Genomic DNA, 55,738 nt, shown 5'->3' with positions numbered 1-55,738 from the left:
GCGTCCATACGAAAAAGGCCGACGGGCATGCTGCCCGCCGGCCTTTTCTGCATTGCCCGACGTTGCGGAATTTGGGCGGCGAGCAACTGCCCGCTTCGCCAACGTCCCCGCTTCGCGCCTCCATTGACCTGGTTGCTCTACGTGGTCACGTGCCGGCCGATGGTGTCGGCAACCGTCCGGCCGTTCATCGCCCCCGACTTCTTCGCGTCACGTTGACCTTCCGGGCGTACGGCGCCGAAGACCGGGAAACGCGCTTCCTCAAAGATCGTCGTTCGAAGACAACCACCCGGGTTCATATGCACCCAGTGCACGTGCCGGATAAAACCATCGCAGCGGCGCATCGTCGATCTGCAATGGCGGGCGAAGCCGCAATGCCGGCCCCCACGATGTGAGCTCGACGTGGTCCGCCCGATCCCGCTGATCGTCGGCTACCAGTTCGACCACCTCGCTCATCGGCTCCGGGCGCAACCGCAAGACGGCCGCCGTGCGCGCCAGCGAGGCGCGGACCTCGGTACCGACACCCTGCGTCATTCGCGTGGTCAGCCCGCGGATGGCGGCCGTCGCCATCAGGTAGCCCGTCGCATGGTCGATCGCCTGGACCGGCAGGTTCACCGGTTCATCGCTGCCCGTCACGCGCATGCCCGCCTCGGCGATTCCCGTGCTCATCTGAACGAGGCTGTCGAAGCCGCGCCGGCAACGCCACGCGCCGGTCCAGCCATACGCGTCGAGCGACACGTCGATGAGCGCGGGATTCAGTTCGCGCCGTTGCGCGGCATCGTGCCCGAGGCGCGCCAGCGCATCCGACCGGTAACCGTGCACGACGATATCCGCGCGGCGCAGCAACTGCCTGAGCGTATCGAGATCCGCGGCATCCTTCAGGTTCAGCCGCGCACAGCGCTTGCCGAGAACGACTTCGGGCACCGTACCCGGTTCTTCCCAGCCGTACGGATCGATGCGCAGCACCTCGGCACCCAGGCCCGCGAGAAATCGTGTTGCCACGGGGCCGGCGAGAATGCGCGTCAGGTCGAGCACGCGAATGCCGCGCAACGGCCGGTCGCTCGAAGGCCGCCACGCATGCGCGACGGCATCCGTCGCGGGATGAACGTGCAGCAACGGTTCGGTTGCGACCGCCTGCCCCTGCGGATGCCCGGCCCACTCCTGCGCCGAGTACATCGCCGCGGCACACCCGCCACGTTCGACGATCGCCGCCTCGAGCGCACCGGCATCCCAGCGATTCACCGCCTGCGCGACCGATTCCGCATCGGCGGCACAGCCGAGTACCGACAACGCGGCCAGTCGATGATGCGGCGCGTTGGTGTGCAACCTGATCCAGCGATCGCGCGCCCGATAGTTGCCGGCCACCGGATCCCATTGAGGCGGCATCGTCCAGCCCTGCGGACGCAACGACGTGCCGAACCACAGCGACGCCATGCGCCGGTCGACCTGTACCGCCGGCAACGTTCCCGCCGACGCATGCAGCAATTCGGCGACGGACGTCCCCGCCGCCCCGATTGCCGCCGCGGCCATGTCGGTTACGCGAAACGCGGAGACGAGTTCTCCCGCGCCGCTGAAGCTGCACGATTCGAGAAACGCCGGAGAGCCGCCGGCCGCCAGCCAGAACGTCCGCAGATGGTGCGACACCCGATCCTCGTCGGCCGCGGCCCGTTCCCGCGATATTTGATCGACACGCATGTTCGTCTCGCATGAATTTGGTGACGCAAAGATCGTCTCGCTCGCATTTGCTGTCAACGTTGATTATCCTGATCAACCTGTCGAACGATTCACTCTGCGCACGATGTCGAACTACCTGAATTCGACCGACGCCGCGGCAAGGCTCGGCGTCTCGCGGCAAACGCTCTATGCGTACGTCAGCCGCGGCCTGCTTCGCGCGGAACCTGGCGGCAGCCACCGTGAAAGCCGCTACCTCGCGGCCGACGTCGACCGGCTCGCGGATCAACGCGCGCGCGGCCGCAAGCCGAAGGAAGTGGCAAAGGCCGCGCTGAACTGGGGCGCCCCGGTGCTCGAATCGAGCATCACGTTGATCGACGGCGGCCGGCTCTTCTATCGCGGCACGGATGCGCTCGATCTCGCGAGCCGTGCGAGCCTCGAGGAAGTCGCGGCGCTGCTATGGCGAAACGACGAGCAGACCGCTTTCGGCCGCCACGTCCCCGCTACGCCCGCGGTGCTGCGAACGCTCTTCAGGCACTACGGCGACCAACGTGCCGAGCAGGCACTGTTGCCGCTCTTCACCGTCGCGAGCGAGGACGCGCCGACGGCGATCTGGCAGCAATCGTCCGATCGTCACGCACAGGGCTGCGGCGATCTCGTGCGGATTCTGGCGGCATGCCTGCTGCGCACCCGGATCGATACGGCCCCCGTCCACGTGCAATGCGCGCGGGCGTGGGGTGTCGGGCCCGCGGGCGCCGAGCTGATCAGGGCGGCGCTCGTGCTGTGCGCGGATCACGAACTGAACGCGTCGAGCTTCACGGGCCGGTGCATTGCGTCGACGAACGCGAGCCTGCGGGCCGTCGTGGTCGGCGGCCTGGCCGGCCTGTCGGGCGAACGTCACGGCGCCACCACGGCGCGCGGCGAAGCACTGTGGGATGAAATCGGCAATAAGGATGTCGAACGGAAAATGAGCGAGCGTCTCGCCCGGGGTGACGGCTTGCCGGGCTTCGGGCATTCGCTCTACCCCGACGGCGACGTGCGCGCGACGTATCTGTTGTCGCGGATCCTGCCGCGCCGCCCTCAGTGGAACAGGATGCTCGATGCAGGGAGCGCGCTCACCGGCCATAAGCCCTCCGTGGATCTCGCGCTGGTGGCACTGCGCAGACATTTGCGGCTTCCCGTCGGTGCCGCATTCGGCCTGTTCGCACTGGGCCGCTCGATCGGCTGGATCGCGCACGGGCTCGAGCAGCGCGCGCAATCCGATCTCATTCGGCCACGTGCGGTTTATACAGGAACATGGCCGGTTGGCACCGGTGTCGAGCCGGATCGCGCACGATCCCGCGGACGATCGGGAAAGCAGCGAGCGACGCCGCACCGTGCTGCTCCGGCAGACGACATGCTTTCCGCTTTCTTCAGGAATCGATAGCTTTTTGCTCGATGCCGCGGGCACGCAACATCGGTGATACGCGAATGCCTCGCCGGCGGACGGAGGCAGCCACCCGCTGACGTTTCGCGGATGTCGCCAACGGATCGGCAAGGACCTTCCACGGAATTCCCCGATGGCCCTTTGCCGAATCCACCGGATGCAAACGGCAATCGGCACACCGCGCATCGAGCCGACAACGTGCGCGCGCCGTCGGCACGCGCGCACCCGGCACGCCTGCTTACTTCAGCGCCCCCGCCACCTTCTTCTGCCGCCACAGACACAGCAAGTCACACGCAACATGCGCGGCCGCGATCGCCGTGATGTCCGCGTGGTCGTACGCAGGTGCCACCTCGACCACATCCGCACCGACCAGGTCGATCGCGCCGAGCGCGCGCACGATCGCGAGGGCCTGTGCCGACGACAGCCCGCCCGCGACCGGCGTGCCGGTGCCGGGCGCGAACGCCGGATCGAGGCAATCGATGTCGAATGTCAGGTACGCGGGCCGCGCGCCGACGATGTCGACGATCCGCTCGACCGCCGCGCGCGCACCGTGGTCGTGCACCCACGCGGCATCGAGCCGCTCGATCCCGAGGAAATCGTCGTTCCACGTGCGGATGCCGACCTGCACCGACGTCGCGGGATCGATCAGCCCTTCCTTCACGGCCTTGTAGAACATCGTCCCGTGATTGAGGCTGTCCGGATCGTCGTCGGCCCACGTATCGCAGTGCGCGTCGAAATGGATCAGCGACAGCGGCTTGCCGTAGCGCTCCGCGTGCGCGACCAGCAGCGGATACGTGATGTAGTGGTCGCCGCCGAGCGTCAGCATCTTCGCGCCCGAGCGCAGGATCGTGCGCGCATGCTCGACGATCGCGGGCTTGATCGACAGCGGGTTGTGCGCGTCGAACCAGCAGTCGCCGTAGTCGACGGCCGCGAGATCGTCGAACGGGTTGAAACCCCACGGATACGGGTGAAGCTCCGCGAGCTGCACGCTCGCCGCGCGAATCGCGGCCGGGCCGAGCCGCGCGCCGGAGCGATAGGTCGTCGCGAGGTCGAGCGGCACGCCGGAGATCGCGACGTCGACTCCGTCGAGCGTGCGCGAATAGTTGCGGCGCATGAACGACAGCACGCCCGCATAGGTGTTTTCGATCGACGAGCCGTACGGCGTCGTGCGACGGATCGCGCCGTCGCCATGGAGAAGTTCGGTCATGGTCGGACCATTTTTCGTGGGGGCCGGCCCGCGCCGCGTTGCATCGGCGCGCGGAGCGGGCACGGCATGGATTCATCGGGCACGCACCGGCTTGCGCATCCTGTCACGCGGCCGGGCGGAACAACGACAACGTCAATACCGCGGCGATCATAACAAGCCGAATTGATGTCGTTGCCCCGGCTCGACCGGGGCAACACGTCGAAGAAACCGGGTGAAGGCGTTCGCCCGTCGTACGCGCGGCAACGCCCGATCGCCACGGCTGCGGCCAGGCGCCTTTGCGTCCCCTGCCTGCCGCGTCCTAGAAGGATTCGCCGGTTTTCCCGCGCCCGTTCTTCCGGATAATGGCCGGCAGCCGCGCCCTCGACCGTGCGCCGTCCACCGCAGACAACAACAAACCGGAGACACCCGCCTTGATCGCCACGCTTCCCGCCACCTACCGCCGGCTCTGGCCGCTCGCCGTCGTCGCCGCGCTGCTGTACGGGCTGTCGCTCGCTGCCGCCCCCTATCCCGGCCAGGCCGCCGCGAAAGCCGCGATGGGCATCCTGCTGCTCGCGGCGGGCAGCACCTGCGGCGCGGCGCGCGAACGCGCGTGGCTGTGTGCGGCGCTCGTGACCGCCGTGCTCGGCGACGTGCTGCTCGCGCTGCCCGACTGGCCGCTGTCGTTCGTCCTCGGCCTCGGCGCGTTCCTGCTCACGCACCTGTGCTATTGCGCGATCTTCATGCGCTGGCGTGCACGGCCGCACGGCTGGCGCGTCGTCGCGCTCGTCGGGCTGTGGATCGCCGCCCCGGCGTTCTACGTGGCGTTCTTCCCGCACCTCGGCGAGCTGCTCGCACCCGTCGCCGTCTACATGCTCGTGCTCTGCGTGATGGCGAGCTTCGCGCTCGCGGCGCGCACGCACAGCCCGCTGGTGGCCGTCGGCAGCCTGATCTTCGTCGGCTCCGATACGCTGATCGGCGTCGGCCGTTTCCTCGGCGGCTTTCCGGGCATCGAGTACCTGATCTGGGGCCTCTACGCGCTCGCGCAGGTCACGATCGTGGCCGGGGTTTTCCATGAGACAGCCGCCCGAACGATCCGTCCCTGATACCGTTTCAAACAGACCGCCGCACGCCGGCGGTCTCGTGCGCTCCCTCTCTCGCCCCGCCGACGGCCCTTTCCACGCATTCCGCGATGCGGAAACCGGCCCGTTCCAAACCCCGCTCAGCCTTTTCCAGCCTGGCTTCCGGCCCTTAGAGCGCCGCTTCTAGCCTCTTGCGGTTTCCGGGTTCACCCACTATCGTTACATCAAACAATGTAACATTCTAAAATGAGCCAAATCGGAGACACCCGGATGAATGCTCGTACGCTGCCTTTCGGTCCGCCCGGCCACGACGGCCTGGACGAAACCATCGACATCGCCATCATCGGCACCGGCTTCGCCGGTCTCGGGATGGCGATCCGCCTGCGGCAAACAGGCGTGACCGACTTCGTCGTCCTCGAGAAGGCCGCGTCGGTCGGCGGCACGTGGCGCGACAATCATTACCCCGGGTGTGCATGCGACGTGCAATCGCACGTCTATTCGTTCTCGTTCGCGCCGAACCCGCGCTGGACGCGCATGTTCGCGCCGCAACCGGAGATCCGCGCGTACCTGGAAGACTGCGTGCAGCGCTTCGGGATCGGCGCGCACCTGCGCCTGAACCACGAACTGCAGCGCGCCGAATACGACGACGCCGCGCAACGCTGGCGCCTCACGTTCGCGAACGGCAAGCGGCTGTCGGCACGCGTGCTGGTGTCCGGGATGGGCGGCCTGTCGCGCGCCGCGCTGCCGTCGATTCCCGGCGTCGAGAATTTCAAGGGCCGCGCGTTCCACTCGCAGCACTGGGATCACGACTATGCGCTCGAAGGCAAGCGCGTCGCGGTGATCGGCACCGGCGCGAGCGCCATCCAGTTCGTGCCGCAGATCGCGCCGCGCGTGAAAACACTCGCGCTGTTCCAGCGCACGCCGCCGTGGATCATGCCGAAGCCCGACCGCAACCTGACCGGGTTCGAGAAGTGGCTGTTCCGTACGCTGCCGTTCACGCAGAAGGCCGTGCGCAGCGGCATCTACTGGATGCTCGAATCGCGCGTGCTCGGCTTCGCGATCCATCCGTCGCTGATGAAGAACGTGCAGAAGCTCGCGCTGCGCCACATCCGCAAGCAGATTCCCGATCCGGAGCTGCGCAAGACCGTCACGCCGAACTACACGCTCGGCTGCAAGCGCGTGCTGATCTCGAACGACTACTACCCGGCGCTGTCGCGCAAGAACGTCGACGTGATCACGACCGGCATCGACCACATCGAAGCCGACGCGGTCGTGACGACCGACGGCCGCCGCCATGAAGTCGACTGCCTGATCTACGGCACCGGCTTCCAGGTGGCCGATCCGTTTCCGCGCGGCGCGATCATCGGCCGCGGCGGGCTCGACATCGTCGACGCATGGCGCGACGGCGCGCACGCGTATCTCGGCTCGACGCTGCCCGGCTACCCGAACTTCTTCATGATCGTCGGCCCGAACACGGGCCTCGGCCACAACTCGATGGTGTTCATGATCGAGTCGCAGATCGAGTACATCCTCGGCGCGTTGCAGGCGATGCGTCGCGAACGCGCGGATGCGATCGAGGTGCGTCCGCTCGTCGAGGCGCAATTCAACATCGACCTGCAGGGCAAGCTGAAAAAGGCGATCTGGTCGACGGGCGGCTGCAAGAGCTGGTACCTCGATCCGCGCACCGGCAAGAACACCACGCTGTGGCCGGGCTTCACGTGGCGCTTCCGCCAGGCGACCGCGCATTTCTCGATCGCCGATTACCACGCGTATCGCGCGCCGCAACTCGACACCACGGCGCGGCCCGCCGCCGCGCCGGCCGCAGCCGCTTCGACTTCGACTTCGACTTCCGCCGAAGCGGCCTGAGCCAGACAAGGAGCAACCGACATGAGAGATTTCGCCAACAAGGTCGCCGCGATCACGGGTGCGGGCTCGGGCATGGGCCGCTCGCTCGCGATCCAGCTCGCACAGGCAGGCTGCCACGTGTCGCTCGCCGACAAGAACGGCGTCGGCCTCGCCGAAACCGAACGGATCGTCCGTACGATCGCGCCGAACGTGCGTGTCTCGACGCGCGTGCTCGACGTCGGCGAGCGCGATGCGATGTTCGCGTGGGCCGACGACACCGCGAAAGAACACGGCAAGGTCAACCTGATCTTCAACAACGCGGGCGTTGCGCTGTCGAGCACGATCGAGGGGATGGACTACAACGATCTCGAGTGGATCGTGAACATCAATTTCTGGGGCGTCGTGCACGGCACGAAGGCATTCCTGCCGTACCTGAAGGCATCGGGAGACGGCCACGTGATCAACACGTCGAGCCTGTTCGGGATCTTCGCGCAACCGGGCATGAGCGGCTACAACGCGACCAAGTTCGCGGTGCGCGGCTTCACCGAATCGCTGCGCCAGGAACTCGACATGATGAAGTGCGGCGTATCGGCGACCTGCGTGCATCCGGGCGGCATCCGCACGAACATCGCGCAGGCGAGCCGCGTGTCGAAGAACATGGTCGGCTTCATGGTCGCGAGCGAGCAGCAAGGCCGCGACACGTTCGAGAAGTTCTTCATCACGACCGCCGACGATGCCGCGCGCACGATCCTCGCGGGCGTGCGCAAGAACAAGCGCCGCGTGCTGATCGGCCGCGACGCGAAGGCCGGCGACTGGATGGCGCGCGTGCTGCCGTCCGCGTACCAGGCGCTCGTCGTGTTCGCGACGCGCCGCGAGGCCGCCCGCGCGCGCCGTGACGCCGCCCGCGGCACACCGGCGCCCGCGCCGCTGCACGCCACCTACAACAATGCAGGCAATCAGGGAGGAGAACAATCATGACGACCCCGAACATGATGCCGGTGCGGCGCGACATCCGTTTCGCGCTGCCGCCGGAACGCGCGAAGGACTGGCACGTGCAGGGCGTGCCGGTCACGCACTTCATGAACGCGCTGTCGCTGCTGTTCCCGGCCGGCGAACGCTTCTTCATGGATTCGGTGCGCAACTATCGCGACCGGATCGAGGATCCCGAACTGAAGAAGCAGGTACTCGGCTTCATCGGCCAGGAGGCGATGCACACGCGCGAGCACATCGAATACAACGACCTGCTGCAGTCGTCCGGCCTGCCCGCGCACAAGCTCGACAAGCGCCTGTGGACGATCCTCGGCTGGTTCAAGAAGGTGCTGCCGCATTCGATGCAGCTCGCGATCACGATCGCGCTCGAGCACTACACGGCGATCCTCGCGAACCAGTTGCTGTCGGGCCACGAGCACCGGATCGACGGCTCGGTCGAAGGCTACCAGCAGATGTGGATGTGGCATGCGATGGAGGAAACCGAGCACAAGGCCGTGTCGTACGACGTATGGACCACCGTGATGAAGCCGGGCCTCGGCAGCTACCTGCTGCGCACGGGCACGATGCTGACGACGACCGTGTTCTTCTGGACGATCGTGTTCGACTTCCACGTGCGCCTGATGCGCGCGCACCGTCGCGAACACGGCAAGTTCGGCGGCATGTGGCGGCTCGTGAAGTACCTGTACAGCCCGAAACACGGCGTGTTCCCGAGCATCGCGCGCGAATGGCTCGACTACTTCCGCCCCGGCTTCCACCCGTGGGACCACGACAACCACCAGTACCTGCAGGGGCTCGACACACTGCTCGAGAACATCGACGCGACCAACGCGCGCTACGCCGCGCAAGCCGCCCCGCGCCGCGTGCCGCTGCACCCGGTTGCGCAGGCATGACGCCATGGCGCGCGCCCGCGAGATGCTGACCGTCCAGTCCGGCGACGTGAAACTCGCCGTCTACGTGAGCGGGTCGCGTCGCGCCCCGCCGCTGATTCTCGTGCACGGCTACCCCGATTCGGCGGCCGTGTGGGCGCCGATCCGCGCGCGGCTCGCGAAGCGCTACCGCGTGATCGCGTACGACGTGCGCGGCGCCGGCGCGTCAGACGCGCCGCGCCGCCGCGCCGACTACACGCTCGAACGGCTCGCCGGCGACCTGAAAGCGGTGGCCGACGCGACCTGCGGCGGCCGGCCGTTCCATCTCGTCGGCCACGACTGGGGCTCGATCCAGTGCTGGGAGGCCGTGACCGACCCCGCGTTCCGCGGCCGGATCGCGTCGTACACGTCGATCTCGGGCCCATGCCTCGATCACGTGTTCCGCGCGAAGATGCGGCTCAAGCAGAGCCTGAAGTCGTGGTACATCGCGTTCTTCCACTTGCCGGTCGTGCCGTCGCTGGTGTGGCGGCTCGGCGGCGCGGCGCTGTGGCCGCGCTGGCTGCAGATCACCGAACGCGTGCGTGCCGAGCGCGATCCCGTGCAACTGAAGAATGCGCTGAACGGCATGCAGCTTTACCGTGCGAACTTCCTTGCGCGGGCGCGCAAACCCCGCGAACGGTATGCGCAGGCGCCGGTGCAGATCCTCGTGCCGGTGCGCGACCGCTACGTGACGCCCGAAATGTCGGTCGACCTCGACCGCTGGCTCGGCGACCACGTGCGCGAGGAAATCGACGGCAGCCACTGGGTCGTGCTGCGCCACCCCGACATCATCGCGTCGCGGATCGACCGCTTCGCGTCCGCGCAGGAGCGGCCGGCCGTCGCGAACGCCGCGGTTCAGCGGCCCGTCAGCGCCGGCAGGCGTCTGAACAGCGTCTCGTAGTCGATCACGAGCCCGTCTTCGTCGATGTCCATCTCGGCGGTGAAATTCCGGAAGATGCCTTCGTAGCGGTAGCGCCGGCCCGGCTCGATGCACGCGTAAGCCTGCTTGACCGGCGTGACCTTCAGGTCCGGCGTCGAGATGTACGCGACGTCGATCGGCCGCCGCTCGCCGCGCGCGAGCCCGAGGCGGCCGATCGGCAGCGCGTTCGTGAACGGCGTCGCCGCGATGTCGATGTCGATGCAGCCGTCGAGTTCGGGCAGCGCACGGCCCGCGCCGTCGCGCCAGTGGCCTTCACCGTCGCCGCGCAGTTCGAGCGTGCCGCCGCCCATCACCTTCAACACCGCATACGTCACCCGCCAGTGCGCGTCGCACTCGACGCGATACGCGAGCCCGTACGCACGGCCGTACCGCTGGCCGACCACCGCGCTTTCGACGACGATCCCGCCGCCGCTCCGGTCGAACGCCAGATGTTCGACCCCGTCGCCTTCGAGCGACGCCCATCGCACTTCACGCATCGTTCCCCCTCCCGGTTTCCCCGCTGCGGGACACTGTCGCACGAATCCACCGACGAAAACGCCGGCGGATGCCTGAATTCCCTCACCACGAAACGTTCGCCCCGAAAAACGCAAATGCAACGCCCGCCAGGACACGGCCGGCCGCCCGCATTCCCCATTTCGGGGCAGCGCCGACAAATCCTGACTATCCAGAATTCCCTATTCCGGTGCATCGGATTGTGTCCTATGCTCGCGGCTCGTCCTGTTCCGCCGCCATCATGCCTACCGCCCGCTCCGCCTCGCCGTCGATCGACCTGCGCATTCTGCTGCGCGGCATCGGTCAGATCGTACTGCAGGCGAACGCGCTCACCGGCGCGCTGCTGCTGGCCGCGCTGGCGCTGACCGACCTGCGGCTGGCATGCGCGGCGCTGCTCGGCTCGGCCGCCGCCAGCATGACCGCCGTGCTGACGGGCGCCGAGCGCCACGACGTCGAACAGGGGCTGCACGGCTTCAACGGCGCGCTCGCCGCGCTGATCGCGGCGCTGTTCGCGCCCGCTTCCCTTGCAGCCGTCGCGCTGGCGCCGCTGGCCGCGATCGGCGCGGCGCTCGTGCAGCGCGCGATGCGCACGCCGCTCGCCCGCTGGCGCCAGTGCCCGTATTCGAGCCCGTGCCTCGCCGTCACCGCGCTGTGGCTGCCGTTTGTCGCACCGCAACACGCGGCCGATGCGACGGCCAGCGTGGCACTGACGCCGCCGTCCGTCACCGACGCATTGCTGTCGGGTGTTGCTCAGACCACCTTCGCGCAAGGCGCATGGGCCGGCGCGCTGATCGTCGCGGGCCTCGCCGTCGCGTCGCGCCGCGCGGCCGCGTTCGCGCTCGGCGGCGCGATCGTGTCGACCGTGCTGCTGCTCACGCTCGGCGCGAACGGCGCGCTGTTCGCCGACGGCCTGCTCGGCTTCAACGGCGCGCTCGCCGCACTGGCGCTGATGTCGCGCGGCCCGCGCGCGGCCCTTGCAGCCGCCGCACTCGCCGCGCTGATCCAGTGGCTCGCGATGCGCGCCGGCATCCCCGTGTTCACGGCGCCGTTCGCCCTTGCATCGTGGGTGACCGTAGCCGTCGCGCGCCGCCTTACCTTCGGAGAACCCGATGTCGTCATTCGCACACCGTCCTGATGCCGTGAAACCCGGCGGCCCGATCTCGGACGCCGAACGCCGGCTGCGCGTCGACCTCGCCGCCGCCTACCGGCTCGTCGCGCTGAACGGCTGGGACGACCTGATCTACACGCATCTTTCCGCGACCGTGCCCGGCGAGCCCGGCCACTTCCTGATCAACCCGTTCGGCCTGACGTTCGACGAGGTCCGCGCATCGAACCTCGTGAAGATCGACCTGGCCGGCAACCGGATCGGCGCCGGCGAGCACGCGGTCAACGTGACGGGCTTCGCGCTGCACGCGGCCGTGCATGCCGCCCGTGCCGACGCCGTCTGCGTGATGCATCTGCACAATACGGCCGGCATCGCCGTATCGATCCAGCGCGACGGGCTGCTGCCCGCGTCGCAGCACGCGCTGCGCTTTCACGGCGACCTCGCGTACCACGACTACGAGGCACTCGCGTTTTCGCCTGCCGAAGGCGCGCGGCTGACTGCGAGCCTCGGCGCGAAATCCGCGATGCTGCTGCGCAACCACGGCACGCTGACGGTCGGCCGCACCGTCGCCGAAGCCTATGTGCTGATGGACACGCTGATCAAGGCCTGCGATATCCAGGTGCGCGCGCAGGCCGGCGGCGGGCCGCTCGTGCTGCCCGACCCGGCGGTGGCCGACCGCACCGCCGAACAACTGCGCGACGGCGGCGCGATCGAAGGCGAACTGGAATGGCCGGCGCTGCTGCGCCGGCTCGACCGGATCGACCCATCGTATCGCGACTGACGCCGCATCCCTGGCCGCGATCGCGGCCTAACCCGACACACTCAACCGGAGCACTTGTCATGCCGACTTTCAATATCCAGCTCTTCGAAGGCCGCACCGTCGAACAGAAGCGCGAATTCGTCGAAGCAATCACGCGCGTCACCTGCGAGACGCTCGGCTGCGAGCCGGGCTCGGTCGACATCATCCTCACCGACGTGAAGAAGGAGAACTGGGCGACGGCCGGGAAGCTGTGGAGCGACGAGCGCTGAACATCACAACCGGCGATGCTTGAACGCCCGCCTGCATCGCACTGATTCATCACCTGCGGCGCCCGCCCGGCGGCGTTGCAGGCGGCTTCCTTCTCCGCCTCCCGATGTGCGCGCGCACATCGCATTGTCACGCGATCGGTGCATATAATGCGGCTCAGACGCAGCAGCCGATGGCCACCCGACGAGGAGACCGCCATGGAAGCGAAGCACGAGGAAGTCGTCGCACATCTGCTCTCGGACGTCGTCGAATTCGCGCGCGGGCGCCTGCCCGAAGCCACGTTCCGGATCGTCGAACCCTTCCTGCGTCATTACTACGATTTCGCCGATGCCGACGATCTGCAGAGCCGCAGCATCGCCGATCTCTACGGCGCCGCGATGGCGCACTGGCAAACCGCCCAGAAATTCGTGCCCGGCAGCGAACGGCTGCGCGTGTACAACCCGATCCTCGAACAGCACGGCTGGCATTCCGACCACACGGTCATCGAGATCGTCAACGACGACATGCCGTTCCTCGTCGATTCGGTGACGATGGCCGTCAACCGCCTCGGGCTCGCGCTGCATTCGGCACTGCACCCGGTGTTCCGCATCTGGCGCGGCGCCGACGGCGGCATCGAGCGCGTCGATGCGGGCGGCGCGACGCCCGGCGACGGCCAGTCGCAGCTCGCGTCGTTCATCCATTTCGAAGTCGATCGCTGCGGCGATGCCGCGCTGCTCAACACCTTGCGCAACGACATCGCGCACGTGCTCGGCGACGTGCGCGCATCGGTGGAAGACTGGCCGAAGATCGTCGACATCGCCCGCGCGACGATCAAGGAGATGAAGGCGCGCGAATCGACCGCGGAAGACATCGAGGCGCGCGCGTTCCTCGAATGGATGGCCGCCGATCACTTCACGTTCCTCGGCCAGCGCGACTACGCGCTCGTGTCCGACGGCACGGGCTTCGGGCTGCGCGGCATCGAGGGCACCGGCTTCGGCATCCTGCGCGAATCGCTGCGCACGTCCGGCGCCCCCGACGTCACGCCGCTGCCGCAGGCCGCCGCCGACATCATCACCGGCGCCTGGCCGATCTTCCTGACCAAGGCGAATTCGCGCGCGACCGTGCACCGGCCCGGCTATCTCGACTACGTGGGCGTGAAGCTCGTCGGCGCCGACGGCAAGGTCACTGGCGAGCGCCGCTTCATCGGGCTCTACACGTCGACCTCCTATTTCGGTTCGTATACCGAGATCCCGATCGTGCGCCGCAAGTGCGCGAACATCGTGCGGCGCGCGGGCTTCTTGCCGAAGGGGCATCTCGGCAAATCGCTCGTGACGGTGCTCGAAACCTATCCGCGCGACGAACTGTTCCAGGCCGACGAAGACCAGCTCTACGACATCGCGCTCGGCATCCTGCGGCTGCAGGAACACCAGCGCACGCGCCTGTTCGTGCGGCGCGACCGCTTCGACCGCTTCGTGTCGTGCCTCGTGTTCGTGCCGCGTGACAAGTACAACACCGACCTGCGCCGGCGCATCGCGAAGCTGCTCGTCGATGCGTACAACGGCGTGACCGTCGAATTCACGCCGCTGCTGTCGGAATCGGCGATCGCGCGCATTCATTTCGTCGTGCATGCGGAACCGGGCACGATGCCCGACGTCGACACGCGCGAGCTCGAAACGCGGCTCGTGCAGGTCACGCGCCGCTGGCAGGACGATCTCGCCGACGCGCTGCTCGACGCCTTCGGCGAAGAGCAAGGCAACCGGCTGCTGCAGCGCTATGCCGATTCGTTCCCGGCCGGCTACCGCGACGACTATCCGGCGCGCACGGCCGTGCGCGACATCGAGCTGATCGAGCGGGTGAAGGATTCGGGGCAGCTCGCGATGAACCTGTACCGGCCGATCGAGGCGGACGCGCGTGCGTTCCGCTTCAAGGTCTATCGCGCGGGCGACCCGATCGCGCTGTCGCGCAGCCTGCCGATGCTCGAGCATCTCGGCGTGCGCGTGGACGAGGAGCGGCCGTACCGGATCCAGACGCAGGACGCCGCGCATGCGTGGGTGCACGACTTCGGCCTCGAACTCGCGGACGACACTGAATTCGACATCGAGCGCGTGAAAGGCCTGTTCGAGGATGCGTTCGACCAGATCTGGAGCGGCCGGATCGAGAACGACGACTTCAACCGCCTCGTGCTGCGCGCCCATCTGAGTGCGCGCGAAGTGACCATCCTGCGCGCGTATGCGAAGTATCTGCGACAAGTCGGCTCGACCTTCAGCGACGCGTATATCGAGCGCGCGCTGACCGGCAACCCGGCGATCGCACGGCAGCTCGTCGAGCTGTTCCTGCTGCGCTTCGACCCGGCCACCGGCGACACGCGCGACGTGCAGGCCGAGCGGCTGCTGAAGGCGATCGAAGGTGCGCTCGACCAGGTGCCGAACCTCGACGAAGACCGCATCCTGCGGCAGTTCCTCGGCGTGATCAACGCAACCGAGCGCACGAACTACTTCCTCGTCGACGCAAACGGCGAATCGAAACCGTACCTGTCGTTCAAGTTCAATCCGGCGAAGGTGCCCGGGCTGCCCGAGCCGAAGCCGATGTTCGAGATCTGGGTGTATTCGCCGCGCGTCGAGGGCGTGCACCTGCGCGGCGGCCGCGTCGCGCGCGGCGGCCTGCGCTGGTCGGATCGCCGCGAGGATTTCCGCACCGAAGTGCTCGGGCTGATGAAGGCGCAGATGGTGAAGAACGTCGTGATCGTGCCGGTCGGCTCGAAAGGCGGCTTCGTCGTGAAGAACCCGCCGCCGCCGAGCGATCGCGAAGCGTGGATGCGCGAAGGCATCGCGTGTTACCAGACCTTCCTGCGCGGCCTGCTCGACCTGACCGACAACCTGGCCGGCAACGCGATCGTGCCGCCGCCCGACGTGGTGCGGCACGACCCCGACGATCCGTACCTGGTGGTCGCCGCCGACAAGGGCACGGCCACCTTCTCCGACTACGCGAACGCGATCTCGCACGAATACGGCTTCTGGCTCGACGACGCGTTCGCGTCCGGCGGCTCGGTCGGCTACGACCACAAGAAGATGGCGATCACCGCGCGCGGCGCGTGGGAATCGGTCAAGCGCCACTTCCGCGAGATGGGCATCGATACGCAGACGACCGACTTCACGGTAGTCGGCGTCGGCGACATGTCGGGCGACGTGTTCGGCAACGGGATGTTGCTGTCGCCGCATATCCGGCTCGTCGCCGCGTTCGATCACCGGCACGTGTTCCTCGACCCGAACCCCGATCCCGCGACGAGCTTCGCGGAGCGCGCACGCATGTTCGCGCTCGAACGCTCGAGCTGGGCCGACTACGATCCGGCCGCGATCTCGGCGGGCGGCGGCGTCTATCCGCGCACCGCGAAGACGATCCCGCTGTCGCCCGCCGTGCAGGCCGCGCTCGGCATCGACGCGCACGCGCTGCCGCCGGCCGAGCTGATCCGCGCGATCCTGCAGGCGCCGGTCGACCTGCTGTACAACGGCGGCATCGGCACCTACGTGAAGGCGGCGCGCGAAACCCACCTGCAAGTGGGCGACCGCGCGAACGACGCGGTGCGCGTGAACGGCGCGGACCTGCGCTGCAAGGTCGTCGGCGAAGGCGGCAACCTCGGCTGCACGCAATTTGGCCGGATCGAGTTCGCGCAGCGCGGCGGCCGCATCAACACCGACGCGATCGACAACTCGGCCGGCGTCGATTGTTCGGATCACGAAGTCAACATCAAGATCCTGCTCGGGCTCGTCGTGTCCGACGGCGAGATGACCGAGAAGCAGCGCAACGCCCTGCTCGCGGAGATGACCGACGAAGTCGGGCTGCTCGTGCTGCGCGACAACTACTACCAGACGCAGGCGCTGTCGATCGCCGGCCGTTATGCGGTCGAGCTGCTCGATGCCGAGGCGCGCCTGATGCGCTGGCTCGAACGCGCGGGCCGCCTGAACCGCGTGATCGAATTCCTGCCGACCGACGACGAAGTCGCCGAACGGCAAGCCGCGAAGCTCGGCCTCACGTCGCCGGAACGCGCGGTGCTGCTCGCGTACAGCAAGATGTGGCTGTACGACGCGCTGCTCGAATCCGACGTGCCCGAGGATCCCCTGGTTGCCGCGATGCTCGTCGACTACTTCCCAAAGCCGCTGCAGCAGCGCTTCAGCGAACCGATGCGCCGCCATCCGCTGCGCCGCGAGATCCTCGCGACGCATCTGACCAACGCGCTCGTGAACCGCGTCGGCTGCGCATTCGTGCACCGGCTGATGGAGGAAACCGACGCGAAGCCCGGCGACATCGTGCGGGCGTGCATCATGGCGCGCGACGTGTTCGACCTCGATGCGGTATGGCGCGACATCGATGCGCTCGACAACCGCGTCGCCGACGACGTGCAGGCGCGCATGTTCGTCGACGTCGCGCGGCTGCTGGAACGCGCGGCGCTGTGGTTCCTGCGGCATCTGCAATCCGGCGCGGTGGCCGACGGCGGCGTCGCCGAGCTGATCGCGCGCTGCCGCGACGCGGCCGAGCGGCTTGCGCCGCAACTGCCGTCGCTGTTGCCGGCCGACGATCTCGAAGCGCTGTCCGAGCGGCAGCGCGTGCTGGTGGAAGCCGGCGTCGACAGCGCGCTCGCGGTGCGCGTCGCGAGCGGCGACATCTCGGCCGCGCTGCTCGACATCGCCGAAGTGGCCGCGACCAGCAACCGCAGCCTCGAACTCGTCGCGGGCGTGTATTTCTCGCTCGGCACGCTGCTCAATTACAGCTGGATCGGCGAGCGCGCGGCGACGCTGCCGACCCCGACGCACTGGGACATGCTGGCGCGCGCGGCCGCGCTCGCGGAAGTCGCGCGCCTCAAGCGCACGCTCGCGTCGAGCGCGCTTGCGGAATCGCCGGATTCGACCACGCCGGAGACGATCGTCGGCGCGTGGCGCGCGCGCCGCGAAACCGCGCTCGCACGCTACGAGCACCTGCTCGCCGACTTGCGCGCGTCCGGCGGCGCGAGCCTCGCGGTGCTGCTCGTGGTCGTGCGGGAAATGGCGGTGCTCGAACGCGCGTGACCAGGCTGGCCGGTTCCGCGTGACCGGAACCGGTGCGCTGCCGGCATGCCTGCGTACGCGCGAGGCTAGACCGTCGCGACCAGCAGTTCCTCCGCGTTGTTCGGCGGCCTGAGTCCGTCCGCACGATCCGCGAAATAGCGACGCGTCAGTTCGGCAGCCGAAACGTGCTCGGTCTTCGTGAAGCCGGCCTCCCGCGCGAGCGCCTGCATCTGTGCCGGCATGAAGAAGCTGATGAACGGCGTGCCGCTCGCGCGCGCGCCCTTCTCGGCCATTTCCAGCCCCGGACGCACGTCCGGATCCGCATGTTCCAGCGGCAGCAGGAACGTCATCGCGAGCGTCGAGCCCGGCGCGAGCGAGGCGACTTCGCGCAACGCGGCCGCGTTCGCCTCGCGCGTCAGGTACATGCTGACGCCGGTGGACACGACGACCGCCGGCTTGCCGGCATCGAAGCCCGCACCGACGAGCGCCGCGCGCCACGATTGTTTCGCCTCGAAATCGACCGGCACGAAACGCAGCCAGTCGGGCACGCCGAAGCCCAGCTCGACGAGGCGCCGTTGCTTCCAGCGCTGCGGCGCCGGCTGGTCGACCTCGAAGACGGTCACACGCGACGCCATGTCGGGCCGACGCTGCACGAAGCTGTCGAGCCCTGCGCCGAGGATCACGTACTGGCTCACGCCGCGCGCGGCCTGCTCCACCACGAGATCCTCGATGAAGCGCGCCCGCGCGACGATCGACGCGCGAAACGGCCGCGTGAACTGCGGATCCATGTCACCGCGCTGCTGCCAGCCGGGTTCCGGTGCGAGCAATTGCCGCCCGACTTCGTCGGCGAGCACATGCGGCGGCGCATCGAGTTCGACGTGCAGCGCACGCCACAGCGCGACGCGCGCGGCGGTGCTGTCGGGGGCGCTTTCGCGGGGTTCGGTCATGTCGGCCTCACGCGCCCTGCTGCCCTGGCGCCTGCAGGCGCCACACGCGACCGTCCGGATCGCGTACGGTCATGTCGCGCGTGCCCCAGTGCGTATCCTCGAACGGCGTGACGACGTCGACGATCGGCTGCGGCTGCACCGCCTGTTCATTCGGCACCTTGAGCACGACCTGCATGTCCGGCGTTTCGCCCGGTGGCACTTCGGCGATGAACAGGAAGGGGCCGTCGCCATGACGCAGCTGGCCCGAGTTGTGATCGGTTTCGAACTCCAGCGTGAAGCCCAGGGCCTGGAAAAACTTCGCCGACTTGCCCCAGTTGTGCGTCGTCAGGTACACGGCTTCGATTCGCTCGGATGACATGTCACTCCTCCTCGATGGACGGCCCCGCGCCCGGCTGCGGCGCGGCCAGGTACGCGCGCAATGCATCGGCCACCAGCGCGGACAGCGATTGCTCCGTTTCGATGGCGCGATGCTTGACCTGCCGGATCAGGCTCAGCGGCAGGTACACGTTGAATTGCTTCACTTCTTCGTCGGTCATGGGAGCTAGTATGCTAGCAATCTAGTAAAAATCAAGTGCGGATGCAGCCCATTTGCGCGAGCCGCGATCAGGTATCGTGAGCCCGCGCTAGGCCGCAGCGCGCGCCGCCAGCCGCGCGAACAGCGCGTCGAGATCGAATCCCGTCGTATCGATGCCGATCGTGTCGCGCAGGCACGCGCCCCATGCGGCCGCATCGTCGAACGTGATGGAGTGCCCGGCGCCCGCCGCATCGCGGATCGTCAGCGTGGTGTTGCGCAGCGCAGCGCGGCCGTCCGGCAGCACGCGGCATGCGATCAGGTTGTGCAGGAAGATCGATTCGGGATACGTCGACGTGAACCAGTTCGCGGCGTCGTAATCGATCCATTCGACCCGCTTCGGCTGGAAGCGGTAGGTGGTCTGCCAGCCGTCGGGCGTCTCGATCTGCATCTCGAATTCACCGTCGACCGGCGCGGCGACGACGCGGAACGCGCCGTGCGGCGTCAATTGCCGCTCGTCCGGCACGAAACGTAGCGGCGCGGTCAGCGTGGCGCTGCCGAAGCCGATGTCGGCGAGCCAGGCCGCGCCGTCGAGATCGATGCGCAGCAGCATGTGCGTATGCGCGGTGGCGACTTCCGGCGGCTGCATCCAGCGCACGCGCGCGATCATCGGCGTCACGCGAAAGCCGATCGTCGTGAGCGCGGTGTAGAACAGCTTGTTGAGTTCGAAGCAGTAGCCGCCGCGGCGGCGTTCGATCACCTTGTCGACGATCGCGGGCAGGTCGAGCGCGACGCGCGCGCCGGTCAGCGGATTGAGGTTTTCGAACGGAATCGCTTGCGGGTGCAGCAGGTGGAGCCGGCGCAGCACGTCGAGCGTCGGCTCGACCGGGCCGTCGTAGCCGATGCGGGAGAAATAGCGCGAGAGGTCGAACGAGTCAGTCATGAACCTGCACCGAAAAAGGGACACGCCACGATAACATCGCGCGAAATCCCCATGTTGTGCGGGGCGATCTTCGTCGTCGCGCGCGATGCCGGCACAGCATCGCGCGGCCCTGCGCAACGTTACGGCAGCAGCTTCAGCGCGGACGACGCGACCGACGGCACCGAAATGCCCTGGCTCGTCGCGAACTGCACGGCCTGGCTGAGCGTCGCCGCGAGCGACTGCAGCTGGCCCGGCGCACTTTGCGCGATATATGACGCAGCCTGCATGTTCTGCGGATTCAGGCCCGACTGCAACAGCGACGCCGCGCTCGTCGAGCCGAGATTGCCGAGCCCCGACTGCAGCTGCGAATACTGCGTGAGCCCCTGCCCGAGCGACGCGAGGCCGTTGCTGAACGCCTGCTTGTCGATCGGCCCGTGCGTCGCGCCGCCGCTCGCGAACGCCTGGCCGAGCGCCTGCGACACCGATTGCTGCGCGCCGCCCATCTGCGACAGCGCGGCGGGCGTCAGCGCATCGCCGCCGGCCAGCTGGCTCGCGGCCTGCTGCGCCTGCCCGGCCGCGCCGGTCAGGCCCATCGCCGACGCGAGCGAAGACTGGCCGGTCAGCACCTGCTGGTTCGCGCCGACGTAAGCCTGCAGCAATTGGGAAACGCCGCCCTGCGCGGGCGCCGCCTGCTGCTGCCCGCCGCCGAGCAGCGACGCGCCGAGCGACTGCAGGTCGAGCTGCGCGTGCGCGGCGCCGCTTGCCAGGATGCCGAACGCGATGCCTGCCGAGGCCAGGTACCGGCCCGTCGCGCGAATGTGTTTCATGTGTGTTCCTCGTGCCGGAATGATCGAGGCCAATATTGTCGAAGCGCGCCGCGCGCCGCCGCAACGACTGAAACACATCGAAACGAAATCATGAGACGCGAAGGCTTGTAATTCCGCGGCCGGCGTACGCGCCCGAGTGGATTCGTCCGGGTATGCCACGCGATATCACGCGTGTGCCGACATTCGTTCTCGAGCCGCATCAATGGCGGCGAATGGCGGCGTCCGCACGGTGACGCGGCCGGTGGTCTGCCAGACGTCGCACGTCTTGAACCGCACGTCGGATTCAACATCGACCGGCGGCATGTGACGCGGAACGTGCCGGACCGCGTCAATCACATGACGCCACACCGTCGCGCAAATGCGCCCGTGCCGGGATCCGGCGTGACGCGCGCCGACGAACAGCACGGCGCGGCGTGACGCAGAACGTTCCGTGCCGCGTCATTGGCATGACTTCATGCCGTCGCGCAACGCGCCCGCGCCACGGGCTCGGCGTGACATGTCCCGGCAACACGTTCGGAAACAAAAACAAAACGAGCGGCTCGACGCCGCCCGCTTGCCCCCCTCCGCAACCGGCTATCGCCCGGCCGCCGTATCACCCCGCCATCCACGCCGGCAGCCGCCCGTCCACCCAGCCGGCCGCCTGCTCGTAGCCGCGCGCGAGCTGCAACACAGCGAGATCGCCGCGCGGGCGCCCGATCAGTTGCATCCCCATCGGCAGCCCCGCTTCGTTGAAGCCGACCGGCACGCTGATCACCGGGCAGCCGGCCAGCGTCCACGGCACGACCGTTTCCATCCAGCGGTGGTAGGTATCCATCGCACGGCCCGCGATCTCCGTCGGCCAGCGCTGGTCGACGTCGAACGGGAACACCTGCGCGGTCGGCGCCGCGATGAAGTCGTAGCGGTCGAAGAAGCTCAGCACGGCCTGATGCCACGCGGTGCGCTCGACGCTCGCCTCGAACACGGCCGCGCCCTGCATCGCGAGCAGCCCTTCGACCTCGTAGATCGCCTCGGGCTTCAGCAACGCGCGCCGCGCCGGGTCGCGATAGTGCGCCAGCAGCCCGCCGCCGGACAACAAGTGCCGGTGCGCGAGCCACAGGCGCCAGATCCGGTCGGGGGCGAACGCCGGCAGTGCGGCATCGACGTCGCAGCCGATCTCGCGCAGCGTCGCCAGCCCCTGCTCGCACAGCGCGAGCACGCCGGCCTCGGTCGCGAGATAACCGTTCCAGTCGCCGACCCACGCGATGCGCTTGCCGCGCAGGTCGGTGTCGAGCGGCTGCGCGAACACGGCCGGATCCTCCGCGAGCGACAGCGGATCGTTGCGGTCGTAGCCGGCCTGGATCGCGAGCAGCTGCGCGACGTCGCCGACCGTGCGGCCCATCGGCCCTTCGATGCCGAGCTGCTGCACGAACACGTCGACGCCCGGCCAGCGCGGCACACGGCCCTGCGACGGGCGGAAGCCGTAGATGTTGCAGAACGCGGCCGGATTGCGCAGCGAACCACCGAAATCGCTGCCGTCCGCGACCGGCAGCATCCGCGACGCGAGCGCCGCCGCCGTGCCGCCGCTGCTGCCGCCCGCGCTCTTCGTCAGGTCGTACGGGTTGCGCGTCGCGCCGTAGACTTCGTTGAACGTGTGCGAGCCGAGCCCGAATTCGGGCGTGTTGGTCTTGCCGATGAAGATCGCGCCGGCCGCGCGCATCCGCGCGACGCACACGGAATCGGCCTGCGGCACGTTTTCGCGGAAGATCGGCGAGCCGTAGGTCGTCCGCAGCCCCTTCGTCATCGCCAGGTCCTTCGGCGCCTGCGGCATCCCGTGCATCCAGCCGTGGTACTCGCCACGCGCCAGTGCGGCATCCTTTTCCGCGGCTTCGGCGAGCAGCGCGTCGCGATCGCGCAGCGCGACGATCGCGTTGACCGCGCCGTTCACGCGCTCGACGTGATCGAGATACGCGCGCATCGTCTCGACGCACGACACGGCCTTGCCGCGAATCGCCGACGCGAGTTCGCCGGCCGACAGGCGCACGATCGGGTCGACGGGGATGGAAGCGGGAGCGAGAAGCTGCGGGGCGCCGTGCGGCATGCGGAGTCTCCTGGAATCGGAACGGAATGGCGGACCGCATGGCGGCAGACGCCCCCCGAAACGGCCGGGCGGGGCCGCGCCGCGGCCGATGCACTACTCTACGCGACGCCGGATCGGCAACCTCCGATATTTTCCGCCGCGATTCATTGCGGTTCCGACTAAATCGTGGCGCCAGGCCACGCTTCGCACGCGCCGCCGTCGCGGATGAAATCGTTTATGCGCATAAACTTAAATTTCTTATATTTCTATCAGGCGCATCAGGAGACGGCGCGCGTTAACGACATTTTTACGCGGTCGCCCGTTCTCTTTAGATCGTTCGTCCCGGCGGCACGCTACGCTGGAATCATCTCGTTTCCTGGACAACGTTCATGCTCAAGCTGCTGGTTCCGGTCGGCCACTCTCCCCGCTCGCTTCAGGCAGTTCGCCACGCGACATTCCTGTATCGCGAACGGTGCGCGTCGGAAATCGTGCTGATCAACGTTCAGGCGCCGCTCGAATCGACGCGGCTCGAGGCCTACCATCCGCTGTCGCGGCTGCGTTCGATCGAGGAGAAGTTCGCGTCCGCCGACCTGGCCATGGCCGAGCGGATCCTGCGGGAAGCCGGCGTCAAGTACAGCATCGTGATGAAGGTCGGCCCGGTGGCCGATACGATCGCGGCCGTGGCGGCGGAGACGGGGTGCGACGAGATCGTGGTCGTCTCGCCGCGGCACGATCCGTTGCATGCGCTGATGTCGGTGTTCCGCCGCAGCGTGATGAGCCGGCTGGTGCGGATTTCGAACGTGCCGGTCACGGCCGTTCGCTGACGGACCGCAGGTTTGCAGCGAGCGGAGCGACACCCGTGCGCGTTCAGCGTTACCGCCCACGCACGCACCGGCGTTCCCGCCGCGCTTACTTGATGACCTTGCGCCAGAACACGAAATAGGCGGCTGCCGAAGACGCAACGAGCAGGATGGCCCACATCGGGGCGAGGCTGATCAGGACGGAAGAGACGTTAAGCATTTGGATTCCTCACTATTTCGACAGCGATGTTCAACTCGCACCTGCTTGCCGGAACCGATGCATTCCTCCGCGATCGCGTTCCGTCAAATCATGCGTTCATGCTATCGCTCTGAACGGTCGTCCGACCGCCCCCTCCCGCCTGTCTCCTGACATTCGTCAAACTCGCGCGAATCGCGGGCCTGTCGCGCTGAAAACCGTCGCGCGAATGCGTCGCCGCACGTCCGGTTTCGCCCGCCGGCCGCATGGAAGCGGCGCCTTCGTTCCCCACGCAACACGCGAAAAACGGGACACGATCACCCCGCCCGCCCCCGGTTTCAGCAGACGTTTACCGGGGGAACCCCCAAGTGCTTCGTCGAACGTGTCCGCGTTACGCTTGTGCGACGAGGAGACGAACCATGAGACGAGCCGTACATATCGCTGTTTTCGCGCTGCTGGCGTATCTCATCGGCGACCGCGCGATCCTGCATGCGCAGGGCCGCGACACCAGCCCGCTCGCATGCGAACAGGGCGCCGCACAAGTGAAGGTCGACGCGCTCGGCCGCGGCTTCGGCGAAGCAGCGGCCAGCAGCCAGGGCGAGGCTTTCATGTCGGGCTGCCTGGTGACGGGGCGCGGCAATCAGGACGTGGCGCTGGCGAACCGCTGACGTGCATTCGCCGACGCTCCGGCCGGGTTCCGGTCGCGAGGGCTGAACCGGCGGAGCCGCGCACGCCCTTATCCCCTCCCGCTTGTTTCGATCGATATCGCGACATGTCGCGACGCATGTCACGTTCAGGGCGGCGGCCATGCCGAACGCCCGTGCGTGACCCGCATCGTCGCGTGGAAGACACGTCGACATCCGCTCGATCGGAGCATTCCCGCCGTATGGCGCGCCCCCGTCGATCAACCGGTCGAACGTCCGGCCGCCGCGGCCAGACTCCGTTTCATCTGCAACGACACCCCACCCAACGATGAGCCATCCGCACACCGAGTTGATCCAGCGCTTCTACACGGCGTTCCAGCAGCGCGACATCGACGCGATGCTCGCCTGCTATGCCGATGACGTCGTCTTCAGCGATCCCGCGTTCGGCGAGCTGCGCGGCGACCTCGCACGCGATATGTGGCGCATGCTGGTCGCGCGTGCGCAGGACTTTTCCTTGACGTTCAGCGACGTCGCCGCGGATCAGCAGGCCGGGCGCGCCGAATGGATCGCCCATTACCGGTTCACCACGACCGGCCGGATGGTGGTCAACCGGATCGACGCGCGGTTCCGGTTTCGCGACGGGCGCATCGTCGAGCATCGCGACAGCTTCGACCTGTGGCGCTGGGCGCGTCAGGCGCTCGGACTGAAAGGCGCGCTGCTCGGCTGGACGCCTTTCGTGCAACGCGCGATCCGCGCACAGGCGCGGAAGAATCTCGACGCGTATCGCGCACGGCGGAATTAGCTCGCGCCACGTCATGGCTTCATCGTCGCGTTGATCAGGTCGTACGCCATGTCCGGCAGAATGCCGTCCGGATTCCGGAGACCGTACTCGCGATACCAGCTTTCGTCGGCTTCGGGATGCGGGCCGACGAGCCCGACGCGTCCTTTGCCGTAGCGATAGGTCGCGGCTGCGATATCGCGGTTCGGATAGGTCGCCAGCACGGCCGCGCCGGGGGCGGCCGGGAGCATCGCGCCGTCCTGGAAGTAGATCCAGCGTTTCTTCCCGCGCCATACCACCGGCGTCACCGTGTCCGCGATACCGTGAAGCGTCGAGCGCGGCCGGTCGACCTCCGAGTCGATCTCGCCCGCGACCAGCCCGAAACCCGGGTCGCCCGCCAGGTAGGCGCCCATGCAGATGCCCAGATAGCGCCCGCCGTTCGACACGTATTGGCGCACGGCCTCGATCGAGTCTTTCCCGATGCTGGCCGCCGCGCCGGGAATGTCCTGCCCGCCGCCGGGCTGGACATACAGCGCGGCGCCGGACAGGACGGCAGGCGTGATCCGGCGTTTTTCCGCGGGCCCGACGTAAAACACCCGGAACTTGTGCTCGGATTCCCGCAGGCGCCTCGCAATCGTCTCGGGGCAACCGTCGCATGCGGCCGGGCCGCGATAGACCAGAGCGACGGGACGGCTGTCGAAGCCGCGCGTTTCGTCGTCGGCCGCCGCCGCATGAACGAGCGACGACGCGACGAGCGACAGGACAACGAAAATCGATTCTCTGGATCGCATGTTCCGGATTGACGGGACTTGAGGGTTCGCGGCCGGCCGTTCGCGACGAAGCGACCGGCACGCGCCAATGCCTCGCTTTTTGAAATCTCGCTGAAAGGCACGTGAAATACAGCGTAGGCGCCCGAAAGCGGTATGTGTGTACCGTTTCCTGCGTGCTTGTGCAGAAATGTGCGCCGCCGGCAACCGGACTCCCGGGCTTCGTAACCGGTAGCGCCCCGCGCGGGCCGCAGCCTCGGGCGACCCTTGCCTGTTCACACGACAGCGTTCGGCGCCGCGCCGCGGGCGACCCGACACTGACGGGCAACCCCGGATCCCGGTCACGCACACCGCCGCCCCAGCTCCTCCCATCAACAACCGGAACACCCGAGACAGCGCCTGCAGGCATGCCCCGGCGAGCCGCCGAAGCACATCCGCAAACACCGGCTCCCCCGCGCCACCGCGTTTTCCATGCCCCAAGTCTCAACTCTTATATAAGACATAAGACATTTGACGTTACAGATCATTGAGATTAGAATCCCGCTCAAAGCAGTGCCTGGAACAGCCCCGGAGTGCCGGCAAGGCCTTCCCCTCAAACGCAATATCAGCAGGTCTCCCCATGCTTGAAAACTTTCGTGCTCACGTGGCCGCCCGCGCCGCGCTCGGTATTCCTCCCCTGCCGCTGACGGCTCAGCAGACCGCCGAACTGGTGGAACTGCTGACCAACCCGCCTGCCGGCGAAGAGCAGACGCTCGTCGACCTGATCACCCATCGCGTGCCGGCCGGCGTCGACGAAGCCGCCCGCGTGAAGGCCGGCTTCCTGGCCGCCGTGGCCAAGGGCGAGACCGCCTGCCCGCTGATCTCGCGCGAACGCGCCACCGAACTGCTCGGCACGATGCTGGGCGGCTACAACATCCAGCCGCTGATCGAACTGCTGTCCGACGAGGCAGTCGCTGCCGTCGCCGCTGACGCACTGAAGAAAACCCTGCTGATGTTCGACCAGTTCCATGACGTCAAGGAACTCGCCGACAAGGGCAACGCGCATGCGAAGGCCGTGCTGCAAAGCTGGGCCGACGCCGAATGGTTCACGAGCCGTCCGGAAGTGCCGCAAAGCCTGACCATCACCGTGTTCAAGGTGACGGGCGAAACGAACACCGACGACCTGTCGCCGGCCCCGGACGCCACCACCCGCCCGGACATCCCGATGCACGCGCTGGCGATGCTGAAGAACGCACGCCCGGGCATCACGCCAGAAGAAGACGGCAAGCGCGGCCCGGTCAAGTTCATCGAATCGCTGAAGGAAAAGGGTCATCTGGTCGCCTACGTGGGCGACGTGGTCGGCACCGGCTCCTCGCGCAAGTCGGCCACCAACTCGGTGCTGTGGTTCACCGGCGAAGACATCCCGTTCGTGCCGAACAAGCGCTTCGGCGGCGTGTGCCTCGGCGGCAAGATCGCCCCGATCTTCTACAACACGATGGAAGACGCCGGCGCGCTGCCGATCGAGCTCGACGTGTCGCAGATGGAAATGGGCGACGTGGTCGAACTGCGCCCGTATGAAGGCAAGGCGCTGAAGGACGGCAACGTGATCGCCGAATTCCAGGTCAAGTCCGACGTGCTGTTCGACGAAGTGCGCGCCGGCGGCCGCATTCCGCTGATCATCGGCCGCGGCCTGACCGCGAAGGCGCGTGAAGCGCTGGGCCTCGCGCCGTCGACGCTGTTCCGCCTGCCGCACCAGCCGGCCGACAGCGGCAAGGGCTTCTCGCTCGCGCAGAAGATGGTCGGCCGCGCATGCGGTCTGCCGGAAGGCAAGGGCGTGCGCCCGGGCACGTACTGCGAACCGAAGATGACCTCGGTCGGCTCGCAGGACACCACGGGCCCGATGACCCGCGACGAACTGAAGGATCTCGCCTGCCTCGGCTTCTCGGCCGACCTCGTGATGCAGTCGTTCTGCCACACCGCCGCGTATCCGAAGCCGGTCGACGTGAAGACGCACCAGACGCTGCCGAACTTCATCAGCACGCGTGGCGGCATCGCGCTGCGCCCGGGCGACGGCGTGATCCACTCGTGGCTGAACCGCATGCTGCTGCCCGACACCGTCGGCACCGGCGGCGATTCGCACACGCGTTTCCCGATCGGCATCAGCTTCCCGGCAGGTTCGGGCCTGGTCGCGTTCGCGGCCGCCACCGGCACGATGCCGCTGGACATGCCGGAATCGGTGCTGGTCCGCTTCAAGGGCAAGATGCAGCCGGGCGTCACGCTGCGTGACCTCGTCAACGCGATCCCGCTGTACGCGATCAAGCAAGGCATGCTGACGGTCGCCAAGCAAGGCAAGAAGAACATCTTCTCGGGCCGCATCCTCGAAATCGAAGGCCTGCCCGACCTGAAGGTCGAGCAAGCGTTCGAGCTGTCGGATGCGTCCGCCGAGCGTTCGGCCGCCGGTTGCTCGGTGCGCCTGAACAAGGAACCGATCATCGAATACCTGAACAGCAACATCACGCTGCTGAAGTGGATGATCGCGCAGGGCTACCAGGATCCGCGCAGCCTGCAGCGCCGTATCGCGGCGATGGAGCAGTGGCTGGCCGACCCGCAACTGCTGTCGCCGGATGCCGACGCCGAGTACGCGGCCGTCATCGAGATCGACCTCGCCGACATCCACGAGCCGATCGTCGCCTGCCCGAACGACCCGGACGACGTGAAGACGCTGTCGGACGTCGCCGGCGCCAAGATCGACGAAGTGTTCATCGGCTCGTGCATGACCAACATCGGTCACTTCCGTGCCGCATCGAAGCTGCTCGAAGGCAAGCGCGACATCCCGGTCAAGCTGTGGGTCGCGCCGCCGACCAAGATGGACCAGAAGCAGCTGACGGAAGAAGGCCACTACGGCGTGTTCGGCACGGCCGGTGCGCGTACCGAAATGCCGGGCTGCTCGCTGTGCATGGGTAACCAGGCTCAGGTGCGCGAAGGCGCGACGGTCATGTCGACGTCGACCCGCAACTTCCCGAACCGTCTCGGCAAGAACACGAACGTGTATCTCGGCTCGGCGGAACTGGCGGCCATCTGCTCGCGTCTGGGCAAGATCCCGACCAAGGAAGAGTACATGGCGGACATGGGCGTGCTCAGCGCCAACGGCGACAAGATCTACAAGTACATGAACTTCGACCAGATCGAAGACTTCAAGGAAGTGGCCGACACCGTGCAGATGTAAGCACGCGCGACGGGCTGCGACGGGCGGTTGACGTCGCGGCACCACGCCATGGCGCCGCAGGCTGAAAGGCCTGCGGCGCTTTTTTTATGCCGTTTCGCCGCCCGGCTCTCGCCGGATCACCAGCTCGTTGAAGCCGGTGCCCGCATCGGGTTCGCGAGAGAAACGATGTGCGGGCAGCAGCGCGAGCAGGATCTCGGCGGTCGTGCGCACCACGCAACCGCTCGCCACATGGCCGCCCGACACGTGGCCGCTCGCATCGGAAACGGCCATGTGCAGGTGCGCGCCGTCCGGCGACACCGAACCGGCCAGCGTCAGAATTTCGAGGTCGCCGCGCAATTCGGTCGGCTGGTCGACGCCGGCGAAGCGCAATTGCGCGACGCTCAGGCTGCCGATGCCCTGGATCACGAAGGCCGCGTGCGCACTGTGCGGGCGCAATGCTTCCTCGATCGACCGGCGCAGATCGTCGCCGGGGGAAAGACGCAGAGGATGGGCTTGCATGGTCGATCCTGTTCGTGGGCCGGGGTGCCGGCCAAGCGTAAGTTTGCGCCGGCAACCCGGCAAGGCCGTCAGTCGATCGGCCGCTCAGAGGTCGAGCCGCAGACACTCGAATTCGACCGCGCCACCGCATGGCAACTCGCCCACGTCGATCACGAAGCCGACCACGTCGATCACCCCCTGATCCCGGTCGACGACCTGCGCACATCCGCGATAACCATACGGGTTTGCGGTTTTCCCGATCCATTGCCGGCTGGCCGCCCGCTTTGCATCGTCCGGCCAATCGTCAAGACAGGCCGCGCGTACATCGCAGTCGACGGCCGACACCGGCGTCCGCACGATGTCGTTCACGCGCGCCGTGCCGCCGAACGAGAACACCGTGATCTCGTGCTCGCCGCGGCATAGCGTCACTTCCGCGCATTCACTGTCGACGGAATACGCTGCGACGCGGGTTACCACGATCTGTTTCATGTCGTTGCTCCATACTCGACGCCACCCGCTCCGCGGTCGGTCAGCGAATCCGGTCCTGACTCGCAAGCATACTCCGGCGATTCGCGCGCACCGCATCCGGCCCGCCAGCATGCGCCGGCTAGGCACGCGAATGCGATTGGTCTAATCTGCAACGCGAGCCGCCAACCCCAACTTCCTCCGATGACGACCCTTCCGAACCGACAATCCCGCCTGCGCGGCGGCCTGCTTGGCCTGCTGATCGGCGACGCACTGGGCGTGCCGTACGAATTCCACGATGCCGCGTCGATCCCGCCGCCCGCCGCGATCGACATGACGCCGCCGCCCGGCTTTGCGCGCGCACACGACGGCGTGCCGCCCGGCACCTGGAGCGACGACGGCGCGCAGGCGCTCGCGCTGCTCGACGCGCTCGCGGATGACCGCGACCTCAATCTCGACACGTTCGCCCGCAACCTGCAGGACTGGTTTCATCGCGGCGCCTTCACGCCGGACGGCCGCGTGTTCGATGTCGGCCTGCAGACGCAGCGTGCGTTCCATGCGCTGGCGGCCGGCGCGGCGCCCGCCGTTGCCGGCCCCGACGGCGAGCGCGACAACGGCAACGGCTCGCTGATGCGCTGCTTCCCGGTGGTAATGGTCGCCGCCTCGCGCGACGACGCGATCCGGCTTGCGTGCAAGCAGAGCGTCGTCACGCACGGCCACGTGCGCTCGCAGCTGTGCTGTGCGCTTTATGGCCTGACGGCATGGGGCATCGTCAAAGGCAAGCCGGCGCCGGATGCGGTGCGCGCGGCCGAGGACGAGCTGCTCACACGCTACGCGGGCACCGCAGACGAAGTCGAACTGAAGATCGTGCTCGATGGCCGCTTCGACGCGCCGCAAGGGTCCGGTTACGTGGTCGACAGCTTCTGGTCGTCGATCCATTGCCTGTTGTCGACGCGCAGCTACGAAGACTGTGTGAAGCGCGCGATCGCGCTCGGCAACGACACGGATACGACGGCGGCCATCGCCGGCAGCCTCGCCGGCGCGCTGTACGGCGAGCACGCGTTACCCGACCGGTGGGTTGCGGCCCTGCGCGGGAAAGAACAGGTCGAGGGCCTGCTCGCGAAATCGTGAGCGTTCGACGAGTGCGCGCGGCCAGCAACAGAGAGATCGGACGGGTGAGTACGCAGACGCGACCGGGTACAACCGACGCGTGACCGACATGGAAGACAGCCGCCGGAATTGACCTGACCGGGCCATCGCCGGCCCGGCCGCCTCACGCGCGCCGGTCGCTCGCCAGCAACCCGTACAGCGCGCTGTCCGACACTTCGTCGCCGACGATCCAGCGTTCGCGCAGCAACCCTTCCCGCGCGAAGCCGAGCCGTTCGAGCAGCCGCGCCGACGCGACGTTGCGCGGATCGATATCGGCTTCGATCCGGTTCAGCCGCAGCGTGCCGAACGCGTGATCGATCACGGCCGACGCCGCCTCGCGCATGTAGCCGCCGCGCCAGTACCGGCGCCGCAGGCTGAAGCCGATCTCGGCACGCCGGCATTGCTCGTTCGCATGGAACAGCACGCATTCGCCGAGTGCTTCACCGGTTTCCCGCAGTTCGAGCACGCAGATCAGGTCCTGCCCGCTCGCGGACGTCTTCAGGTTGCGCGCGACGCGCTCGACGGCCTGTTCGATGTGCGTCATCGGCGAGAACGAGAAATAGCGCATCGCTTCCGCATCCGACCAGATCTCGAAGAAGGCGTGCGCGTCGGCTTCGCGCAGCGGCCGCAGGAAGAGGCGGGACGTTTCCAGCGTGACGGGTTCGAACAGGGGCATGACAACACTCGATCGAAAAACGGGAGCGTGAATTAGAACACGCAAGCCTCGAGTCGGCCACGCCGCGCGTTCGCACGGCCCGCCCCGCCACGCCAACCGGATCGCCGTGAAAAACAAAAAGCCCGGGCATCGCCCGGGCCTCACCACGTCATCCGTTACCGCCGCCGGCCGCGCCTACGCTTCAAGCGCTTCGAGCACCTTCCCCTTCGTCTCGATCCCGACGAAGTGCACGGTCACCGCCGCGATCAGCGGCACGATGCCGATCAGGTAGAACGCGGGGGCGAGATTCCCGCCGATGATCGCGTGCGGCACCACCATCGGCGCGACGAACGACGCGATCTTCAGCCATGCGCTGCCGAGTCCGCAGCCCGACGCGCGGATGCTCGTCGGATACTGCTCCGGCGTATAGACGTACGCGGTGATGAACCCCGACGCCATCAACCCGAGCGACAGCGAGCAGAAGATCGAGACGACATACACCGACGACGCGTGATAGACACCCGCGAACGCCAGCGACAGCGCGCACAGCACGAACGACCACACGATCACCGGCTTGCGGCCGAGCTTGTCGACGAGCAGCGCCGACGCCAGCGACCCGAGCACACCCATCACCGAGCCGATCACCGCGAGGTTCAGCGCGAGCTGCAGCGGCGCGTGATAGAAGTTCTTGTAGATCGTCGGCAGCCACGTCGACAGCCCGTACTGGATGAACCCGCAGGTCGCCCACAACGTCGCCACCGCGAGCGTGCGCTTGCGATACGCGGCGCTGAACAGGTCGCTCATCCGGCGCTTCGGGTGCTGGCGCACCATCTCGTCGAACGCGGCCACCTGCGTGACCGGCGGCAGTTCGCCGCGCACCGACGCTTCGAACGCGCTCGTCGCCCGCCCGGCTTCCGCGAGCCGCCCGCGCGACGCGAGCCAGCGCGGCGATTCCGGCACGAGGCGCGTCAGCACGAGCGACAGGATCAGCGGCAGCCCGCCGACGAAGTACATGATCTCCCAGCCGAAGCGCGGCACGAGCCACGCGCCGAGCGCCATCGACACGAGCAGGCCGATCGGGAACACGATCTCGTACAGCAGCACGAAGCGGCCGCGGCCATGTGCGCGCGTGATCTCGTTGATGTACGTCGCGGCGACCGGCAGCTCGCCGCCAAGCCCGAGCCCCTGCAGTATCCGCAGCAGCACAAACACTTCGAACGTCGGCGCGAAGCCGCACGCGATACTCGTGATGCCGATCACGGCCGAGCTCCACGCGATCGCCTTCACGCGGCCGTGCTTCTCCGCCAGCGCGGGAAACAGGAATGCGCCGATCAGCTGGCCGATCGCGCCGGACGCGATCAGCAGGCCGATCTGGGTCGGCGACAGCCCCCATTTGTGAATCAGCAGCGGCAGCGTGGCCGCGATCGTGATCACGTCGAAGCCGTCGAAGAACGTCGCGGTGCCGATCAGCACGCGGGCGCGGATCTGCATTGCGTTGGCCGGAAGCCGCTCGAGCCGCGCGATGATCGCGCCGGGCGTGGAGGCGGCAGCTTCCATCGTGGCGCGACCGGCCACGACATTGTCGAAAGTGCTCATGCGGAGGATCTCCTGGGTTTCGTCGCCCGGTCAGGCCAGTGTCTTGCTCGTGTCTGCCAGCGCTTCCGTATCCACTGCCCGGCCCTGGTTCATCCACTTGCGCGCGAGCTTCAGCTCACGCGCGTTGTTCACGGCGATGACACCTCTCACATGCCCTTCGCCCACGAAAAACAGCGTCGCGCGTCGCGCGGCAAGCTCGCCGCGCACGACGAGCTGCGCATCGGCCGGCAGATCGCCGAGGATCTGCAGGTTCACGTCGTACTGATCCGACCAGAACCACGGAATTTCCGCGTACGGTGCGCGCACGCCCAGCACGGCCTTCGCGGCCGCGATCGCCTGGTTCTGCGCATTGGCCCACGATTCGAGCCGCACGCGCCGCTTCAGCCAGCCGTTGTGATGGTTCGCGACGTCGCCGCACGCGAAGATCGCCGGGTCGCTCGTCGCGCCGAATTCGTCGACGACGATGCCGTCGTCGATCGCCAGCCCCGCGTCGCGCGCGAGCGACGCGTTCAACGCGAGACCGATGCCGGCCACCGCGAAATCGGCGTCGATCGTCGTGCCGTCGGCGAGCGTCGCGCGTACCTTCGACGCGTCGTCCGGCTGGGCGTCGAGCGACGCGAGCGCCGCGCCGAGCCGGACGTCGACGCCGTTCGCGCGATGCAGGTCGAGCAGGAAATCCGACACGACCTGCGGCACCGAGCGGCCGCACAGCCGCGGCGCGCCTTCGACCACGACCGCCTCGACGCCGAGCTTGCGCGCGGTCGCCGCGACTTCGAGGCCGATCCAGCCGCCGCCGATCACGAGCACGCGCCGGCTCGCGCGCAGCTTCTCGCCGAGTGCGGCCGCTTCATCGAGCGTGCGCAGGTAATGCAGGTTCGGCGTCTTCACGAGCGCGTCCGGCAGGCGGCGCGACGTGCCGCCGGTCGCGATCACGAGGCGGTCGTATTCGATCTCGCGGCCACTTTCGGTACGCACCACGCGGCGCGCACGGTCGATCGATGCGGCGCGTTCCGGCTGCCACGCCTCGACGTTCAGCGCGTCGAATTCGTCGGGACGCACGACGCGCACGGTTTCGATGTCGGCGTCGCCGGCCAGCACGGCCTTCGACAGCGGCGGCCGCTCGTACGGCAGATGCGGCTCGTCGGCGATCATCACGAGACGGCCCGCAAAACCTTCCGCGCGCAGCGTCTTCAGCACCCAGCCGGCGGCCTGGCCGCCGCCGATCACGACGACCGTGCCCGGCGCGGCGTGCGCCTGTGCGTTCTCTTCGCTCACGATTTGCGCTCCGTCATGAACTTGCCTTCCGGCGCCTTCGCGTGCTTCTGCCGGCGCGTGTTACCGTCGAGGCCGCCGTCGACGGCCCATTCGGCGAACACGGTCGGGCCCGGTTCGAATTCGCGCGGCTGCCACTCGGGCGTCAGCATGTCTTCGTCCGCGTAGTACTCGATCAGGCCGCCGGCCGGGTTCTGGAAGTACCAGAAGTACGCGGACGACACCGGATGACGCCCCGGGCCGAGTTGCGTTTCCCAGCCGCAGCGGTCGATGTGCAGGCCGCCGCCGAACACTTCGTGGATGTCGCGCACGGTGAACGCGACGTGGTTCAGGCCGCGTTTTCCGTTCGGCAGCGCGAGCAGGAACAGGTCGTGGTGGCCGCCGTGCGGCGCGCAGCGCATGAACGCGCCGCGGCCCGGGTAGCGGTCGGACGTCTCGAAGCCCAGCAGCTCGTGATAGAACTTTTCCTGCGCGTCGAGGCAGTTCGTGAAGAACACGACATGCCCGACCTCGACCGGCTCCGCACGCGCATAGATCGGGCTCGGCTGGTCGACGCGCAGCGCCCGGCCCCACACGTTCGACGGCGAGCCCGTGATGTCGAGTGCGCGCTTGCGCGTGACTTCGATGCGGATCGCCATCCCGTTCGGGTCGGTGCAACCGAACGCATCCTTCCGCGCATAAAAGCCGGGCTGGCCTGCAAACTTGCCGCGCAGCGCGTCGAGTTCCTGCTGCGTCGCGACGCCCCACGTGACTTCACGCAGCGTCGGGCCCGCTTCGAACGCGGGCGGCAGCGCCGGGTCGTCGGCCTTGACGACCAGCACGGTGCAGCCGTTCAACGTCTCGAAGCGCGCCTGCGTGTCGTCGTGCTCGACTTCCTTCAGCCCCCAGTCGGCGAAAAAGCGCCGGCAGGTGGCGAGATCGTCGACCCCGTACGTGATCTGCTCGATTCCCAGAATGCTCATTGCGTTTTTCCCCTTCGCTCAGTTCGCCCACGGCAGCGGCGCGTCGTTCAAGCCCCAGTAGAGGCTCTTCTGCTGCATGTACTCGCGGATGCCGAGACGCCCCTTCTCGCGGCCCATCCCGCTCTCCTTCCAGCCCGAGAACGGCGTGGAGATCGAGAACAGCTTGTACGTGTTGATCCAGACGGTGCCCGTCTCCAGCGCGCGCGCGATGCGCCATGCGCGCTTGTAGTCGCGCGTCCAGATGCCGGCGGCCAGGCCGAACACGCTGTCGTTCGCCTGCGCGATCAGCGACGCTTCGTCGTCGAACGGCATCGCGACGAGCACGGGGCCGAAGATTTCTTCCTGGCAGATGCGTGCGCTGTTCGGCAGGCCTTCGAGAATCGTCGGCTGATAGAAGAAGCCGTTCTCGCGACCGTCGCCCGACGGCCGCTCGCCGCCGCACAGCAGGCGGCCGCCTTCCTCGAGGCCGAGCGCCACGTAGCGCTCCACCGACTCGCGATGCTTCGCGGTGATCAGCGGCCCCATCTGCGTGTCGGGGCGCGTCGGGTCGCCCACGCGCAGCTTGCGTGCGCCCGCGACCAGGCGCTTCATGAATTCGTCGTACACCGCGCGCTGCACGAACAGCCGCGAACCCGCGATGCACGCTTCGCCCGACGAGCTGAAGATGCCGTACAGCACGCCGTTCACTGCATGATCGAGATCGGCGTCGTCGCATACGATCGTCGGCGACTTGCCGCCGAGTTCGAGCGACACGGGCATCAGCTTTTCCGCCGCGATGCGTGCGATGCCGCGCCCGACTTCCGTGCCACCCGTGAACGACACCTTCTTCACGAGCGGATGACGCACAAGCACGTCGCCGATCACCGAGCCCTTGCCCGGCAGCACGCTCAGCACGCCCTTCGGCACGCCGGCTTCCTCGCAGATGCGGGCCAGCGCGAGCGACACGAGCGGCGTGACCTCGGCCGGCTTGAGCACCACCGCATTGCCGCCGGCGAGCGCCGGCGCGAGCTTTTGCGCGTCGGACGCGATCGGCGAATTCCACGGCGTGATCGCCGCGATCACGCCGATCGGCTCGTGCACGCTCATCGTCAGGTAGTCGCCGCGCGACGGCGTCAGTTCCTCGTCGAGCGTTTCGAGGCACGCCGCGAAATAGCGGAACGTGTTCGCCGCGCTCGCCACCAGCACGCGCGTCTCGCCGATCGGCTTGCCGTTGTCGCGGCGCTGCAGGTTCGCGAGCGCCTCGTGGCGCTGCATGATCAGGTCGGCGATGCGGTACAGCACCTGCGCGCGCAGGTGCGGCTTCAGCCCGGCCCAGTCGGCGCGGCGCCAGGCGGCGTCGGCGGCCACGACGGCTTCGGCCGCGTCTTCCGCGTTCGCCGTCGACACTTCCATGTTCAGCGACTGGTCGGCCGGATAGATGCTCGCGTAAGGCGCGCCACGGCCGCGCCGCCATTCGCCGCCGATCAGGATGTTGCCGTCGGGCACGAGGCTCGTATCGAAAGGAGTCATGTCACAAGTCCCACAAATCTGTCTCTGCACGTCCGCCCCCGCGGTGGCGCGGGCGGACATTCAATGGCCCGGTCAGATCACGCAGCGGGCCGCGCGGTTGCGCAGCGCGCGGATCGCGCTGTACGCCGTCAGCGCGGACGTCTTCGGGTTGTCGGGCAGCGGCTTGCCGCTCATTTCCAGCGACATCTCGCCGAATGCGCCGCGCGCGGTGATGCGGTGCACGTTGCGCTCGACCGCCGGATCGGCGATCAGGCGCACGTGCGTCGCGTCGAGGCCGAGGCCCGCGAGCGCCACGGTGGCCGCGACGTTCGCGTTCTTCGGATACAGGCGCGCGGCGTCGCGTGCGGTGCCTTCGAAGATCACCTTTTCCGCGGTCATCGCACGCAGGTCGCACATCTCCTCGGCGGGCGTGCCGAGCCAGCCGAGCGGCGGCTTGCGGCCCACGTACAGCACTTCGTCGAGGCCGCCCTGCTTCGCCGAGGCCAGCGCGTCGATGCCGCCGATCGCGCCGGACAGCAGCGTGACCGTCGCGTCGCCTTCGTCGGCCGCCTGCGCGAGCACGTCGAGCAGCGCGAGGTCGGACAGCGCGCCGATCGACGCGACCGCGCAGTCGGTGCCGGCCTTCAGCAGCGGCACGACGTGATCGACGAGCGCGCTGTGGCCCGCGCATTCGAGCGCGAACTCGGGGCGGCGGGCCAGTGCGTCGACCGACGACACGACCTCCACCGCGCCGCCCAGCACGCCCTGCACCGCCGCGCGCTGGTGTTCCGGCACGATCACGTGCGCGATGCGCAGCGACGCATCGTGCTCGACCGCGTGGTACACGGCCGCGCCGATCGCACCGAAGCCGATCATCGCGACGTCGACGGGGGCGTGGGCCCGCTTTTGCCCGTTAAGCATACTGGCGCTCCGTCGGCGCTTCCTTCTTCACCGGGGGGCCCGCGAACTGCGATGCGAACGAGCCGACCGACAGCATGTCGACCTCGACCATCACCGGCCCTTCCTTGGCCATCCCTTCGCGCACGATCGCCTCGGCGTCGTCGAGCGACGTGATCCGGTAGTGCGTGAGGCCGAAGCTCGCGCAGAACTGCGCGAAATCGGGTTGGTGCAGTTGCACGAAGCAGCGGCGGCCGCCGTAGTGCGCGTCCTGGATATTGCGGATCACGCCGTAGCACTGGTCGTTCATCAGCACGATCATCACGTTCGCGTTCTCCTGCACGGCCGTCACGAGCTCGCCGACGTTGACCATCAGCCCGCCGTCGCCGACCAGGCAGACCGTCTTGGCCGCCGCGCCCGCGAGCGCCGCGCCGATGCCCATCTGGATGCCCTGGCCGATGCCGCCGCCGAGCGCATGCACGCCCGAGCGCGGCTCGAAGATCTTCAGCAGCCGGTTGCCCCACGTGCTGTTCGAGATCGTCACGTCGCGCACCCAGTTGTAGTCGCGGCCGACCGCCCCCTGCAGCGTGTCGACCAGCTTCTTGTACGGCCCGAGGCCCTTCGACACGTCGGCCACCGCCTGCTCGCGGGCTGCCGCGAGATCGGCCGCGAACTGCGGATCGACCGACAGGCGGCCTTCGAGCCGGTCGGCCAGCTCGGCCAGCACGCGCTTCGAATCGCCATGCACGAACAGCTCGTTGCGATAGCCGCGGTTGTCGGCGAGTGCCTCGGCATCGACGCGGAACAGCGGCTGCGGCAGCGCGAGCTTGTACTTCAGCGTTTCGTTGCCGCGCAGGCGCGAACCGACGACGACGAGCGCGTCGCAAGTCTTGTAGAACGCTTCGACGGACGCGTGCACGTTGAACGCGCCGAGCGTCGCCGGGTGATCCTCCGGCAGCACGCCACGGCCCTGCACGCTCGTCACGACGCCGAAGCCGAGCTTCACGAGGCGCTCGACTTCCGCGCGTGCATGGCGCGCGCCGCCGCCGAGCCACAGCAGCGGGCGGCGCTTCGCCGCGAGGGCGTCGGCGAGCTTCGCGACGCGTGCGGAATCGTGCTCGCGCACCGTGACGTGCGCCGGTGCGAGGTCTTCCGGCCATTCGATTTCAGCTGCCTGGATGTCGATCGGAATCTCGACCGACACCGGGCCCGTCGGCGCCGTCTGCGCGACGCGCACGGCTTCGCGGATCGTCGGCAGCACGGTTTCGACGGTGCGCACGCGGAAGGCGGCTTTCGAGATCGAGTCCAGCATCGACAGTTGATCCGGCGCTTCGTGGATATACGCGAGATCCTGGTCGAGATACGGCGTCTCGATCTGCCCCGTGACGTGCAGCAGCGCGGTGCCTGCCGTCAGCGCCTCGACCATCGCGCCCGCCGCGTTGCCTGCCGCCGTCCCCGTGCTCGTGAACGCGACGCCGAGGCCGCCCGACACGCGGGCCAGGCCGTCGGCCATGTTCAATGCGCCGGCTTCGCCGCGTGCGCCGACGTACCGGATGTTGCCGCGCGAGTTGATCGCGTCGAGGATCGGCATGTTGTGGATCGAGATGACACCGAATGCGGTCTTCACGCCGCACTGCTCGAGAAAGGCGGCAATCAGCTCGCCAACCGTGGTTTTTTCAGACATGGCGTGCAAAGCCTCCAGAAACGTCGATATGGCTGCCCGTCGTGTAGGACGACAGATGCGTTGCGAGATAAAAAAGTGCCCAGGCTGCCTCGTCGGGCTTGCCGAAGCGGTTCAGCGGAATGTGCTTCGTGCGGGCGATCGCGCCCGTCCAGTCCTCCCAGCTTTCGCCGGCCTGCGCCTGCGCTTCGTAACGGCGGCGCCACTGGCCCGACTCGACGATGCCGATCAGGATCGAGTTCACGCGGATGCGCTGCGGCGCGAGTTCGTTCGCGAGCGACTTCACGAGGCTCAGCACGCCCGCGCGCGCCGACGACGTCGCCACCATGTGCGGCTCCGGCTGCAGTGCGAGCAGCGAGTTCACGCAGGTGATCGTCGGCGCCTGCGCATCGCGCAGCAGCGGCAGGAACGCGCGCGTCGGGCGGATGATGCTGAAATACTTCAGTTCGAGTTCGTCGCGCCACGCGTCGTCGGTCGTGTCCGCGAAGGTCGACACGCGACCCTGGCCGGCGTTGTTGACCAGCATGTCGGCGCGGCCGAAGCGTGCGGACACCGCTTGCGCGAACGCGGCGACGTCATGCTCGTCGAGCACGTTGCAGCGGGCGGCGAGCAGTTGCGCGCCCGGGTATTTTTCGTTGAGCATCGCCTCGGCGCGCGCCAGGCGCTCGCCGTCGCGGCCGCAAATCGCGACCGATGCGCCTGCCTGCAGGAACCGTTCGGCGGTCGCGAGGCCGATGCCGGACGAACCGCCCGTCACCACCGCCACCTGCCCGGTCAGATCGATCTGGATCATCGGAGTCCTAATGCTTTCATAAACGTGTGCTCGTCATCCGAGCGGTAATTGAGCCGCCGCGACAATTCCGCCGCCGCGCGCTGCACCTTGTCGATCAGCCCGTCGGCGATCAGCGCCGCGTCGATCTCCGGCCGCGGCACCGTCACCGTGATGCACGCGACGATCTTCTGCGTCTCGTTGCGCACCGGCGCCGTGACCACCGAGATGCCGCGCTCGAACGACGAATTGCTGACGCCGTAGCCGCGCAGCGCATCCTCGCGGATCACTTCGTACAGTGCGTCGACCGTTTCCGGTGTCGCGTTCGTCATCCGGTTCAGCGTGCCTTCCGGATAGAGCGCATGCAGTTCCTTCAGCGACAGGTCGCCCATCAGCACGTGGCCGTGTGTCGTCGCATGCGCGGGCAAGCGCGTGCCGACGTTCACGCGGATCGAGCTGAACACCGGCGACTGGCTCTGCGCCTTTGCGACGAACACCACGTCGCGGCCGTCGCGGATCACGATGTGCGTCGTGAAGCCGGTGGCGTCGCGCAGGCTCTCGATCACGGGCAGGCCGAGATCGGTCAGCTCCAGCGAGCTCAGGTATTCGAAGCCGAGCCGCAGCACGGCGATGCCGAGCTTGTAGTTGCGATCCTTGTCCGCGCGCTCGAGGAAGCCGAGCGATTCGAGCGTCTGCAGCAGGCGGAACACCGTCGTGCGCGGAATGCCGAGCCGCTTCGACAACTCGGGCGCACCGAGCACGGGCTCGCGCGGCGAGAATTCGGCGAGGATCCGCAGCCCGCGTTCGAGGCCCGGCACCACGTAGCTGGCTTCGGCCTTGTCGTTTTCGGGTGCGGGTCGTTGCAGCGGTTCGTTCATGCCAGCCCCCGCTGTTGGTCGCACTGACGGCAGAACGAGTCGATCAGTGCGGAATAGACGGCCGGAGCCTCGACATAACCGGCATGACCGGCTTGCGGAATCACCTGCAGCCCGACGTGCGCGGCCGCGGCGATCCGCTCGCACGCGGCGGGCGGCGTGATCGCGTCGTTCGCGCCGACGGCCACGGCCGTGCGACCGCGAAAGCCGGCGAGATCGGCCGCGAGATCGGCGTTCGCGAGCAGATGCGTGGCCTGCGCGTAGCCGGCCGGCACGATGCGCGCCATGTTCCAGCGCACCCACGCACGTGCCTCCTCGTTCGCGAAACCGGACAGCATGTTGCCGCTGCGCTGCTCGGCGAGCCCGGCCGGGCCGAGTTCGGCGAGCATCGCGAGCCGCGCGTCGCGGCGCGATTCGCGCGTTTCGGCCGGTGCGCTGCCGTAGCCGCCCGCGGGCGACACCAGCAGCAGGCCGGCGATCCGCGCAGGCATCACGCGGGCGAGACCACCCGCGACGATCGCGCCGAGCGAATGGCCGACCAGCACGCAGCGTTCGATGCCGAGTGCCTCGAGCCACGCGTTCAGCGATGCCGCGTAATCGGCGGCGGCCGGCGACGCGCCGTGCACGGGCGTCGACACGCCGTAACCGGGCGCGTCCCACGCGAGCACGCGCCGCGATGCGCCGAGCGTGTCGAGCTGGCTGACCCACGATGCGGCGCCCGAGCCGATGCCGTGCAGCAGCACGACGGGCAGCGCACGGCCCGCATGCTGCGCGCCGGCCTCACGGTAACCGATCGTGCCCGCCGCGCCGGCCGCGCAACGCTGCTCGGGAAACTGCCCGAGCAACGCGGCGAACGCCGCGGTGCGGTCGCGCTCACGTTTGTCGATGACACTCATTGCTTCACCCGTCCCGTCTCAGCGCTTGATCTTCGCGAGCGGCGAATCGGGCGGATACGTCGGCGTGACCGGCTTCGGCGAACCGAGCATCACGCACATCAGCGCATCTTCCTCGCCGATGTTGATTTCCGTGCGATACACGCCCGGCGGCACCGAGATCAGGTCGCGCTCGCCGAGGATCGCTTCCCACGTCTCGCCGTCGCGCTCGCAGATCACCTTCATCTTGCCGCGCAGCACGAAGAAGATCTCTTCCACGTCGATGTGGATGTGGCTCGGGCCGATGTTGCCGGCCGGGATGACCATCGTCGAGAACGTGAAGTTGCCGGCCGGCACCGTGTTGACGTCCTTCGCGACGCCCGTGCCGCCCGTGCCGACGTAGCGCATCTGCGCGCGGCGGTACTTCGGGTCGTAGTCGGCCTGGAACTTCAGTGCGTCCCAGTCGTAGCGCCGCGTCGCGTAGCGAGCAACGCGCCCTTCCATCCAGTCGTTGAAGCTTGCGCCTTCCGGCTGGTCCCACGACTTGCGTTCGAGATCGGCGTCCGCCATCGTCCTCTCCTTCATCAGAGTGAAAACTTCAATTCAATTCATTACGAAGCCGCCGTTCACCGGCAGCAGTTGACCCGTCACGAAGCGCGCGCCGTCCGACAGCAGGAACAGCACGGGGCCCGTCACGTCGTCGGGCACCTGCGCGCGCGTCAATGCGCGGCCCTGCATGTAGAACGCGTGGCGCTCGGCCGGCACGTAGGCCGTCGCCTCGACTTCCGTCAGCCCCGGCGCGATCGCATTGACCGTCACGCCGTGCGCGCCGAACTCGCGTGCCTGCGCGTGCGTCATCGCGATCACCGCGCCCTTGCTCGCGACGTACGCGAGCAGCTTCGGCGCGCCCCACAGCGCGGTGTCCGATGCGAGGTTCACGATCGCGCCGCGACCCGACTGCGCGAGGTGCGGCAGCGCCGCATTGCTGACGAGCCACACGCCGCGCACGTTCACGTTCATCACCGCGTCCCAGGTCGACACGTCGAGCTCCGTCGACAATTTGCCGCCCGAGTTCGTGATCGCCGCGTTGTTGATCAGCGCATCGATGCCGCCGAGCGCCGCCGCGCCCTGCGCGACGAATGCGTCGACGCTCGCCGGATCGGCCAGGTCGAGCGTGAAGAAAAACGCGGTGTGGCCGGCCTGCGTGAGCTGCGCGGCCAGCGCGCGGCCCTCTTCGGCGAGCACGTCGCCGAACGCAACCTGCGCACCCGCCGCGACCAGCGCCTTCACGAACGCCGCGCCCAGCCCGCGCGCGCCGCCCGTGACGAGCACGCGGCGCCCCGGCAGCGACACGACCGGAGCGAGCTCAGCCATTCGAGGGCTCCGCCGCGGCCTGCGCCGCGCGATGCGCGTCGAGCGCGGAAAGATGCTCCTGCGCACGCTGGCGCAGCATCCGGCGCACGCGCGTGATGCCGACGTCGTGCTGGTACAGGTATTCGTGATCGCGCGCGTGCGGCGCGAGGCTTTCGAGGACGTAGCGGTCCTGCTCGAGCACGTCCCAGTGCAGGCCCTCGAGGCGGTTGCGGTACATGAAGCGCCACACGTCGCGCTGCCAGCCGCTGACCTTGCGCGTGCGCCAGAAATAGACCTGGCAGTTGTCGCCGTCGACCGGCGTCGCGAAGCCGATGATCCCGAAGTTGCCGCCGGGGCCGAACTTCTGCTTGTACGGAATCGCGAGGCGCATCCACAGGCAGCCCGTTTCGCCGAGCTCGACCCAGTCGAAGTTCACGTCGCGCTGGCCGATCTTCTCGAACATCAAGCCCGTTTCCGTCTTGCGCACGCGCATGTCGGCCTGCTTGTCGCCTTCGGCCATCGAATGCGACGTCGCGTGCAGGTACGCGCCGTGCATCGGGTCCATCACGTTGTCGATCGCGTACTGGTAATTGCACTTCCAGTTCGATACGCACAGGAAGTGGCCGTATTCGTCGGCGACCAGTTCTTCCGGCAGGTTCAGCGGCGCCGGCTCGCCGTGCGCTTCGTCGCCGAACCACAGGAAGATCGCGCCGGCCTTCTCCTCGACCGGATAGGACTTCACGCACTTCGTACCTTCGAGCGGACAGTTCGACACGGCCGGCACGCGGTTGACCGTGCCGCCGCCGTCGACTTCGATGCCGTGATACCAGCACGCGATGTTGCCGCCGAGGTTCCAGCCGAGCGACAGGCGTGCGCCGCGGTGCGGGCAGCGATCTTCGAGTGCGTGAACCTTGCCCTCGTGATCGCGCCACAGCACGATCTGCTCGGACAGGCGCGTGAGGCCGACGGGTGCGTTCGACACCTGCCAGCTCGGCGCGACGGGATACCAGTAGTTCTTGATGCCACGGTCGAGATAGTCACGGACCGGGTCGTGTTGGACTGCGTGTTGTACGGGGGACGTCATCAGTGTGCTCCGGATGCGGTTGTCGTCGGGTCGGCGGTCACGCGCTCGGCGCGGTCATTCCGCGAGCGAGGCCATTTCGGCGCGGAAACGCTCGGCGGTCCACGCGGTGCCGTCCGGTGCGCGGAAGCCGATGCGGTTCAGGCCCGCGACGACATCGTCCAGCTCGGTCGCGCCGGCTTCGAACACGCGTTCGAGCGCATCGCCGAGGTCGTTTTCGTACTGGGTCGGGGCGGCCTTGCGGTTCTGCCAGACCTGGTTCTCGACCTGGCCGGGGATCTCGATCTGCCCCTTGCCCGCGACGTTGTTCGGCTGCGGCGCCACCCACGGCTTCAGGAAGGGATTGAAGTTGACGGTCGCTTCTTTCATCGGTTACTCCACCTTGATCTGGATTTCCTCGCCGGCAAGGCGCACCGCGTACTGCTTCAGCGCGCGCCCGCCCGGACCCTTCAGGCATTCGCCCGTCCTGATGTCGAACACGGCCTCGTGCAGCGGGCATTCGACCGTGCCTTCGTCGACGAACCCCTGCGTCAGCAGCGCGTACGCATGCGGGCACACGTTCTCGAGCGCATACACGTCGTCGCCGACGCGGTAGATCCCGATTTCGACGCCGTCGGTCCGCTTGAACTCGATCGGCGTGTCTTCCGACAGCGCGCCGGCGTGCCCGGCGCAAATCCATTGTTCAGACATCTCACACCCTTCCTTCTGATCGACTCTCGGTTTGTTCCTATTTGTTCCATACCCGGAACATCAGTTTATGGATGGTGATTATAGGAGCGACTTTTCACGAGTAAAACAAAAAGCTGCACGCCCTAGGGAAAACACCGACCATCGGGTCGGCAGTCGCTTCCGCCTGCCTTGCCAAATGTAATTTTTTGTTGTGCGGCGGGCATTTACCGCCTTTTTTCGGGCGTCGTGCACCGCAACCGGGCAGCGGCACGGATTCCATCCGTCCCGAAAAAATTATTTTTGATACGGCGCTCGACGCCCCTATACTCCATTCCATCAGAGGCACATTGTTCCTTGTATGGAACATAAAGAATGCCCGCTCGATGGCGAAGACGCGCAACGGCAGGCCGTTCCCGCGCAGGCCGCCACGGCACGTTTTCATCAGGTTGGAGATTCAGGAGATCAAATGGTCAAGCATGCGGTAGCAGCAACAGTGATCGGATTGGGCGCCGTGTCGGGCGCGTGGGCGCAGAGCAGCGTGGTGCTGTACGGCAGCATGGATGCGGGGGTCGCGTACGTGAACAACGTCGGCGGCCATGCGAAATGGGCGATGATCCAGGGCAATACGCAGCCCGACCGGTGGGGCCTGAAGGGCAAGGAAGACCTCGGCGACGGCCTGTCGGCGATCTTCCAGCTCGAAAACGGCTTCTATACGAACAACGGCCAGTTCGCGACCGCGAACACGATCTGGAACCGCGCGGCCTTCGTCGGCCTCAGCTCGGAACGCTACGGCACGCTGACGCTCGGCCGCCAGACGCCGCTGTCGTTCGACTATCTCGATCCGCTCAGCACGGCCTACCTCGCGATGAGCTGGTATGCGTTCCACCCCGGCAACATCGACGGGCTCGCCGCGACCGGCAACGTGCCGTACAACAACGCGGTCAAGTATCGTTCGCCGACCTTCGCGGGCTTCTCGGCCGCCGCCACGATGGCGCTCGGCAACACGACGAACTTCTCGACCGGCAAGTCGGTCGGCGTCGCGCTGAACTACGCGAACGGGCCGTTCAAGGCGTCGGCCGTGTACTCGAGCGAGCACGATCGCTCGATCCTGATCGGCACGACCGGCATTACGTCGTTCCAGGGGCAGAACACCGCGAACGGCTACATCGCGAACAAGGTCGAGAACATCGGCGCGGGCGCGTCCTACCAGTTCGGCGACTTCCTCGTGCATGGCCTGTACACGCGCACGAAAATGCAGTCGAACGGCTATTCGGACACGTTCCAGAGCTACGACGCGGGCGTGAACTATCGCAGCAGCGCGTTCAACACGATCGCGGGCGGCGCAGCAACCACGACGCTGGCCGGCCGCCGCTGGACGCAGGTCGAACTCGGCGACATCTATTCGCTGTCGAAGCGCACGCAACTCTATGCGAACGTGCTGTACGAGCACGGTTCGGGCGGCGCAAAGGCCGCGTTCTTCACGGCCGGCGTGTCGAGCACCGCGAACCAGGTGGTCGTGCTCACCGGGATCCACCACTCGTTCTGAACGGCGTCAGGCAGTCGGTACCTGAAATGAAATGAGGGGCCCGCGGGCCCCTCGTTTTTTGATTGCGGTGCCGCGTGCGGCGGCCCGCCCGACAAGTCGGCGTCAGAACATCGCGACCTTGTGGCGCGCGTGCGCGAACGTCGGGTCGCTTTCGAGCGGACGATAGTTCAGGCGCTGGGACAGGTCGACCGCCGCGCCGCACACGGCTTCGACGAGCCGCTCCTTCTCGCCGGCCTCGCCGATCTCCGAGCGCGGCACCGTCGCGGTGATCGCCGCGACGATCGAGCCCGAATGATCTCGCACGGGCGCCGTGACCGCTGAAATGCCGCTCTCGAACGCCGCCTCGCTGACCGCATAACCGAGCCGCGCGTAATGGCGCACACGCTCGTACAGTTCGTCGACGGTGCCCGGCGTGCGCTCGGTGAACTGCTCGAGCCGCTTTTCCGGATAGAGCTGGCGCAGTGCGTCGCGCGTCAGGTCGCCCATCAACACGTGGCCATGCACGGTCGCATGCGCGGGCAGGCGCGTGCCGACGTGCACCTTCACCGAACCGAACATCGACGCGTTGCTCTGCGCCTTCGCGACGAACACGACGTCGCGCTGGTCGCGGATCAGCAGATGCGTCGACAGCCCCGTCGTATCGCGCAGCCGCTCGAGCACGGGCGTGCCGAGATCGGTCAGTTCGAGCGAATTCAGGTATTCGAAGCCGAGCCGCAGCACGCCGACGCCGAGCCGGAAATAACGGTCGCCGTTCACGCGCTCGAGGAAACCGAGCGCTTCGAGCGTCTGCAGCAGGCGGAACGTGGTCGTGCGCGGAATGCCGATGCGCTTCGACAACTCGGGCGCGCCGAGCACGGGCTCGCGCGCGGAGAATTCGGCGAGGATCCGCAGCCCGCGTTCGAGCCCCGGCACCAGGTAGGACGATGCGCCGCCGGACGATTCGTCGTCGCCGGGCGCCGCGGATTCAGGCGCGTCGCTCATCGTTGTCTTGACCATGTGGACATGGACGGAAGGAAATCAATCACGAAACGGGTCATGGATCGTCGTGGACAGGCGGCCATGCGAGCCCGGCGCGCACGCGGGCTCGCACCCGCGTGAATCGCCGCGGCGCGGCATGCGCTTCCACGGCCCCACGAATAGTCATTCACGGTCGAGAGGATAGCAGCGATGGACAGCGCGGCGCCATGCGGAAATCGCCGGACGACGCGATGCCGGCTGTGGGCGCGGCGCGCGGCGGCCGGCGTGGCAGCCGAAGCCGCGCCGCCTACAGGCGCGACAGGTGAACCCGGATGTTCGCGCGGTCATACGTGAATCCGCCGGCCGCGTCCGGCTCGAGCACCCGCGCAAGGTCGACCGCGTACATCCAGCCGCTGCCCAGGCGGCCCCCGTTGATCGCCCGGATCCGGCTGCCGCCGACGGCGATCGCGGCATGAAAAACGGTGCCGCCCCGCGAGAAGCCGACCGCGGTTCCGGCCGGAATGCTCGCGCGCCCGTCCCACTCGCCGCCGGTCTCGAAGTTGAAGCGGGTCCGCCAGTGCTGGCCGATCGTGTCGAGCAGCGCACCGGGCGCGATCATCGCGTCACTGCGCAGCAGATACCGGACATAGGCCGCGGCGTCATAGCAGACGCCGCCGGACACGTATTCGTTGATGTCAGCCATGCCGAACATCAGCGCCTGCGCGTGCTTCTGCCGTTCGGCGAAACCGGATTGGGCGACGTGCCCGCCTAACTGGCTCAGTTGCATGGGTGGCTCCTCGTGAAGAAGCAGGACGTCATCGTCCTGCTGACGCAATAACGTCATATGCTATTACGATATCCGGCCACGCCCGCATTCCGGCCCGGGCGTCACGGCATGCGGGCGGCCGATGCCGGCGCGGCAGCGGCCGCATCGGGATTCGGCGCGAGCCGCAGGCGCACGCGCAACGGCTGCAGCATGTCGGGCGGCGGCAGTTCCGCCAGCGGGCCGGCCGTAAGCAGTTGCCGCAGTGTCGCGTCTGCATCGGGATCGCCGAGCGACGCGAATTCGACACGCGTGACGGCGCCGTTCGGGCCGATCCACGCGCGCACGACGATCGCGGGCGGCGGCGCGGCGGCGCTCGCGTTCAGCACGCGCGCCTCGAGATGGCGGTGCAGCCGATCGCGCGCATCACGGCACCCAGCGCCAGCGCGATCAGCAACTCGATCAGCGTGAATCCCCGTTGCGGCGTCCGCGCCGTGCGCGATCCGCCGCGCGCATGGCGGTTGTAGTCGGTTCTGTCGTCGCACATGACCGGCATTCTTGTCGATGGATCGTCGTCCGGCGTCCGGCGTTCCGATCGCGGCACGCAGCCGCATCGCCGGCGCGACGGACGCCGTGCACGGACGTCAAGCGCCGCGTATGGCACACACGTGTCGAATGGTACGGACCATTTGGCGCGGGCAGCCCGGACGGACAGGCACCCGGGCGCGCCGCATCCGCTGTCGCGCGACGGGCACGGCACAACGCGGCCCGGCGGGCGGGTAAACGGATGGAAAACGGGAAGCGATCGAAAGAAACACCCGGCAGCGGGTGGTGAGCGGTGAAGGCGATCCTCGGGCGGGATCGCCGCGACGGCGTCAGGCCGTCACGGCGGCGTCATACTCGGCGCGGGCAAGCTGGCCGGCGGCATAAGCCTCGGCCTCGCCGCGAAAGCCTTCCCGGCTGAACGCAACGACTTTCACGCCGACGCCGGTCGCCCGCTTCACCGTCAGCGCCCATTGCCATCCGCCGTCTTGTTCAAAGACGTGCAGCGAGGGTTCGAAGGAAGGGTCGATTACGGTCACGCGTTTTACTCCTGCCCCCTTGCGCGCCGCATCGGCGACGCTCGGGGCATGTCGAAAGGGTCGCGCCGGGATACGACGCGCTTCTGCCATTCGACAGTCTAGTCAAGGATTGTTGCGACGCACCATCAGAGGTTTCACTCATCTATCGGTACCGGGCGGTCGATCGAATCTACCTGAAACCCATATGGGATGGGGCTCAGCACCGTTTCGCGGCGCACGGCGCGACATTCGTGCGGCAACGTGCCGCACACGCGACCGCTTGCCTGTGTCGGTCGCCCGTGCCCCACAAAGAACCGGGGCGCGAATCGCCCGGCGATCCGGGCACCTCGGCGACGAGGATCGTTACCGGCCCGTACCAGCCGGCATCACGCGCCGGAACGTCAGGTTCACGCGCTCGCCCTGCACGCCCGGCGCCTTCGGCACGCGATGCTGCCATTCGGCCTGCGTGCGCCCGCGCATCACGAGCAGGCTGCCGTGCACGAGGCGATACGCATGCGTGACACCGGTCGCGCGATGACGCAGGTCGAACACGCGCATCGCACCGAGGCTCACCGACGCGATCACCGGCGCATCGCCAAGCTCGGGCTCGTTGTCCGCGTGCCAGCCGAGGCTGTCCAGCCCGTTGCGGTAGCGGTTGAGTAGCACGCTGTTGAAACGCGCGCCGCACGTCGCCTCGACCGCGCGCTTCAGGTCGAACACTGCCGGTGTCCACGGCGCCGGCACGTTGCGGATCCCCGAATACACGTAAACGGCATCCGGCTCGCCCTGCCATGCGGTGAGCCGCGGCAACGGAATGCGTCCGCGCGGCGTGCGGATCGTGTCCTGACGCCACGCGACCTCGTCGATCAGCGCGGCCAGCGCGCGATCGGCATCGGGCGGCGCCAGCCAGTCCGGGTACCAGTCCACGTCGGGTGCGGGCGTGTCAGCAAAGAGATCGGGCGTCGACATGTCGGGAGGAACGGGCGATGAGCGGAGCGAACGGTGCATGCCTGCATACTAGCCAACGGCATCGCACGCCGCCATGCGCTGTCATTCGCAGACGAGGCAGGCTGCCGCCCGCCCGGCTCCCGCTGACGACGGGCGGGCGCCGGCCCAGCGAATGGTTTTCCCCGGACGGAAACCGTGCGCTACCCGCCGCGCGTCAGCCGGATCAGCGTGATCTCTGACGGCACGCCGAAGCGGTTCGGCGGCCCCCAGTATCCGGTGCCGCGGCTCGTATAGAGCCACAGATCGCCGAAACGGCTCAGCCCGCCGATCACCGGCTGCTGCAATCGCACGAACGGCGGCCACGGCAGGAACTGGCCGCCGTGGGTGTGCCCCGACAACTGCACGGTAAACCCCGCGCGGTTGGCCGCTTCCGCGCTGCGCGGCTGGTGCGCGAGCAGGATCTTCGTGGCCACCTCGCGCGGCGCACCCGCCAGCGCCTGCTCGGGATCGCTGCGATGGGCGGGATCGAAACCGCCCGCCGTGAAGTCGGTGACGCCCGCGAGCACCGCGTGCGCGCCGTCGTGATCGATCAGCACGTGCTCGTTGAGCAGCACCGTCAGCCCGATGCGCCGGAATTCGTCGATCCACGCGTGCGCGCCTGCGTAATACTCGTGGTTGCCCGTCACCAGGAAGCTGCCGTGCCGCGACTGCATGCGGCCGAGCGGCGCCGTGTGCTCGCGCAGGCGCTTGACCGAGCCGTCGACCACGTCGCCCGTCACGACGACGAGGTCGGCATCGAGCGCATTGACCGCGCGCACGATCCGTTCGACATAGGGCCGCTTGATCGTCGGCCCGACGTGGATGTCGGACAGTTGCACGATCGTCAGCCCGTCGAGCCCCGCCGGCAGCCCCTCGACCGGGATCGACACACGCTTGACCGCCGCCGTGCGGCGCGCGCCGACGAACCCGACCACGGTAACGAACGCCGCACCGACCAGCACGCCGAGCGCCGTGCCGGTCGCCGCGCCGGGCCACGCGCCGTCGTGCCCGAGATGCCGCCATGCAAACACGCCGAGCAGCACGAATTCGCGGAGGAAAGTCAGCAGGAGCAGCGACGAGAAGAAGCCCATCACGACCGATCCGGCCCAGCCGACCAGTGTCGCGGCCCAGCCTTCGTCGAAGCGGCGCGAGAACATGCCGACCGGAATCAGCACGACGAAGCTCGCCAGCACGAGCGCCGCGATCGTGCGCACGACCGGCGACGCGAACGCATCGGGAATGATCCGCATCCCGACGTACAGATGGAACAACACGCCGATTGCAATGAACCGGACAAAAAAACTTCGCATGGAACGTTCACCTTCGTTGCGATACGGCCTTGACGCTTCCGCGACGTGCGTTGCACGAGGCCGTGAGGCTCCGTTCCGCGCGCCGCGCCATGCGTACGATGGTACACAGATCGCGGCGGCGACGACCGGTCGCCGGAATTGGCGTCGATGCCGTCCGGCACGGCGCGCGACCGCGTCCTCATCGGCCCGCCAGGTCAGCCTGATTCCCGCGCGTTAGAACGACAATCGCCCGTTTCCGCACCGATTCCGCTCTCCCGACATCGCAAATTCAGCCACGCTCCGTTCGTCTGACGATCCTTTACAGTCCGTTAGCAACCCTACGCGAGCCCGCACTGGCAGAATCGCGACGACCCGGTCTGCGTTGCCCCCGGTTGCGGACACGCGATGCGGGCCATGCGGACACGCCCCCTGAACCGCCACCGCCCCGCCATGGTGAGCAGGAAGGATGGCTGGCGATCCGCATCGCGCTGATTTATTATCGGCTCCGTATCCCGGAATCGTCGTCGCGGCGACGATCCACATTGCGCCGCGCCCGGCATCCACCCCCACCGTCGAGCTCGTCACATCATGAGAAAAACAACGCCGCGCGCGCCCTTGCGCGTCGCCGCCGTCCTTGCGCCAGCCCTGCCGCTCGCGGGCTGCGCATCGCGCGGCGCACCGTCGTACGTCCTGTTCGGCGCATATTTCCCGCTTTGGCTCGTCAGCGCGATCGTCGGCGTGATCGGTGCGATCGTCGCGCACCGCGTATTCGTCTCGACCGGCTGGGCCGCCACGGTGCCCTACCAGCTTGCCGTCTGCACCGCGATCGGGCTCGTGGTCGCCGTGATCGTGTGGCTCACCGGCACGGGGCCGTTCGCATGAAGGCCGCCGGCACCGCCCGCCCCTCCGTCAAAGGCCGCGTGATCGCCCTCGCGATCGTCGCGCTCGGCATCGCCGCACTCGTATACGCGTACCACCGCACGACGGCCTACCCGTCCACCGACGACGCGTCGATCGACGCGGACGTCGTGCACGTCGCGTCGCCGGTCGGCGGCCGCATCGTGCAGCTCGCGGTGCATGAAAACCAGCGCGTCGCGAAGGGCGACCTGCTGTACGTGATCGATCCCGTGCCGTACCGTCTGACCGTTGCGCAGGCGCAGGCCGATCTCGAGCTCGCGCGCGCGTCGCTCGACACGCGCCGCCGTTCGCTGATCGGCGAGCGCTCGAACGCGGCCGTGGCCGCCGAGCAGGTCAAGCGCGCGACGCAGAACCACGATCTCGCGACGCGCGACGTGAACCGGCTCGCCCCGCTCGCCGCGCAGGGCTACGTCAGCGCGCAGCAGTTCGACCAGGCGAAGGTTCGCCAGCGCGACGCAGCCGTGTCGCTCACGCAGGCACAGGAACAGCAGCGCGCGTCCGCGCAGACGATCGGCGACGAAGCCGACGCGATCGCGACGCTGCATGCGCGCGAGGCCGCGCTGGCGCGCGCGCAGCATGCGCTCGAAGACACCGTCGTGCGCGCGCCGCACGACGGGCTCGTGACGGGCCTGACCGTTCTCGCCGGCGAAACCCTCGCGCCGAACCAGTCGATCTTCACGCTGATCGACGCACGCGAATGGTTCGCGGTCGGCAATTTCCGCGAGACGGCACTGAGCCGCATCGCGGTCGGCGACTGCGCGACCGTGTATTCGATGATCGACCGCAGCCGCCCGCTGACGGGCAAGGTCGTCGGCATCGGCGCCGGCATCGCCGACAGCGCGCGCATCAACCTGCCGCGCTCGCTGCCGATCGTGCAGAACTCGGTGAACTGGGTGCACGTCGCGCAGCGCTTCCCGGTGCGCGTGAAGCTCGACGAACCCGACGGCACGCTCGTGCGCGTCGGTGCCAGCGCGATCGTCGAGGTCCGGCATGGCACTGCCTGCCGCTGAGGTTCGCTCGCCGGGCCCGCGCGAAGTCCTGCGGCTGCTCGCACCGTTTCCGGGGCGCGCGTCGATTGCCGCGCGGGTCGCACTGATCTGCGCGCTGACCGCGTTCGTGACGGCCGCATACGGCACGCCCGAAGCCGCGCTGTCCGCGTACGTCGTGTTCTTCATGATCCGTGCCGACCGCGTGACGAGCGTCGTGCTCGCGGCCGCGCTGCTGCTGATCGTCACGATCGTGATCGGGCTCGTGCTTGGCATCGCGATCTTCAGCATCGACTATTCAATCCTGCGGGTCGCGTGCATGGCCGTGCTGTCGGTCGCGCTCCTGTACCTGACTTCCGCCAGCAAGCTGCGCCCGGTGGGCGCGATCCTCGCGATGATCGTCGGCTTCGGGCTCGACCAGCTCGGCCTCGCGCCGTTCGGCGAAGCCGCGACGCGCGCGCTGCTGTACATCTGGCTGACGATCGCGATCCCGGCCGGTGTCGCGATCGTCGTCAACCTGCTGATCGCGCCGTCGCCGCGCAAGCTCGCGCACGCACAGCTCGCGAAGCGCCTGCGGCTCGCCGCGCAGCGGCTGCGCGGCGACGATGCGGCGCGCGACGCATTCGATGCCAGCCTTCACGAAGGCGACAAGCAGCTGCTCACGTGGCTCAAGCTGTCGACGCTCGAAGGCTCGTCGTCCGCCGCCGACTTCGCGGCGTTGCGGCAGGCCGTGGCATCGAGCACCGCGCTGCTCGTCGGCGTCGCGCTTGCCGATCGCGAACCGGGCGCGCGCCTGCCCGACACGTACGCCACCCCGATCGCCGCGACGCTCGACGAGATGGCCGACATCCTCGATCAGGGCGGCTACCCCGTCGACGTGACGCTCACGCTGCCGCCGGCCGACACATTGCCGCCGCTCGCGCGCGTCGCCGTCACGGATATCCATGCGGCAATCACGCGCTTCGCGGAACCGGTCGCAGCGGCCGAAGCCGCGACGGATGCACCGGCGGCCGCGGCCAACACGCCGGCGGCCGCGCACGGAACGCCTGCCGCCGCGGAAGCCGCGGCGCCGCCCGCACCGCGCGGCGGCTTCTTCCTGCCCGACGCACGCACCAATCCCGACCACATCCGCTATGCACTGAAGACGACCGCCGCGGCGATCTTCTGCTATTTGCTGTATTCGCAGCTCGACTGGTCGGGCATCCATACGTGCGTCGTCACCTGCTACATCGTGTCGCTCGGTTCGACGGCCGAGACGGTCGAGAAGCTCACGCTGCGGATTCTCGGCTGCATCGTCGGCGCGCTGCTCGGCACAGCGGCACTTGTCTTCGTCGTGCCGTCGCTGTCGTCGGTCGGCCATCTGATGGCGCTCGTATTCGCCGGTGGCTGGCTCGCCGCGTGGGTCGCATTCGGCTCGCCGCGCATCGCGTACGCGGGCTTCCAGATCGCGTTCGCGTTTTTCCTGTGCGTGATCCAGGGCGCCGGCCCCGGTTTCGACCTGACGATCGCGCGCGACCGCACGATCGGCATCCTGCTCGGCAACGTCGTCGTGTATCTCGTGTTCACGCGCATCTGGCCCGTCAGCATCGGCAAGCAGATCGACGCCGGGCTCGCCGCGCTGACGGACCAGTGGCGG

Annotated in this window: 54 protein-coding genes and 1 pseudogene; 19 read left to right on the top strand and 36 right to left on the bottom strand. The window is 67.9% G+C overall.

The window, feature by feature from the left end; translation table 11 throughout:
* Nucleotides 1–258 precede the first annotated feature (258 nt).
* Nucleotides 259–1,692: a CoA transferase gene (locus ABY44_RS33740; RefSeq protein ID WP_431643380.1), complete on the bottom strand. Its 1,434-nt coding sequence runs from the start codon at nucleotides 1,690–1,692 to the stop codon at nucleotides 259–261.
* Nucleotides 1,693–1,795: 103 nt separating this feature from the next.
* Between ABY44_RS33740 and ABY44_RS33735 the strand changes: the two genes are divergently transcribed.
* On the top strand, nucleotides 1,796–3,094 hold the full coding sequence (locus tag ABY44_RS33735; protein ID WP_060173477.1) for a citrate synthase family protein: 1,299 nt from the start codon (nucleotides 1,796–1,798) through the stop codon (nucleotides 3,092–3,094).
* A 238-nt stretch (nucleotides 3,095–3,332) separates the two neighbouring features.
* On the opposite strand, the gene speB is transcribed toward ABY44_RS33735, so the two are convergent.
* Nucleotides 3,333–4,301, bottom strand: coding sequence for an agmatinase (gene speB / locus ABY44_RS33730; RefSeq protein ID WP_060084234.1), 969 nt, complete (start codon nucleotides 4,299–4,301; stop codon nucleotides 3,333–3,335).
* A gap of 410 nt (nucleotides 4,302–4,711) precedes the next feature.
* Between speB and ABY44_RS33725 the strand changes: the two genes are divergently transcribed.
* The 5 genes from ABY44_RS33725 to ABY44_RS33705 all read left to right on the top strand — a co-directional run bounded on the left by ABY44_RS33725 (nucleotide 4,712) and on the right by ABY44_RS33705 (nucleotide 10,000).
* The gene (locus ABY44_RS33725) at nucleotides 4,712–5,383 is read left to right on the top strand and encodes a lysoplasmalogenase (protein ID WP_059697801.1); all 672 of its coding nucleotides are present in this window, start codon (nucleotides 4,712–4,714) and stop codon (nucleotides 5,381–5,383) included.
* Nucleotides 5,384–5,629: 246 nt separating this feature from the next.
* Complete coding sequence (locus ABY44_RS33720) at nucleotides 5,630–7,225, top strand: flavin-containing monooxygenase (protein ID WP_060173478.1); 1,596 nt, start codon at nucleotides 5,630–5,632, stop codon at nucleotides 7,223–7,225.
* Between the two features lie 21 nt (nucleotides 7,226–7,246).
* Nucleotides 7,247–8,182: an SDR family NAD(P)-dependent oxidoreductase gene (locus ABY44_RS33715; RefSeq protein ID WP_021156860.1), complete on the top strand. Its 936-nt coding sequence runs from the start codon at nucleotides 7,247–7,249 to the stop codon at nucleotides 8,180–8,182.
* Nucleotides 8,179–9,084 carry a metal-dependent hydrolase gene (locus ABY44_RS33710; RefSeq protein WP_027789351.1) on the top strand — a complete coding sequence of 302 codons (906 nt, stop codon included), beginning with the start codon at nucleotides 8,179–8,181 and terminating at the stop codon, nucleotides 9,082–9,084. The genes ABY44_RS33715 and ABY44_RS33710 overlap by 4 nt, the downstream gene beginning before the upstream one ends.
* Before the next feature lie 4 nt (nucleotides 9,085–9,088).
* On the top strand, nucleotides 9,089–10,000 hold the full coding sequence (locus tag ABY44_RS33705; RefSeq protein ID WP_060173479.1) for an alpha/beta fold hydrolase: 912 nt from the start codon (nucleotides 9,089–9,091) through the stop codon (nucleotides 9,998–10,000).
* On the opposite strand, the gene ABY44_RS33700 is transcribed toward ABY44_RS33705, so the two are convergent.
* Nucleotides 9,955–10,515 (bottom strand): putative glycolipid-binding domain-containing protein, encoded by a 561-nt coding sequence (locus tag ABY44_RS33700; RefSeq protein ID WP_060173480.1) that lies wholly within the window; start codon nucleotides 10,513–10,515, stop codon nucleotides 9,955–9,957. The two genes, ABY44_RS33705 and ABY44_RS33700, sit on opposite strands and share 46 nt — an antisense overlap.
* A gap of 257 nt (nucleotides 10,516–10,772) precedes the next feature.
* Between ABY44_RS33700 and ABY44_RS33695 the strand changes: the two genes are divergently transcribed.
* The 4 genes from ABY44_RS33695 (at nucleotide 10,773) to ABY44_RS33680 (ending at nucleotide 17,702) form a co-directional block, all read left to right on the top strand.
* Entirely contained in the window at nucleotides 10,773–11,666 is an 894-nt protein-coding gene (locus tag ABY44_RS33695; RefSeq protein WP_060173481.1) for an urea transporter, read from the top strand.
* Nucleotides 11,641–12,417 (top strand): class II aldolase/adducin family protein, encoded by a 777-nt coding sequence (locus ABY44_RS33690; RefSeq protein WP_027789355.1) that lies wholly within the window; start codon nucleotides 11,641–11,643, stop codon nucleotides 12,415–12,417. Before ABY44_RS33695 ends, ABY44_RS33690 begins: the two co-directional genes overlap by 26 nt.
* A gap of 59 nt (nucleotides 12,418–12,476) precedes the next feature.
* Entirely contained in the window at nucleotides 12,477–12,665 is a 189-nt protein-coding gene (locus tag ABY44_RS33685) for a 4-oxalocrotonate tautomerase (RefSeq protein WP_027789356.1), read from the top strand.
* A 195-nt stretch (nucleotides 12,666–12,860) separates the two neighbouring features.
* Nucleotides 12,861–17,702, top strand: coding sequence for an NAD-glutamate dehydrogenase (locus ABY44_RS33680; protein ID WP_060173482.1), 4,842 nt, complete (start codon nucleotides 12,861–12,863; stop codon nucleotides 17,700–17,702).
* Nucleotides 17,703–17,767: 65 nt separating this feature from the next.
* Here ABY44_RS33680 and ABY44_RS33675 read toward each other — a convergent pair whose 3' ends face one another.
* From ABY44_RS33675 to ABY44_RS33645, 7 genes are all read right to left on the bottom strand, one after another.
* Nucleotides 17,768–18,628 (bottom strand): class I SAM-dependent methyltransferase, encoded by an 861-nt coding sequence (locus tag ABY44_RS33675; RefSeq protein ID WP_060173483.1) that lies wholly within the window; start codon nucleotides 18,626–18,628, stop codon nucleotides 17,768–17,770.
* 7 nt (nucleotides 18,629–18,635) lie between these two features.
* Nucleotides 18,636–18,986 carry a VOC family protein gene (locus ABY44_RS33670; protein ID WP_021161489.1) on the bottom strand — a complete coding sequence of 117 codons (351 nt, stop codon included), beginning with the start codon at nucleotides 18,984–18,986 and terminating at the stop codon, nucleotides 18,636–18,638.
* Between the two features lies 1 nt (nucleotide 18,987).
* Nucleotides 18,988–19,164: a ribbon-helix-helix protein, CopG family gene (locus ABY44_RS33665; protein ID WP_021161490.1), complete on the bottom strand. Its 177-nt coding sequence runs from the start codon at nucleotides 19,162–19,164 to the stop codon at nucleotides 18,988–18,990.
* 87 nt (nucleotides 19,165–19,251) lie between these two features.
* Entirely contained in the window at nucleotides 19,252–20,082 is an 831-nt protein-coding gene (locus ABY44_RS33660; protein ID WP_060173484.1) for an arylamine N-acetyltransferase family protein, read from the bottom strand.
* A gap of 119 nt (nucleotides 20,083–20,201) precedes the next feature.
* Complete coding sequence (locus ABY44_RS33655) at nucleotides 20,202–20,888, bottom strand: hypothetical protein (protein ID WP_027789362.1); 687 nt, start codon at nucleotides 20,886–20,888, stop codon at nucleotides 20,202–20,204.
* 165 nt (nucleotides 20,889–21,053) lie between these two features.
* The gene (locus ABY44_RS33650) at nucleotides 21,054–21,293 is read right to left on the bottom strand and encodes a hypothetical protein (RefSeq protein WP_155637952.1); all 240 of its coding nucleotides are present in this window, start codon (nucleotides 21,291–21,293) and stop codon (nucleotides 21,054–21,056) included.
* A 187-nt stretch (nucleotides 21,294–21,480) separates the two neighbouring features.
* Nucleotides 21,481–22,965 carry an amidase gene (locus ABY44_RS33645; RefSeq protein ID WP_060173485.1) on the bottom strand — a complete coding sequence of 495 codons (1,485 nt, stop codon included), beginning with the start codon at nucleotides 22,963–22,965 and terminating at the stop codon, nucleotides 21,481–21,483.
* A gap of 368 nt (nucleotides 22,966–23,333) precedes the next feature.
* Here ABY44_RS33645 and ABY44_RS33640 point away from each other — a divergent pair, with 368 nt between their 5' ends.
* The 3 genes from ABY44_RS33640 (at nucleotide 23,334) to ABY44_RS33630 (ending at nucleotide 25,386) form a co-directional block, all read left to right on the top strand.
* Complete coding sequence (locus ABY44_RS33640) at nucleotides 23,334–23,768, top strand: universal stress protein (protein WP_431643376.1); 435 nt, start codon at nucleotides 23,334–23,336, stop codon at nucleotides 23,766–23,768.
* Nucleotides 23,769–24,359: 591 nt separating this feature from the next.
* Entirely contained in the window at nucleotides 24,360–24,608 is a 249-nt protein-coding gene (locus ABY44_RS33635; protein ID WP_021161497.1) for a hypothetical protein, read from the top strand.
* A 304-nt stretch (nucleotides 24,609–24,912) separates the two neighbouring features.
* A complete protein-coding gene (locus tag ABY44_RS33630; RefSeq protein ID WP_048022623.1) occupies nucleotides 24,913–25,386 on the top strand; it encodes a nuclear transport factor 2 family protein in 474 nt (157 codons plus the stop codon).
* Between the two features lie 11 nt (nucleotides 25,387–25,397).
* On the opposite strand, the gene ABY44_RS33625 is transcribed toward ABY44_RS33630, so the two are convergent.
* Nucleotides 25,398–26,153, bottom strand: coding sequence for a BPL-N domain-containing protein (locus ABY44_RS33625; RefSeq protein WP_060173486.1), 756 nt, complete (start codon nucleotides 26,151–26,153; stop codon nucleotides 25,398–25,400).
* A gap of 595 nt (nucleotides 26,154–26,748) precedes the next feature.
* Here ABY44_RS33625 and acnB point away from each other — a divergent pair.
* Nucleotides 26,749–29,334 carry a bifunctional aconitate hydratase 2/2-methylisocitrate dehydratase gene (gene acnB, locus ABY44_RS33620; protein WP_060173487.1) on the top strand — a complete coding sequence of 862 codons (2,586 nt, stop codon included), beginning with the start codon at nucleotides 26,749–26,751 and terminating at the stop codon, nucleotides 29,332–29,334.
* Between the two features lie 84 nt (nucleotides 29,335–29,418).
* On the opposite strand, the gene ABY44_RS33615 is transcribed toward acnB, so the two are convergent.
* A complete protein-coding gene (locus ABY44_RS33615; RefSeq protein WP_060173488.1) occupies nucleotides 29,419–29,832 on the bottom strand; it encodes a PPC domain-containing DNA-binding protein in 414 nt (137 codons plus the stop codon).
* 84 nt (nucleotides 29,833–29,916) lie between these two features.
* The gene (locus tag ABY44_RS33610) at nucleotides 29,917–30,366 is read right to left on the bottom strand and encodes a hypothetical protein (RefSeq protein ID WP_431643373.1); all 450 of its coding nucleotides are present in this window, start codon (nucleotides 30,364–30,366) and stop codon (nucleotides 29,917–29,919) included.
* Between the two features lie 114 nt (nucleotides 30,367–30,480).
* On the opposite strand from ABY44_RS33610, the gene ABY44_RS33605 reads away from it, so the two are divergent.
* A complete protein-coding gene (locus tag ABY44_RS33605) occupies nucleotides 30,481–31,407 on the top strand; it encodes an ADP-ribosylglycohydrolase family protein (protein ID WP_060173490.1) in 927 nt (308 codons plus the stop codon).
* 142 nt (nucleotides 31,408–31,549) lie between these two features.
* On the opposite strand, the gene ABY44_RS33600 is transcribed toward ABY44_RS33605, so the two are convergent.
* From ABY44_RS33600 to ABY44_RS33525, 16 genes are all read right to left on the bottom strand, one after another.
* Nucleotides 31,550–32,101 carry a GNAT family N-acetyltransferase gene (locus tag ABY44_RS33600; protein WP_060173491.1) on the bottom strand — a complete coding sequence of 184 codons (552 nt, stop codon included), beginning with the start codon at nucleotides 32,099–32,101 and terminating at the stop codon, nucleotides 31,550–31,552.
* A 174-nt stretch (nucleotides 32,102–32,275) separates the two neighbouring features.
* On the bottom strand, nucleotides 32,276–33,676 hold the full coding sequence (locus ABY44_RS33595) for an MFS transporter (RefSeq protein ID WP_060173492.1): 1,401 nt from the start codon (nucleotides 33,674–33,676) through the stop codon (nucleotides 32,276–32,278).
* A gap of 30 nt (nucleotides 33,677–33,706) precedes the next feature.
* Nucleotides 33,707–34,951, bottom strand: a complete 1,245-nt coding sequence (locus tag ABY44_RS33590) for an NAD(P)/FAD-dependent oxidoreductase (protein WP_060173493.1) — start codon at nucleotides 34,949–34,951, stop codon at nucleotides 33,707–33,709.
* The gene (locus ABY44_RS33585; protein WP_060173494.1) at nucleotides 34,948–35,910 is read right to left on the bottom strand and encodes a VOC family protein; all 963 of its coding nucleotides are present in this window, start codon (nucleotides 35,908–35,910) and stop codon (nucleotides 34,948–34,950) included. Before ABY44_RS33585 ends, ABY44_RS33590 begins: the two co-directional genes overlap by 4 nt.
* Before the next feature lie 18 nt (nucleotides 35,911–35,928).
* Nucleotides 35,929–37,419 (bottom strand): aldehyde dehydrogenase, encoded by a 1,491-nt coding sequence (locus tag ABY44_RS33580; RefSeq protein WP_059697594.1) that lies wholly within the window; start codon nucleotides 37,417–37,419, stop codon nucleotides 35,929–35,931.
* A gap of 72 nt (nucleotides 37,420–37,491) precedes the next feature.
* Nucleotides 37,492–38,319, bottom strand: a complete 828-nt coding sequence (locus ABY44_RS33575; RefSeq protein ID WP_027789376.1) for an aspartate dehydrogenase — start codon at nucleotides 38,317–38,319, stop codon at nucleotides 37,492–37,494.
* Nucleotides 38,312–39,979, bottom strand: coding sequence for a thiamine pyrophosphate-binding protein (locus ABY44_RS33570; RefSeq protein ID WP_060173495.1), 1,668 nt, complete (start codon nucleotides 39,977–39,979; stop codon nucleotides 38,312–38,314). Before ABY44_RS33570 ends, ABY44_RS33575 begins: the two co-directional genes overlap by 8 nt.
* On the bottom strand, nucleotides 39,972–40,769 hold the full coding sequence (locus tag ABY44_RS33565) for an SDR family oxidoreductase (protein ID WP_048022634.1): 798 nt from the start codon (nucleotides 40,767–40,769) through the stop codon (nucleotides 39,972–39,974). The genes ABY44_RS33570 and ABY44_RS33565 overlap by 8 nt, the downstream gene beginning before the upstream one ends.
* Nucleotides 40,766–41,623, bottom strand: coding sequence for an IclR family transcriptional regulator (locus ABY44_RS33560; protein WP_060173496.1), 858 nt, complete (start codon nucleotides 41,621–41,623; stop codon nucleotides 40,766–40,768). The genes ABY44_RS33565 and ABY44_RS33560 overlap by 4 nt, the downstream gene beginning before the upstream one ends.
* The gene (locus ABY44_RS33555) at nucleotides 41,620–42,516 is read right to left on the bottom strand and encodes an alpha/beta fold hydrolase (protein WP_048022635.1); all 897 of its coding nucleotides are present in this window, start codon (nucleotides 42,514–42,516) and stop codon (nucleotides 41,620–41,622) included. The genes ABY44_RS33560 and ABY44_RS33555 overlap by 4 nt, the downstream gene beginning before the upstream one ends.
* A gap of 18 nt (nucleotides 42,517–42,534) precedes the next feature.
* Entirely contained in the window at nucleotides 42,535–43,062 is a 528-nt protein-coding gene (locus ABY44_RS33550; RefSeq protein WP_021161513.1) for a cupin domain-containing protein, read from the bottom strand.
* A gap of 33 nt (nucleotides 43,063–43,095) precedes the next feature.
* Nucleotides 43,096–43,866: an SDR family oxidoreductase gene (locus tag ABY44_RS33545; RefSeq protein ID WP_027789381.1), complete on the bottom strand. Its 771-nt coding sequence runs from the start codon at nucleotides 43,864–43,866 to the stop codon at nucleotides 43,096–43,098.
* Nucleotides 43,859–44,929: an aromatic ring-hydroxylating oxygenase subunit alpha gene (locus ABY44_RS33540; RefSeq protein ID WP_059697603.1), complete on the bottom strand. Its 1,071-nt coding sequence runs from the start codon at nucleotides 44,927–44,929 to the stop codon at nucleotides 43,859–43,861. The genes ABY44_RS33545 and ABY44_RS33540 overlap by 8 nt, the downstream gene beginning before the upstream one ends.
* Nucleotides 44,930–44,983: 54 nt before the next feature.
* Entirely contained in the window at nucleotides 44,984–45,295 is a 312-nt protein-coding gene (locus ABY44_RS33535) for a recombinase-like helix-turn-helix domain-containing protein (protein ID WP_027789383.1), read from the bottom strand.
* 3 nt (nucleotides 45,296–45,298) lie between these two features.
* Complete coding sequence (locus tag ABY44_RS33530) at nucleotides 45,299–45,616, bottom strand: non-heme iron oxygenase ferredoxin subunit (RefSeq protein ID WP_027789384.1); 318 nt, start codon at nucleotides 45,614–45,616, stop codon at nucleotides 45,299–45,301.
* A 94-nt stretch (nucleotides 45,617–45,710) separates the two neighbouring features.
* Nucleotides 45,711–46,037 (bottom strand): hypothetical protein, encoded by a 327-nt coding sequence (locus ABY44_RS33525; RefSeq protein WP_155637953.1) that lies wholly within the window; start codon nucleotides 46,035–46,037, stop codon nucleotides 45,711–45,713.
* A 24-nt stretch (nucleotides 46,038–46,061) separates the two neighbouring features.
* Here ABY44_RS33525 and ABY44_RS33520 point away from each other — a divergent pair, with 24 nt between their 5' ends.
* Complete coding sequence (locus ABY44_RS33520; RefSeq protein ID WP_060173497.1) at nucleotides 46,062–47,141, top strand: porin; 1,080 nt, start codon at nucleotides 46,062–46,064, stop codon at nucleotides 47,139–47,141.
* A 102-nt stretch (nucleotides 47,142–47,243) separates the two neighbouring features.
* Here ABY44_RS33520 and ABY44_RS33515 read toward each other — a convergent pair whose 3' ends face one another.
* From ABY44_RS33515 to ABY44_RS33485, 7 genes and pseudogenes are all read right to left on the bottom strand, one after another.
* A complete protein-coding gene (locus tag ABY44_RS33515; RefSeq protein WP_027789387.1) occupies nucleotides 47,244–48,137 on the bottom strand; it encodes an IclR family transcriptional regulator in 894 nt (297 codons plus the stop codon).
* Nucleotides 48,138–48,405: 268 nt separating this feature from the next.
* Nucleotides 48,406–48,885, bottom strand: coding sequence for a type 6 secretion system effector deamidase TecA (gene tecA, locus ABY44_RS33510; RefSeq protein ID WP_021161519.1), 480 nt, complete (start codon nucleotides 48,883–48,885; stop codon nucleotides 48,406–48,408).
* A gap of 101 nt (nucleotides 48,886–48,986) precedes the next feature.
* Nucleotides 48,987–49,289, bottom strand: a pseudogene (locus ABY44_RS33505) (YbaB/EbfC family DNA-binding protein); the annotation flags it as partial.
* The gene (locus tag ABY44_RS33500) at nucleotides 49,244–49,408 is read right to left on the bottom strand and encodes a prepilin-type N-terminal cleavage/methylation domain-containing protein (protein WP_230948733.1); all 165 of its coding nucleotides are present in this window, start codon (nucleotides 49,406–49,408) and stop codon (nucleotides 49,244–49,246) included. The gene ABY44_RS33500 and the pseudogene ABY44_RS33505, both read right to left, overlap by 46 nt.
* A 328-nt stretch (nucleotides 49,409–49,736) precedes the next feature.
* On the bottom strand, nucleotides 49,737–49,943 hold the full coding sequence (locus ABY44_RS33495; RefSeq protein ID WP_027789389.1) for a hypothetical protein: 207 nt from the start codon (nucleotides 49,941–49,943) through the stop codon (nucleotides 49,737–49,739).
* Nucleotides 49,944–50,285: 342 nt separating this feature from the next.
* On the bottom strand, nucleotides 50,286–50,891 hold the full coding sequence (locus ABY44_RS33490) for an alpha-ketoglutarate-dependent dioxygenase AlkB family protein (RefSeq protein WP_230948734.1): 606 nt from the start codon (nucleotides 50,889–50,891) through the stop codon (nucleotides 50,286–50,288).
* A gap of 179 nt (nucleotides 50,892–51,070) precedes the next feature.
* Nucleotides 51,071–52,219, bottom strand: coding sequence for a metallophosphoesterase (locus ABY44_RS33485; protein WP_060173499.1), 1,149 nt, complete (start codon nucleotides 52,217–52,219; stop codon nucleotides 51,071–51,073).
* A gap of 567 nt (nucleotides 52,220–52,786) precedes the next feature.
* Here ABY44_RS33485 and ABY44_RS33480 point away from each other — a divergent pair.
* The 3 genes from ABY44_RS33480 to ABY44_RS33470 all read left to right on the top strand — a co-directional run.
* Nucleotides 52,787–53,080 carry a hypothetical protein gene (locus ABY44_RS33480; RefSeq protein ID WP_060083619.1) on the top strand — a complete coding sequence of 98 codons (294 nt, stop codon included), beginning with the start codon at nucleotides 52,787–52,789 and terminating at the stop codon, nucleotides 53,078–53,080.
* Nucleotides 53,077–54,126 carry a multidrug transporter subunit MdtN gene (mdtN, locus tag ABY44_RS33475; RefSeq protein WP_059697609.1) on the top strand — a complete coding sequence of 350 codons (1,050 nt, stop codon included), beginning with the start codon at nucleotides 53,077–53,079 and terminating at the stop codon, nucleotides 54,124–54,126. Before ABY44_RS33480 ends, mdtN begins: the two co-directional genes overlap by 4 nt.
* Nucleotides 54,107–55,738, top strand: a 1,632-nt coding sequence (locus tag ABY44_RS33470; protein ID WP_431643364.1) for an FUSC family protein, incomplete at its 3' end; no start/stop codon positions are given. The genes mdtN and ABY44_RS33470, both read left to right, overlap by 20 nt.

The organism is Burkholderia sp. ZZQ-2 (genome assembly GCF_050768715.1).
GTDB classification, from domain to species: domain Bacteria; phylum Pseudomonadota; class Gammaproteobacteria; order Burkholderiales; family Burkholderiaceae; genus Burkholderia; species Burkholderia cepacia.
The sequence above is the reverse complement of the archived record's forward strand: the minus strand, read 5'-3'. Positions and strand labels throughout refer to the sequence as shown.

Excerpts from the sequence above, each read along its gene's own strand:
- ABY44_RS33740 (WP_431643380.1), bottom strand. The coding sequence starts at position 1,692 with ATGCGTGTCGATCAAATATCGCGGGAACGGGCCGCGGCCGACGAGGAT.
- ABY44_RS33735 (WP_060173477.1), top strand. The coding sequence starts at position 1,796 with ATGTCGAACTACCTGAATTCGACCGACGCCGCGGCAAGGCTCGGCGTC.
- speB (WP_060084234.1), bottom strand. The coding sequence starts at position 4,301 with ATGACCGAACTTCTCCATGGCGACGGCGCGATCCGTCGCACGACGCCG.
- ABY44_RS33720 (WP_060173478.1), top strand. The coding sequence starts at position 5,630 with ATGAATGCTCGTACGCTGCCTTTCGGTCCGCCCGGCCACGACGGCCTG.
- ABY44_RS33715 (WP_021156860.1), top strand. The coding sequence starts at position 7,247 with ATGAGAGATTTCGCCAACAAGGTCGCCGCGATCACGGGTGCGGGCTCG.
- ABY44_RS33710 (WP_027789351.1), top strand. The coding sequence starts at position 8,179 with ATGACGACCCCGAACATGATGCCGGTGCGGCGCGACATCCGTTTCGCG.
- ABY44_RS33705 (WP_060173479.1), top strand. The coding sequence starts at position 9,089 with ATGGCGCGCGCCCGCGAGATGCTGACCGTCCAGTCCGGCGACGTGAAA.
- ABY44_RS33700 (WP_060173480.1), bottom strand. The coding sequence starts at position 10,515 with ATGCGTGAAGTGCGATGGGCGTCGCTCGAAGGCGACGGGGTCGAACAT.
- ABY44_RS33695 (WP_060173481.1), top strand. The coding sequence starts at position 10,773 with ATGCCTACCGCCCGCTCCGCCTCGCCGTCGATCGACCTGCGCATTCTG.
- ABY44_RS33690 (WP_027789355.1), top strand. The coding sequence starts at position 11,641 with ATGTCGTCATTCGCACACCGTCCTGATGCCGTGAAACCCGGCGGCCCG.
- ABY44_RS33685 (WP_027789356.1), top strand. The coding sequence starts at position 12,477 with ATGCCGACTTTCAATATCCAGCTCTTCGAAGGCCGCACCGTCGAACAG.
- ABY44_RS33680 (WP_060173482.1), top strand. The coding sequence starts at position 12,861 with ATGGAAGCGAAGCACGAGGAAGTCGTCGCACATCTGCTCTCGGACGTC.
- ABY44_RS33675 (WP_060173483.1), bottom strand. The coding sequence starts at position 18,628 with ATGACCGAACCCCGCGAAAGCGCCCCCGACAGCACCGCCGCGCGCGTC.
- ABY44_RS33670 (WP_021161489.1), bottom strand. The coding sequence starts at position 18,986 with ATGTCATCCGAGCGAATCGAAGCCGTGTACCTGACGACGCACAACTGG.
- ABY44_RS33665 (WP_021161490.1), bottom strand. The coding sequence starts at position 19,164 with ATGACCGACGAAGAAGTGAAGCAATTCAACGTGTACCTGCCGCTGAGC.
- ABY44_RS33660 (WP_060173484.1), bottom strand. The coding sequence starts at position 20,082 with ATGACTGACTCGTTCGACCTCTCGCGCTATTTCTCCCGCATCGGCTAC.
- ABY44_RS33655 (WP_027789362.1), bottom strand. The coding sequence starts at position 20,888 with ATGAAACACATTCGCGCGACGGGCCGGTACCTGGCCTCGGCAGGCATC.
- ABY44_RS33645 (WP_060173485.1), bottom strand. The coding sequence starts at position 22,965 with ATGCCGCACGGCGCCCCGCAGCTTCTCGCTCCCGCTTCCATCCCCGTC.
- ABY44_RS33640 (WP_431643376.1), top strand. The coding sequence starts at position 23,334 with ATGCTCAAGCTGCTGGTTCCGGTCGGCCACTCTCCCCGCTCGCTTCAG.
- ABY44_RS33635 (WP_021161497.1), top strand. The coding sequence starts at position 24,360 with ATGAGACGAGCCGTACATATCGCTGTTTTCGCGCTGCTGGCGTATCTC.
- ABY44_RS33630 (WP_048022623.1), top strand. The coding sequence starts at position 24,913 with ATGAGCCATCCGCACACCGAGTTGATCCAGCGCTTCTACACGGCGTTC.
- ABY44_RS33625 (WP_060173486.1), bottom strand. The coding sequence starts at position 26,153 with ATGCGATCCAGAGAATCGATTTTCGTTGTCCTGTCGCTCGTCGCGTCG.
- acnB (WP_060173487.1), top strand. The coding sequence starts at position 26,749 with ATGCTTGAAAACTTTCGTGCTCACGTGGCCGCCCGCGCCGCGCTCGGT.
- ABY44_RS33615 (WP_060173488.1), bottom strand. The coding sequence starts at position 29,832 with ATGCAAGCCCATCCTCTGCGTCTTTCCCCCGGCGACGATCTGCGCCGG.
- ABY44_RS33605 (WP_060173490.1), top strand. The coding sequence starts at position 30,481 with ATGACGACCCTTCCGAACCGACAATCCCGCCTGCGCGGCGGCCTGCTT.
- ABY44_RS33600 (WP_060173491.1), bottom strand. The coding sequence starts at position 32,101 with ATGCCCCTGTTCGAACCCGTCACGCTGGAAACGTCCCGCCTCTTCCTG.
- ABY44_RS33595 (WP_060173492.1), bottom strand. The coding sequence starts at position 33,676 with ATGAGCACTTTCGACAATGTCGTGGCCGGTCGCGCCACGATGGAAGCT.
- ABY44_RS33585 (WP_060173494.1), bottom strand. The coding sequence starts at position 35,910 with ATGAGCATTCTGGGAATCGAGCAGATCACGTACGGGGTCGACGATCTC.
- ABY44_RS33580 (WP_059697594.1), bottom strand. The coding sequence starts at position 37,419 with ATGACTCCTTTCGATACGAGCCTCGTGCCCGACGGCAACATCCTGATC.
- ABY44_RS33575 (WP_027789376.1), bottom strand. The coding sequence starts at position 38,319 with ATGCTTAACGGGCAAAAGCGGGCCCACGCCCCCGTCGACGTCGCGATG.
- ABY44_RS33570 (WP_060173495.1), bottom strand. The coding sequence starts at position 39,979 with ATGTCTGAAAAAACCACGGTTGGCGAGCTGATTGCCGCCTTTCTCGAG.
- ABY44_RS33565 (WP_048022634.1), bottom strand. The coding sequence starts at position 40,769 with ATGATCCAGATCGATCTGACCGGGCAGGTGGCGGTGGTGACGGGCGGT.
- ABY44_RS33560 (WP_060173496.1), bottom strand. The coding sequence starts at position 41,623 with ATGAACGAACCGCTGCAACGACCCGCACCCGAAAACGACAAGGCCGAA.
- ABY44_RS33555 (WP_048022635.1), bottom strand. The coding sequence starts at position 42,516 with ATGAGTGTCATCGACAAACGTGAGCGCGACCGCACCGCGGCGTTCGCC.
- ABY44_RS33550 (WP_021161513.1), bottom strand. The coding sequence starts at position 43,062 with ATGGCGGACGCCGATCTCGAACGCAAGTCGTGGGACCAGCCGGAAGGC.
- ABY44_RS33545 (WP_027789381.1), bottom strand. The coding sequence starts at position 43,866 with ATGGCTGAGCTCGCTCCGGTCGTGTCGCTGCCGGGGCGCCGCGTGCTC.
- ABY44_RS33540 (WP_059697603.1), bottom strand. The coding sequence starts at position 44,929 with ATGACGTCCCCCGTACAACACGCAGTCCAACACGACCCGGTCCGTGAC.
- ABY44_RS33535 (WP_027789383.1), bottom strand. The coding sequence starts at position 45,295 with ATGAAAGAAGCGACCGTCAACTTCAATCCCTTCCTGAAGCCGTGGGTG.
- ABY44_RS33530 (WP_027789384.1), bottom strand. The coding sequence starts at position 45,616 with ATGTCTGAACAATGGATTTGCGCCGGGCACGCCGGCGCGCTGTCGGAA.
- ABY44_RS33525 (WP_155637953.1), bottom strand. The coding sequence starts at position 46,037 with ATGAAAACGTGCCGTGGCGGCCTGCGCGGGAACGGCCTGCCGTTGCGC.
- ABY44_RS33520 (WP_060173497.1), top strand. The coding sequence starts at position 46,062 with ATGGTCAAGCATGCGGTAGCAGCAACAGTGATCGGATTGGGCGCCGTG.
- ABY44_RS33515 (WP_027789387.1), bottom strand. The coding sequence starts at position 48,137 with ATGGTCAAGACAACGATGAGCGACGCGCCTGAATCCGCGGCGCCCGGC.
- tecA (WP_021161519.1), bottom strand. The coding sequence starts at position 48,885 with ATGCAACTGAGCCAGTTAGGCGGGCACGTCGCCCAATCCGGTTTCGCC.
- ABY44_RS33500 (WP_230948733.1), bottom strand. The coding sequence starts at position 49,408 with ATGTGCGACGACAGAACCGACTACAACCGCCATGCGCGCGGCGGATCG.
- ABY44_RS33490 (WP_230948734.1), bottom strand. The coding sequence starts at position 50,891 with ATGTCGACGCCCGATCTCTTTGCTGACACGCCCGCACCCGACGTGGAC.
- ABY44_RS33485 (WP_060173499.1), bottom strand. The coding sequence starts at position 52,219 with ATGCGAAGTTTTTTTGTCCGGTTCATTGCAATCGGCGTGTTGTTCCAT.
- ABY44_RS33480 (WP_060083619.1), top strand. The coding sequence starts at position 52,787 with ATGAGAAAAACAACGCCGCGCGCGCCCTTGCGCGTCGCCGCCGTCCTT.
- mdtN (WP_059697609.1), top strand. The coding sequence starts at position 53,077 with ATGAAGGCCGCCGGCACCGCCCGCCCCTCCGTCAAAGGCCGCGTGATC.